This is a genomic window from Duganella sp. Dugasp78 (assembly GCF_059491455.1).
In genome coordinates this window covers 4,430,541-4,488,211 of sequence record NZ_CP168506.1, presented here as the reverse complement: position 1 = coordinate 4,488,211, position 57,671 = coordinate 4,430,541, and the positions used below count along the sequence as shown (strand labels likewise).

At 65.4% G+C, this 57,671-nt stretch carries 35 protein-coding genes and 2 pseudogenes (1 of these 37 only partly in view); 13 read left to right on the top strand and 24 right to left on the bottom strand.

What is annotated here, in order from left to right; all coding sequences use genetic code 11:
* Positions 1 to 1,664, top strand: partial view of a sodium:solute symporter family transporter gene (locus ACEN9O_RS19970; RefSeq protein WP_495613558.1) — the 3' portion only. The gene continues 10 nt to the left of window position 1, outside the view; only the last 1,664 of its 1,674 coding nucleotides appear in the window; its start codon lies off the left edge, out of view; the stop codon is at positions 1,662 to 1,664.
* 103 nt (positions 1,665 to 1,767) lie between these two features.
* On the opposite strand, the gene ACEN9O_RS19965 is transcribed toward ACEN9O_RS19970, so the two are convergent.
* From ACEN9O_RS19965 to ACEN9O_RS19955, 3 genes are all read right to left on the bottom strand, one after another.
* A complete protein-coding gene (locus ACEN9O_RS19965) occupies positions 1,768 to 2,334 on the bottom strand; it encodes a PEP-CTERM sorting domain-containing protein (protein ID WP_495613557.1) in 567 nt (188 codons plus the stop codon).
* 12 nt (positions 2,335 to 2,346) lie between these two features.
* Positions 2,347 to 4,818 (bottom strand): cellulose binding domain-containing protein, encoded by a 2,472-nt coding sequence (locus tag ACEN9O_RS19960; RefSeq protein WP_495613556.1) that lies wholly within the window; start codon positions 4,816 to 4,818, stop codon positions 2,347 to 2,349.
* A 193-nt stretch (positions 4,819 to 5,011) separates the two neighbouring features.
* Positions 5,012 to 7,279, bottom strand: a complete 2,268-nt coding sequence (locus tag ACEN9O_RS19955) for a glycoside hydrolase family 3 C-terminal domain-containing protein (RefSeq protein WP_495613555.1) — start codon at positions 7,277 to 7,279, stop codon at positions 5,012 to 5,014.
* A gap of 168 nt (positions 7,280 to 7,447) precedes the next feature.
* On the opposite strand from ACEN9O_RS19955, the gene ACEN9O_RS19950 reads away from it, so the two are divergent.
* From ACEN9O_RS19950 to ACEN9O_RS19940, 3 genes are all read left to right on the top strand, one after another.
* Positions 7,448 to 8,395: an AraC family transcriptional regulator gene (locus ACEN9O_RS19950; RefSeq protein ID WP_495613554.1), complete on the top strand. Its 948-nt coding sequence runs from the start codon at positions 7,448 to 7,450 to the stop codon at positions 8,393 to 8,395.
* A 120-nt stretch (positions 8,396 to 8,515) separates the two neighbouring features.
* Positions 8,516 to 11,194, top strand: a complete 2,679-nt coding sequence (locus tag ACEN9O_RS19945; protein WP_495613553.1) for a TonB-dependent receptor — start codon at positions 8,516 to 8,518, stop codon at positions 11,192 to 11,194.
* A gap of 2 nt (positions 11,195 to 11,196) precedes the next feature.
* Positions 11,197 to 12,096, top strand: a complete 900-nt coding sequence (locus ACEN9O_RS19940; protein ID WP_495613552.1) for a hypothetical protein — start codon at positions 11,197 to 11,199, stop codon at positions 12,094 to 12,096.
* Positions 12,097 to 12,107: 11 nt separating this feature from the next.
* Here ACEN9O_RS19940 and ACEN9O_RS19935 read toward each other — a convergent pair whose 3' ends face one another.
* From ACEN9O_RS19935 to ACEN9O_RS19910, 6 genes and pseudogenes are all read right to left on the bottom strand, one after another.
* Entirely contained in the window at positions 12,108 to 12,752 is a 645-nt protein-coding gene (locus ACEN9O_RS19935; protein WP_495613551.1) for a GntR family transcriptional regulator, read from the bottom strand.
* A 107-nt stretch (positions 12,753 to 12,859) separates the two neighbouring features.
* Positions 12,860 to 15,577, bottom strand: a complete 2,718-nt coding sequence (locus ACEN9O_RS19930) for a TonB-dependent receptor (RefSeq protein ID WP_495613550.1) — start codon at positions 15,575 to 15,577, stop codon at positions 12,860 to 12,862.
* Positions 15,578 to 15,819: 242 nt separating this feature from the next.
* The gene (locus tag ACEN9O_RS19925; RefSeq protein WP_495613549.1) at positions 15,820 to 17,460 is read right to left on the bottom strand and encodes an alpha-L-fucosidase; all 1,641 of its coding nucleotides are present in this window, start codon (positions 17,458 to 17,460) and stop codon (positions 15,820 to 15,822) included.
* A 189-nt stretch (positions 17,461 to 17,649) separates the two neighbouring features.
* Positions 17,650 to 18,780, bottom strand: coding sequence for an acyltransferase family protein (locus tag ACEN9O_RS19920; RefSeq protein ID WP_495613548.1), 1,131 nt, complete (start codon positions 18,778 to 18,780; stop codon positions 17,650 to 17,652).
* Positions 18,777 to 19,466: pseudogene (locus ACEN9O_RS19915) on the bottom strand (alpha/beta hydrolase); the annotation flags it as partial. The pseudogene ACEN9O_RS19915 and the gene ACEN9O_RS19920, both read right to left, overlap by 4 nt.
* A gap of 204 nt (positions 19,467 to 19,670) precedes the next feature.
* Positions 19,671 to 20,162, bottom strand: a pseudogene (locus ACEN9O_RS19910) (GDSL-type esterase/lipase family protein); the annotation flags it as partial.
* Positions 20,163 to 20,601: 439 nt separating this feature from the next.
* Between ACEN9O_RS19910 and ACEN9O_RS19905 the strand changes: the two are divergent.
* Positions 20,602 to 22,278 (top strand): sodium:solute symporter family transporter, encoded by a 1,677-nt coding sequence (locus ACEN9O_RS19905; protein ID WP_495613547.1) that lies wholly within the window; start codon positions 20,602 to 20,604, stop codon positions 22,276 to 22,278.
* A gap of 88 nt (positions 22,279 to 22,366) precedes the next feature.
* Positions 22,367 to 23,629 (top strand): glycoside hydrolase family 5 protein, encoded by a 1,263-nt coding sequence (locus ACEN9O_RS19900; protein WP_495613546.1) that lies wholly within the window; start codon positions 22,367 to 22,369, stop codon positions 23,627 to 23,629.
* A 478-nt stretch (positions 23,630 to 24,107) separates the two neighbouring features.
* Here ACEN9O_RS19900 and ACEN9O_RS19895 read toward each other — a convergent pair whose 3' ends face one another.
* On the bottom strand, positions 24,108 to 25,310 hold the full coding sequence (locus ACEN9O_RS19895) for a XylR family transcriptional regulator (protein ID WP_495618506.1): 1,203 nt from the start codon (positions 25,308 to 25,310) through the stop codon (positions 24,108 to 24,110).
* Positions 25,311 to 25,508: 198 nt separating this feature from the next.
* A complete protein-coding gene (locus ACEN9O_RS19890; RefSeq protein ID WP_495613545.1) occupies positions 25,509 to 26,606 on the bottom strand; it encodes a helix-turn-helix domain-containing protein in 1,098 nt (365 codons plus the stop codon).
* A gap of 463 nt (positions 26,607 to 27,069) precedes the next feature.
* Here ACEN9O_RS19890 and ACEN9O_RS19885 point away from each other — a divergent pair, with 463 nt between their 5' ends.
* Positions 27,070 to 29,208, top strand: coding sequence for a beta-galactosidase (locus tag ACEN9O_RS19885; RefSeq protein ID WP_495613544.1), 2,139 nt, complete (start codon positions 27,070 to 27,072; stop codon positions 29,206 to 29,208).
* A 191-nt stretch (positions 29,209 to 29,399) separates the two neighbouring features.
* On the opposite strand, the gene ACEN9O_RS19880 is transcribed toward ACEN9O_RS19885, so the two are convergent.
* The 3 genes from ACEN9O_RS19880 to ACEN9O_RS19870 all read right to left on the bottom strand — a co-directional run bounded on the left by ACEN9O_RS19880 (position 29,400) and on the right by ACEN9O_RS19870 (position 34,030).
* Positions 29,400 to 29,999 (bottom strand): PEP-CTERM sorting domain-containing protein, encoded by a 600-nt coding sequence (locus ACEN9O_RS19880; protein WP_495613543.1) that lies wholly within the window; start codon positions 29,997 to 29,999, stop codon positions 29,400 to 29,402.
* A gap of 68 nt (positions 30,000 to 30,067) precedes the next feature.
* Entirely contained in the window at positions 30,068 to 32,422 is a 2,355-nt protein-coding gene (locus ACEN9O_RS19875) for a WD40/YVTN/BNR-like repeat-containing protein (protein ID WP_495613542.1), read from the bottom strand.
* 108 nt (positions 32,423 to 32,530) lie between these two features.
* Entirely contained in the window at positions 32,531 to 34,030 is a 1,500-nt protein-coding gene (locus ACEN9O_RS19870) for a tryptophan halogenase family protein (protein WP_495613541.1), read from the bottom strand.
* A 219-nt stretch (positions 34,031 to 34,249) separates the two neighbouring features.
* Between ACEN9O_RS19870 and ACEN9O_RS19865 the strand changes: the two genes are divergently transcribed.
* On the top strand, positions 34,250 to 36,886 hold the full coding sequence (locus ACEN9O_RS19865; protein ID WP_495613540.1) for a glycoside hydrolase family 3 C-terminal domain-containing protein: 2,637 nt from the start codon (positions 34,250 to 34,252) through the stop codon (positions 36,884 to 36,886).
* Positions 36,887 to 36,897: 11 nt separating this feature from the next.
* Here the strand turns inward: ACEN9O_RS19865 and ACEN9O_RS19860 are convergent, their stop codons facing one another.
* The 4 genes from ACEN9O_RS19860 to ACEN9O_RS19845 form a co-directional block, all read right to left on the bottom strand.
* Complete coding sequence (locus ACEN9O_RS19860) at positions 36,898 to 38,769, bottom strand: methyl-accepting chemotaxis protein (protein WP_495613539.1); 1,872 nt, start codon at positions 38,767 to 38,769, stop codon at positions 36,898 to 36,900.
* A 195-nt stretch (positions 38,770 to 38,964) separates the two neighbouring features.
* On the bottom strand, positions 38,965 to 40,611 hold the full coding sequence (locus tag ACEN9O_RS19855; protein ID WP_495613538.1) for a GH35 family beta-galactosidase: 1,647 nt from the start codon (positions 40,609 to 40,611) through the stop codon (positions 38,965 to 38,967).
* On the bottom strand, positions 40,608 to 41,768 hold the full coding sequence (locus tag ACEN9O_RS19850) for a glycoside hydrolase family 5 protein (RefSeq protein ID WP_495613537.1): 1,161 nt from the start codon (positions 41,766 to 41,768) through the stop codon (positions 40,608 to 40,610). Before ACEN9O_RS19850 ends, ACEN9O_RS19855 begins: the two co-directional genes overlap by 4 nt.
* Positions 41,769 to 41,882: 114 nt before the next feature.
* Positions 41,883 to 44,207 (bottom strand): alpha-L-fucosidase, encoded by a 2,325-nt coding sequence (locus tag ACEN9O_RS19845; protein WP_495613536.1) that lies wholly within the window; start codon positions 44,205 to 44,207, stop codon positions 41,883 to 41,885.
* A gap of 324 nt (positions 44,208 to 44,531) precedes the next feature.
* Here ACEN9O_RS19845 and ACEN9O_RS19840 point away from each other — a divergent pair, with 324 nt between their 5' ends.
* The 3 genes from ACEN9O_RS19840 (at position 44,532) to ACEN9O_RS19830 (ending at position 47,312) form a co-directional block, all read left to right on the top strand.
* The gene (locus tag ACEN9O_RS19840) at positions 44,532 to 46,796 is read left to right on the top strand and encodes a hypothetical protein (RefSeq protein WP_495613535.1); all 2,265 of its coding nucleotides are present in this window, start codon (positions 44,532 to 44,534) and stop codon (positions 46,794 to 46,796) included.
* Positions 46,797 to 46,905: 109 nt separating this feature from the next.
* Positions 46,906 to 47,106, top strand: coding sequence for a hypothetical protein (locus ACEN9O_RS19835; RefSeq protein WP_495613534.1), 201 nt, complete (start codon positions 46,906 to 46,908; stop codon positions 47,104 to 47,106).
* Positions 47,097 to 47,312 (top strand): PIN domain-containing protein, encoded by a 216-nt coding sequence (locus ACEN9O_RS19830; protein WP_495613533.1) that lies wholly within the window; start codon positions 47,097 to 47,099, stop codon positions 47,310 to 47,312. Before ACEN9O_RS19835 ends, ACEN9O_RS19830 begins: the two co-directional genes overlap by 10 nt.
* Positions 47,313 to 47,349: 37 nt before the next feature.
* Here the strand turns inward: ACEN9O_RS19830 and ACEN9O_RS19825 are convergent, their stop codons facing one another.
* On the bottom strand, positions 47,350 to 49,419 hold the full coding sequence (locus ACEN9O_RS19825) for a beta-galactosidase (RefSeq protein WP_495613532.1): 2,070 nt from the start codon (positions 49,417 to 49,419) through the stop codon (positions 47,350 to 47,352).
* Positions 49,420 to 49,421: 2 nt separating this feature from the next.
* The gene (locus ACEN9O_RS19820; protein WP_495613531.1) at positions 49,422 to 51,002 is read right to left on the bottom strand and encodes a GH39 family glycosyl hydrolase; all 1,581 of its coding nucleotides are present in this window, start codon (positions 51,000 to 51,002) and stop codon (positions 49,422 to 49,424) included.
* A 229-nt stretch (positions 51,003 to 51,231) separates the two neighbouring features.
* Between ACEN9O_RS19820 and ACEN9O_RS19815 the strand changes: the two genes are divergently transcribed.
* Positions 51,232 to 52,593: an alpha-L-fucosidase gene (locus tag ACEN9O_RS19815; RefSeq protein WP_495613530.1), complete on the top strand. Its 1,362-nt coding sequence runs from the start codon at positions 51,232 to 51,234 to the stop codon at positions 52,591 to 52,593.
* Between the two features lie 27 nt (positions 52,594 to 52,620).
* On the opposite strand, the gene ACEN9O_RS19810 is transcribed toward ACEN9O_RS19815, so the two are convergent.
* Positions 52,621 to 53,964 (bottom strand): sensor domain-containing protein, encoded by a 1,344-nt coding sequence (locus tag ACEN9O_RS19810; RefSeq protein ID WP_495613529.1) that lies wholly within the window; start codon positions 53,962 to 53,964, stop codon positions 52,621 to 52,623.
* 188 nt (positions 53,965 to 54,152) lie between these two features.
* The gene (locus tag ACEN9O_RS19805) at positions 54,153 to 54,482 is read right to left on the bottom strand and encodes an L-rhamnose mutarotase (RefSeq protein WP_495613528.1); all 330 of its coding nucleotides are present in this window, start codon (positions 54,480 to 54,482) and stop codon (positions 54,153 to 54,155) included.
* A gap of 165 nt (positions 54,483 to 54,647) precedes the next feature.
* Here ACEN9O_RS19805 and ACEN9O_RS19800 point away from each other — a divergent pair, with 165 nt between their 5' ends.
* Positions 54,648 to 55,562 (top strand): GntR family transcriptional regulator, encoded by a 915-nt coding sequence (locus ACEN9O_RS19800; RefSeq protein ID WP_495613527.1) that lies wholly within the window; start codon positions 54,648 to 54,650, stop codon positions 55,560 to 55,562.
* Between the two features lie 12 nt (positions 55,563 to 55,574).
* Here ACEN9O_RS19800 and ACEN9O_RS19795 read toward each other — a convergent pair whose 3' ends face one another.
* Together ACEN9O_RS19795 and fucP are read right to left on the bottom strand one after the other, a co-directional pair.
* Positions 55,575 to 56,339 carry an SDR family NAD(P)-dependent oxidoreductase gene (locus ACEN9O_RS19795; protein WP_495613526.1) on the bottom strand — a complete coding sequence of 255 codons (765 nt, stop codon included), beginning with the start codon at positions 56,337 to 56,339 and terminating at the stop codon, positions 55,575 to 55,577.
* Positions 56,327 to 57,634 carry an L-fucose:H+ symporter permease gene (gene fucP, locus ACEN9O_RS19790; protein WP_495613525.1) on the bottom strand — a complete coding sequence of 436 codons (1,308 nt, stop codon included), beginning with the start codon at positions 57,632 to 57,634 and terminating at the stop codon, positions 56,327 to 56,329. Before fucP ends, ACEN9O_RS19795 begins: the two co-directional genes overlap by 13 nt.
* Positions 57,635 to 57,671 lie beyond the last annotated feature (37 nt).

Here is a 57,671-nt window from a genome sequence, read left to right as displayed (position 1 = left end):
TTTCAACCCTGGACATTACTGTCTTTCTTGTTTATTTCGTCATGGTGGCGGGCTACGGCCTATGGGTGTACCGGCGCAAGCAAGCCGGTTCCGGCCTCGCCTCGCATGACTACTTCCTGGCCGAAGGCTCGCTGACCTGGTGGGCCATCGGCGCCTCGCTGATCGCCTCCAACATCTCGGCCGAGCAATTCATCGGCATGAGCGGCTCCGGCTTCCGCATCGGCATGGCCGTGGCCGTCTATGAACTGATGGCAGCCGCCACGCTGGTGATCGTGGCCGTGTTCTTCATGCCGGTCTACCTCAAGAACCGCATCTACACGATGCCGCAGTTCCTCGAACAGCGCTACGGCAAGGCGGTCGCCACCACCATGGCACTGTTCTGGCTGGGCCTGTACGTGGTGGTCAACCTGACCTCGATCCTGTACCTGGGCGCGCTGGCCATCAGCAGCCTGTCGGGCATCGCCCTGCTGCCATGCATGCTGTTCCTGGCCGTGTTCGCCGCCATCATCACCCTGGGCGGCATGAAGGTGATCGGCTACACCGACGTGGTGCAGGTCACCTGCCTGGTGGTCGGCGGCCTGGTCACGACCTGGCTGGCGCTCGACATGGTGGCTGCGCTGAGCAGCAAGCACGGCGCGCTGCAAGGCTTCTCCGAGCTGTACAACAGCGCCCGCGGCCACTTCGACATGGTCCTCAAGCGCGACAACCCGAACTATATGGACCTGCCGGGCCTGTCGGTACTGCTGGGCGGCATGTGGATCGTCAACCTGAACTACTGGGGCTGCAACCAGTACATCACCCAGCGCGCACTGGGCGCCGACCTGCCGACCGCCCGCAAGGGCCTGCTGTTCGCGGCCTTCCTCAAGCTGCTGATGCCGGTCATCGTGGTGCTGCCTGGTATCGCCGCTTACGCGCTGGACAAGTCCGGCGCGCTGGGCGACGCCATGAAGGTCGGCGGCGAAGTCAATCCCGACCGCGCCTACCCTATCCTGCTGGGCCTGCTGCCATCGGGCTTGAAAGGCATCGCCTTCGCCGCGCTGACCGCCGCCGTGGTCGCTTCGCTGGCCGGCAAGGCCAACAGCATCGCCACCATCTTCACGCTCGACATCTACAAGAAGGCCTTCAACAAGGAAGCCAGCGAACAACGCATGGTATGGATCGGCCGCGTCAGCGTGGTCGTGGCCATGGCGCTGGCCGTGCTGATCGCGCCGATGCTGGGCATCGACAAGAAAGGCGGCTTCCAGTACATCCAGGAATACACCGGCTTTGTCTCGCCAGGCATCCTGGCCATGTTCCTGCTGGGCTTCTTCTGGAAAAAGACCACCTCCGGCGCGGCCATGTTCGCCACCCTGGGCGGCCTGGCCGGTTCGATCCTGCTGAAGTTCCTGCCGACCATGATGGACCTGTCCTTCCTGGCACCGATCGGCTTCTCCAAGGACAACGGCAGCGGCGTGTTCGAGATTCCTTTCCTCGACCGCATGTTCATCGTGTTCTGGGTGGTCGTGGCCGGCATGGTCGTGATGAGCAAGATGGCCGACGTCAAGCGCGACAGCTCGAAGCAAATGCACATCGACACCTCGCTGTTCCGCGTCGACGGCGCCTTCGCGCTGGGTTCGGCCGTGATCGGCATCGCACTGACGACAATCTACAGCCTCTGGTGGTAACAAGGGCAGTGAAATAAAAAGCCCCGTGTGGCCTTGCGACGATCTTGAGCGTCGCATGCGCACACGGGGCTTTTTTTTTGGTTCTTCGCGGACTTCCGCGAAACTAGCTAGCGCGACGGCGGCGCGCGACGCCGATCACCGCCAGGCCGAGTGCCAGCATCGACAGGCTGGTAGGTTCCGGTACCGCGGCGGCCAGCGTGAAATCATCCATCACGAACCCGCCCTTGTCGCGCGTGATGCTCAGGCGCGAGACGCCGGTGAAGTTCGCCGCCACCCAGCTGTACGTGCCGCTGATGGCGACGTGATCGGTGGTGCCGATGACCTTGTTGGCGGCGTCATACGCGGTGATATCGATCCACGTCGCCTTGCCGCCGTTGGTGGCCGGCGTGGCGAACCACGCGCCCGAGAAATCGAACGCGGTGGTGCTGCTGACGCCCAGGTTGTTGGCCTGACCGTTGACCAGGAACTGGTTGCCGGAGTGCGCCGCGTTGGCATAGCCGGTCTGGCTGGTGTCAAACACAAACCAGTTCTTATCCCAGGTGAACCCGGCGTACGGATTGGGCACGCTGGCCCGCGTTTTCGCGAGGTTGTCGAAGGTGACCACGCCCGCGTGGCTTTGGGTCGCCAGCAGCAGTCCGCCGGCAAGTAATGCGATCAGTGTCTTTTTCATGTTTCTTCCTTATTATTTGCAAACGTCGCCGGTGACGGTCGGGATGGCGGCGCCGGCCACGACGAAGCCGAAACTGGCCGAGGCGCCGGGGGCGATGTACGCGTTCCAGCCCACGTCCGAGGCCGAGTAGCTCGGGCTGTTGCCGGTCAGGTTGGCGTTCCACAGGCTCTGCACCACCGAGTTATCGCTATAGGTCCAGTTCACCGTCCAGCCGTTGACGGGCTGGGTGCCGTTGTTCTTGATCGAGATGTTGGCGATGTAGCCGCCCGGCCACGACGCCGTGACGTCGTAGCGGCAATCATTGGCCGGGCCGGCGTGCACCGGCGGCGCCGCCGTCACCGGCGTGGCCACCACCTCGCCCAGCGCCGTCGACTGGCCATAGGCGACGCCGCGGCCGTTGGTGCTGAAGTAGACCTGGCCGTAGATGTTCATGTCGCCGGTCACGATGCGGGAGCCACCGTATTGGTGCGCGTCGTCGTTCAGGCGCACCCAGGTCGCGCCGGCGTCGGTCGAGCGCATCATGCCGTTCACGCTGCCCACTGTGCCGAACATGTAGACGGTCGGGTAGTTGCTGTCCGGGGCCGCCTTGCCGAAGCCGACCGCGCTGCACTCGTTGACGGTGCCGATCTTGGTGAAGGTCGCGCCGCCATCGGTCGAGCGGGTCAGGCCGCGGCTGTTCAGGCAAACCCAGATGTCGCCCTCATGCCCTGGGGCGACGCGGATCATGTCCGAGCCGCTGGCCGGCAGCGTGCCCTTGAGCGCGAAGGAGACGCCGCCGTCCGTGCTGGCCATCAGCTTGCCGCTGGTGTCATAGGCGTAGAACTTGTTGACGTTGACCGGGTCCGCCACCACGCGGGCGTTGTTGATGGCCAAGTCAGTGACCGGCGTCCAGCTGGCGCCATTGTTGGTCGAGCGGTAGGTGGTGGTGGAGTTCTCCGGGCTGTGCAGGAGCACCAGGCCGTTGGCCGACAGCGCGACGGTGCCGCGCGAATTGTTGAGCGAGGGCGCCTTGCTCCAGGTGGCGCCGCCGTCGCCGCTGGTATACAGTGCGCTGCCGATGCGCGCCATGTAGCGGCCGTCCTGCGCGGCGATGGCCAGGCCGGTGGTCGAGCCCATGGACGGAGAGTGCCGCACGCCGTATTGCGACGGGTCGGCTTGGATGAAGCCGTCATAGTCGCCGATCACCGTCACCAGCGGGCCGTTGGGCACGCTCTGGATGTCGTAGGCGCCGGTCTCCTCCACCCCCTTGACCGCGAAGCCCCAGGTGCCGGTTTGGGCGTCGATGTTGGTGGTGCGGAAGATGCCATTGCCCGAGCTCACCCACACGGTCTTGGTGTCGAACGGATCGAACTCCAGTGAGCCGGCCCAGTGGATCGAGGTGTCCGCGGCGTAGGGCACGCCCATGGGGTCGATCTGGAAGCCGCGCTGCACCACGTTGGTCCAGTGGCGGCCGGCGTCGGTGGTGGTGAAGATCTGGTCGCCGTAGCTCTTGCCCTGGCTCCAATAGGTGTTGGTGGTCGACAGCGCCAGGTGCTTGGGATTGGCAGGATCGATCGTGATGCCGGCGTACGGGTGGTCATATTCGGACGGGGTGATGTTGGTCCAGTTGCCGCCCGCCGCGTCGTATTCCCAGACTTGGCCGGTACTCATCGGTTCACCGTCGGCCCCATGCGGACCGGCGCCGTTGGCGTAGGTGATGTACAGCATGCCGTCCGGCGACAGCACGGCGCGCTGCGGCATCAGGCCGGTGGGACCACCCTCGACCGGCTCGAAGGTCTGGCCGGCGTCATAGCTGAAATACAGGTTGGGGCCGACCGAGTCGAAGCGCGACACACCGACGAACATACGCTGCGCCATGCCCTGGTCCACGCTGGTGGGGTCGAGCAGCACGAAGCTGATGCCATTCTGGTTGGGAGTGGTGGTGACGTCCAGGCCGTCGAGCCGGCTCCAGCTGGCGCCGGCGTCGGTGCTGCGGAACAGGCCGTTGTCGCGGCTGCCGGCGTACAGCACATCGCCATTGCCCGGATCAACCTGCAGCTTCTCGCCGTTGCCGCGGCCCATGCCGTTGCCATGGATGTGGAACTGGCTGGTGACCTCGGTCTGGGCGAAGGTCTTGCCGTAGTCGCTGGAGCGCAATATCACGGATTTGCCGCCGCTCAGGTAGCTGGTGCCCGCCATGATGTAGACCTTGGCGGCGTTGTGCGGGTCGACCGCCAGCGATTCGGCGCCCATCAGGCCGGTGTCGGCGGTGCCGACCCAGTCGTTCAGCGCGATCCAGCGCGTATGGGCCGCGTCCCAGCGGTAGGCGCCGCCGACGTCGGTGCGCGCGTAGATGATGCCACGCTCGGTCTTGCTGGGCACCAGACCGGAGACATAGCCGCCGCCCCCCATGGCCACCACGTCCCAGTGATAGTTTTCCGCGATGGCGGCCGATTGCATCCCGAACGCCGACACCAGCAGCGCCAACAATGGTTTTATTCTCATAATTGTCTGTCCCTTATTTTTATGCTCGCGCAAGCTGCGCGTAGGGACATTGTGCAAATTACACGGCGTTACTTCAATTATGATATCTACCGGAGCGGCACATGAAATTGTCGTAAACATGGCCGGCCAGTCTCGCGCGGCACGGTGGCGCCGGCGAGATGGCCATCAATGGCGTGCTTTTATCGCACGGCGCTTAGCGGGAAGCCTTGCGCAGCGGCTTGCCGTTCACGTCGTAGACGGCGGCCTCCAGGTGAACCACGGTGCTGACGGCCTTGCCGTCCGCAGCGCTGCTCGCCAGGATCAGCTTGTAATCGCCCTTGGCGACTTTCCAGGTCTTCGATGCCGAGTCATACATCGCCAGCAAGCGCGGATCGACGGTCACGGAAGCCTGCACGCCGGCACCCGGCTGTACCTCGACCTTCTGGAAGCCGGCCAGACGCTTCGGCGCTTCCCAGCGGGCGGTCAGCGGCGACACGTAGACCTGGGCCACCTGCTTGCCCGTCACCTTGCCGGTGTTCTTCACCGTGAACGAAGCGCTCACGACGCCATCCTTGACGCTGGCGGCCAGGTCCGAGAAGGCGAACTCGGTGTAGGACAGGCCATGGCCGAACGGGAACAGCGGCGTCAGGCCCTTCAGGTCGAACCACTTGTAGCCGACCGCGGCGCCTTCGCTGTAGTTGACATCGAAGCGGCGTTCCGCCTCGGGGTAACCGTCCACCGCCGGACGCGGCAATTGCGATTCCGACGCCGGGAAGGTCGCCGGCAAACGGCCCGACGGATTGACCTCGCCGACCAGCACGCCGGCAATCGCCTCGCCGCCGCTGGTGCCCGGATACCAGGCCTCCAGCACGGCCGACACTTTCGGCAGCCACGGCATGGTCACCGGACCGCCGGTTTCCAGCACCACGACGGTATTGGCGTTGGCCTCGGCCACGGTGGCGATCAGCTCGTCCTGTTTATCGGTCAGCGACAGATTCGGCATATCGAAGCCCTCGCCCGCCCACTGGGTCGCGAACACCAGCACCACATCGCTCTCGCGCGCCAGCTTGGCGGCGGCGGCGCGGTCGCTGCCGTCCGCGTAAGCCACCGTCGCCGACGGCAGCCGGGCCTGGATAGCTTTCAACGGCGACGACGGATACACCATGACCGGGCCCGGCCAGGTCTTCGGCATCAACTCCGGCGCCGCGTTGCCGCCGACCGGATACACCAGCGACGAACCGCCGCCGGCCAGCACGCCACGGTCGGCATAACCGCCGATCACCGCGATTTTCTTGGCCGAACGGCTCAGCGGCAAGGTGCCGGCGCTGTTTTTCAGCAGCACCATGCCCTCCTGCGCATCCTTGCGCGACACGGCCGCGTGCGCGGTGAAGTCGATCGTTTCAGGCTTCGGCGCCACCGGATGGTCCACCACGCCATGCTCGAACATCGCGTGCAGGATGCGGCGCACCATATCGTCCAGGCGCGCCTGCGGCACCCAGCCATTCAACACGGCTTCCTTCAACGGCGGGCCGAAGTAATCGGCGAGGTCGAACGGCATGCCGGATTGCTGGTCCAGCCCGGCGTTGGCGGCCGGGATCGTGCTGTGCGTCGCGCCCCAGTCCGACATCACCCAGCCCTTGAAGCCCCAGTCCTTCTTCAGCACCTCGCTCAACAGATAGCTGTTTTCGCACGCATAGATGCCATTGACGCGGTTGTACGAGCACATCACCGAGCCGGGATTGCCCTCCTCGTTCGCGATCTGCAAGGCCAGCAGGTCCGACATGCGGGCCGAACGGTCGTCGATCTTGACGTTGAGCGTGGTGCGGCTGGTTTCCTGGTCGTTCAGGGCGAAGTGCTTGAGCGTGGACACAATGCGGTTCGACTGGATGCCCTTGATCTGCGCGCCGACGATCTTGCCGGCCAGCAGAGGATCTTCGCCCGCGTATTCGAAGTTGCGGCCGTTGCGCGGCTCGCGCATCAGGTTGACACCGCCGGCCAGCAGCACGTTGAAGCCATAAGCGCGCGCTTCCGCGCCAATCATGGCGCCGCCCGCATAGGCGGTGTTCAGGTCCCAGGTGGCGGCCGTGTTCAGGCCCGACGGCAGCGCCGTGCCCGGCCGCGCATCCGGGCCGGCCTGGCTGGCCACGCCCACGCCGGCGTCGGTTTCCCACAGATTGGGGATGCCAAGGCGCGGCACGCCATAGATGAAGCCGGCCGACTGCTTGTGCGACGGCGCCGGCCGCGTGGTCTTCTTCGATTCCATGTCGGCGCCCAGGTAGCCGTAGACCAGCTTGAGCTTCTCGTCCAGGGTCATCGCCGCAACCGCCAGGCGGGCGCGTTCCTCCGCGCCCAGTTGGGCGTTCATCCAGGGCTGGGATGCGGGGGCGGCGGTCTCGCCGACGGCGCCGGTTTGCGCGCCGACGCTACCGCAGCAAAGCACCACGGCAGCCGACAGCAGGCTGATTTTTGTCTTCAATTTCATTTATCTCCATCACTTTCTGAACTGTTTGCGGGCGATTGTGCCCGCAGCGCGCAGACCGGGCAATTACGAAAATGACCAAGCGCCGGAACAATATTCCGCAACGCCTTCTTGTTGTCAGAATAATCCCAAGGTAATATACGGTATACGATTTCTGGATGACGGCAAATCATGAATCAGCTCGCGAATGCCTTCGGATGGGACCATCCCGACACGCTCAAGGAGTGCTTCCGGCGCAGCGGGGCCACCGAGCCACTGCGGGCCTGGATCGGGCCGTTGCCGCTGTCGGGCGCGGTGATCGTGCGCTGGACCGCCGACGGCGCCGACACCGCGGTCCGCTCCATCGTGCCCCACCCGGACAGCTATCGCATCGCCATCCAGCTCGAACCACAGCAGTCCGAAGTGTGGACCGACGACGCCCGCGTCTGGAGCGGCGTGATCGGCGCCAACCGCTTCCGCGTCTGCATGCCGGGCGCCACGGGGCGCTGGCGCCGTTTAAGCGGCTGCGACATCGTCAATATCTTCATCCCGACGGCGACCGTGCGCGCCATGGCCGCGACTGGCGGCCATAGCCTTTCCACCCTGTCCAGCAACTGGATCGCGCCGGACCGCGTGGTCATGGACCTGACCCTGAAGCTGCTCGACGCCGACACGCTGGCTGGCGCCTGGGCACCGCAATTCCGCGACCACCTGACATCGGCCCTGGTGGCCTATCTGCTGCAGCAGCACGCGCAGTTGCCCGCCGCGTCCGCCACGGGCAGCCTGGCGGGTTCGCGGCTGCAGAAGATACTGACGTATATGGCCGAACGGCTGGCCGACGAAATCCCCGTGGGCGACCTGGCCGGCGCCTGCGCGATGAGCGAGTCCCACTTCTCGCGCGAATTCCACAAATCGGTCGGCATCCCGCCGCACCAGTACCTGATGAAGCTGCGCATCGAGCGCGCGCGGGAAATCCTGACCGCCAGCGACGCCCGCATCATCGACGTCGCGCTCGACCTCGGCTTCTCCAGCGCCAGTCATTTCTCGCGCGCCTTCGCGCGCCGCTACGGCATGGCGCCGGCGGCCTTCCGCCAGCTGGCGCGCGAAGTGCCGGCCGAGGTGTGTGCGGCTGCAGTTTGAAAGCGTTTTTTTGCTACTTCCGCAGGATTTGACGCGCAAGCTCCGCCTGGACATCTCAAGATCCAGGCTGCCAGCTTCTATAAGGCGCCAATAAAAAGGGAGACCAGAGACATGCTTCAAATGAAACGCATCCGACTCGCCATGCTGCTCGCATTTGGCGGCGCGGCCATGACATCCGCCCTGCCCGCGCTCGCCGGCGGACAAAACCAGCCGCAGGAAGGCCAGGACAAGGAGGCGACGGAGGTCCAGCGCGTCACCGTGACCGGCTCGTCCATCAAGCGCATCGCCGGCGAATCCGCACTGCCGGTCACGGTGATGAAGGCCGATGAATTCGTCAGCAAGGGCATGACCACCATCGAGGAAGTGCTGTCCTCGGTGTCGGCCAACCAGCAAACCACCGTCGGCAGCACCAGCATCGGCTTCGACGGCGGCGGCAAATCGTCGGCCAATCTGCGCGGCCTGGGCGACGACCGCACGCTGGTGCTGCTCAACGGCCGCCGCCTGGCCAACCATCCCTTCGACGGCAGCAGCGTCGACCTGTACGCCATCCCGTTCGCGGCGCTGGACCGGGTCGAAATCCTGCGCGACGGCGCCTCCCACATCTACGGCACCGACGCCGTGGCCGGTGTGATCAACTTCATCACCAAGCGCTCGTTTACCGGCGTCTCGGCCACCGTCGAAGCCGTCGTTCCGCAGCAGACCGGCGGCCGCGAAAAGCGCGGCAACGTCACCGGCGGCTTCGGCGACCTGGAACAGGACGGCTACAACGTCTTCGGCGTGCTCGACCAGCACGAACAGCGCCGCGTGCGGTCGATCGACCGGCCCTACTCGTCGACCGGCATCCAGCCGGCCTTCGGCATCAACAAGACCAGCGGCACCACCTTCCCGGCCAACTTCTTTTCCGCCAGGGGCATCACCGGCAACCCGCGCTACGCGAGCGGCTGCCTGGCGCCGGACACGGTGCCGCAAGCGGGCAACGGCACCACCGACATGGGCACCTGCCGCCAGGATTACGCGCGTCTGGTGGACGACGTGCCAGAAACCCGCCAGACCACCGCCTACGCCAAGGGCGCGCTGCGCTTCGGCGCCTACGGCCTGGCCACGCTCGACTACCTGCATTCCGAGAGCGAGAACATCAGCCGCATCGCGCCGCCACCACTGACCGGCCTGACGATGCGCGCGGATAACCGCTGGTATCCGGGAGGCGTCGGCGGCACGCCCGCCGTCGGCGGCCTCACCGGCGAAGACCTGACCATCAACTGGCGTCCGCTGGAGGCGGGGCCGCGGACGTCGAAAAACCTCGGCCTGTCCGACCGTGTGGTGCTCAACCTGGAAGGCTCGGCCTTCGGCTGGGACCTGACGGGCGGCGCCAGCTACGCGCAAACGCGGGTCACGCAGGATTTCACCGGCGGCTATGTGAAGGACGCGCTGATCCAGCCCGGCATCGCAGCCGGCACGCTCAATCCCTTCGCCGCGCAGGACGCCCAGGGCGTGGCCTACCTGCACGACGCGCTATTGATCGGCAACGCCCTGACCGCCAAGGCGAAGAACGCCGGCATCGACGTGCGCGCGACGCGCGACCTGATGGCACTGCCCGGCGGCGCCCTGGCGCTGGCGGTCGGCGCCGAGCATCGCAGCGAAAATTCAAGCTATACCGTCAACCACGCGGTGGTCGACCAGGCGGCCATCTATCGCGCCACCGCGCTGTTCGGCGTGAAGGACCAGGATGCCTCGCGCAAGCTCTCGGCCGTGTACGCCGAACTGGTCGCCCCGCTCCACAAGACGCTGGAACTGCAGTTCGCCGCCCGTTCGGACCGGTACAGCGATGCCGGCAGCACCGTCAATCCGAAGATCGGCCTCCGCTACCAGCCGGTGAAGCAGGCCATGTTCCGCGCCTCGGCCAACACCGGCTTCCGCGCGCCGACCTTGTATGAAATGCACTCGCCGGTATACGACACCTACACCGTGGGCGCCTACGACGACCCGGTGCTGTGTCCCGGCGGCGTGGCCAAGACCGGCGTCAATCCGCTCACCGCATGCCACTCCATCCAGCCGGGCAAGAGCGGCGGCAACCCCGAACTGCACCCCGAGAAGTCGCGCTCGTATTCGTTCGGGGTGGTGCTCGAGCCGCTGAAGGACCTGACCGCCTCGCTCGACTACTGGCACATCAAGGTGACCGACGGCATCGGCGCCGCGCTGACCGAGGCCGAGCTGTTCGCCGATCCCGACAAATACCGCGACCGCTTCCACTACAACGCCAGCGGCACCGCGCTCGACTACGTCAACCTGTCCTCGCTGGCCAATCTGGGCATCCGCAAGGGAAGCGGGGTCGACGTGACGCTGCAATACCGCTTCCCGCAGACATCGGTAGGCAGCTTCGACACCTGGTTTAACGGCACCTACGTCACCAGCAATATGTGGCAGCTGACACCGGACGTCGCGCCGTTCGAAAGCATCGGCGTGTACAACGGCGCCACGCGCTGGAAACACAATCTCGCCCTGCGCTGGATGAACGGCCCGTGGAGCGCGACGCTGTCGCAACGCTATACGTCGGGCTACACCGACCAGAACGCGGTGGCCGCGCAGTATCAGCGCGACGTCTCCGCCTATTCGCTGTGGACGCTGTCCGGCGCCTACACAGGCTTCAAGAACACGACTGTCACCGCCGGCGTCAAGAATCTGCTGAACAGCGACCCGTCGTTCTCCAACCAGAACGCCAATCCGCAAACCGGCTACGATCCTCGTTTCGCCGATCCGATCGGCCGCGCCTTCTATATTCGATTGACCCACAAATTCTGATTATGAAAAACTACCTGTTCAAAGCATCCGGGGCGCTCGCCGCCCTGGCCTGCGCGGCCTGCGCGCATGTGGACCTGATCAAGGCGCCGCCATCGCGTTTCGGACTCGATCCCTTCTACGCACAATATGCCGACGCCCAGGGCATCCCCATCATCGGCTCGCGCCAGGTTCCCGAGGCGGCGATGCTGGCCGCGCGCGACATCGTGATCGCGATGCTGTCGTACCGCCACGACGTGCGCGACGAGCTGGTGCGCCAGGGCGCCCGCGTCGGCGTCATGGCGATCACGGAAAACACCACTGACATACCGGAACAGCGAGACTGGAAAAAGCCCGCCATCGACGACCCCAGGCTGACCAAGTGCGAAGTGCGGGACTATGCGAAGACGATCGGCCTGCAGACGGACCGCCAGTATTGGGACGCGCGGTCGCGCGGCATGGGCGGGCTGTACACCACGGGCGCCGCCGAGAACATCATGGGTGTGCCGAAGACGCGCTACTACGGCGAGAACATCCTGGTGCACGAGTTCTCGCACAACATCATGGGCGCCCTGCGCACCACCGATCCGCAGCTCATCGCCCGCCTTGAAACCGCTTATGCAAAGGCCAAGGAAAAGCGTCTGTGGCAAGGCGCCTACATGGCCAACACCCTGGAGGAATACTGGGCCGAGGGCACGCAGTTCTGGTTCAACTCCAACAAGGCCTACATCACGGACACGCTGACGATCGTCAACGACCAGCACTTGCAGGCCCACGACCAGGAGCTATACGCCATCCTGTCCGAAGTCTACGGCACCAATCACCATATAGCGGCCGACGTGTTCTATATGCACCCGGCCCGCATGGACAGCGCGCACGTGTCGCTGGACACCTCGGGGAAAGCCAGGGACGACTGCTACTCCTGAGACCCGCCGGGTCAGTGCTTGAACTCCCGCCGCAGGTCCTCCAGCGTCGACGCGATATGGTCATGCATCATGGCCGCGACCACGTTGGCCTTCCCCTGCGACCACAGTTTAAGCATGGCCAGATGCTCCTTGTGCGCCCGGTCCTCGCGCCCTGCGGGCTCCAGGTGCTTGCGGGCATAGCGTTCGGAGATGATGTTCAGGCGCTCGATCATCTGGATGGTCAGCGGACGGCCCAGCGGCCGCACCAGCGACATATGAAAGTCGCGGTTGCGGCCGCCCACCTGATCCTTGTTCGAGATCATCGCCTCATCGAGCGCATCCAGCGCGCGCCTGGCCGCAGCCTTGTCCTCCGGCGTGGCGAGCTTGGACGCCTCCGCGACCGCATCGGGCTCCAGCTTCAGGCGCAGCGCGTAGACCTCTTCCGCCTCGTCCGCGCTCAAGGGCCGCACGAAATAGCCGCGATTGGCATGGGACACCAGCAGGCTTTCCTGTTCGAGCCGCGCCAATGCCTCCCGCAGCGGGATTTTACTCACGCCCAGTTCGGCCGCCAGCGCATCCTGCCGGATGGCGACGTCCGGCGGAATCCGGCCGGCGATGATGCGTTCACGAACCAGCGTGAAGATTTGTTCGGAGAGTGTTCGGATTACAAGGCTCATGCTCCAGCAACCATTCGAATAAAGTATACGAATTATACGCACACTGATTCGGATGGCGAAAAAAATCCGGCCGTCTCCATAGAAGACGGCCGGATCGTCAGCAACGCTTATTTGAAGCTGTAGTCCAGGCTGACATACACATAACGGCCGCGCGGATCGCCCCAGCTGTCGTTGTAGCCCAGCGAGGAACCGGGATCGAAGGCCGGATCGCGGTTGAACACATTGTTGGCGCCGACGCGGATCACCGCGTTCTTGATGCCGGAATAGCCCAACGACATATCCATCGTGGCGATGGCCGGAATCCGCCGCCCCTTGGCATAGAAGTCATACCATTGGTTCTGCACCGCGGACGGCGAACGATCCACCTTGGTGCCGGCCACGTACTTGACGATGCCGGTGGCGCTCCACGATCCCAGGTCCCAGTTCACACCGACGTTCGCCAGCACGCGCGGATTGCCGTACTCGCCGGCGTCGCACGAGGTGTTGTTCGGACAGTTGATGTAGACGTTATCGGCCAGCAGCACCGTGTCGTAGCGTATCGTATAGTTGGCGTCGCCGAACACCTTGAAGCGGCCCAGCCGGTCCGTGCGGAAGGTGTAGGACGCATCCAGATCGATGCCCGAGGTGTGCGACTGGAAGCGGTTGACCCAGCCGGTCTTGAGGTTGGACAGCTCGCCGCGCAACGGCCCCAGCCGCGCCCGGTCCGCCGCCGACAAGGCTGCATAGGCCGCGATATCGTCGGCCGTGACGGCGTCGCGCGTCACGTGCGACTTGTAGGCGCCATCTTCGTTATCCAGCACGGTGGTGCTGTCGAGGACGTCGATCTTGTTTTTCCACTTGATATCGTAATAGGTCAGGCCGATGTTCAGGTCCTTGAGCGGTTCGATGACGAAGCCGATGTTGTACTGGTTCGACTTCTCCGGCTGCAGATCCTTGGTGCCGACGTTGGACGTCTTCACGTAACGGGTGCAGTAGGTATCGAAATACACATCGCCTTCGACGCAGCGGTGCGGGTCCTTGGTCGGCGAGAAGGAATCCCTGCCCTCGCTGAAGCGCTGCGGCAGCGACGGCGCCACCATGCCGGTGCTGTAGTTGGCACGCAGCATGAACGCCTTGGTAGGCGCCCACTTCAGGCCAAGCTTGGGATTGGTGGTGGCGCCGGCCAGCTCATATTTGTCGTAGCGCACGGCGGCCTGGGCCTCCAGCGTCTTCAGCAACGGCAGGCTCAGCTCCGCATACACGGCCGACAGCTTTTCCGAGCCCGAGATCGGCGGCAGCACCGCGTACTGGCCCAGCAGGCCCTGCTGCCAATCCTGCGACGGCGTGTACGACAGCGAATTCTTGCGCAGCTCGGAGCCCAGCGAGACACCGATCTTCCCGCCCGGCAGCTCGCCGAACTCGGTCGCGGCCTGCACCTTGATGGAATCGGTTTTGCTGCGGGTCTTCACATACATCTCGCCCGACAGCTCGCGGATCAGGGCGTCCGAATTCTTGTTCACGCCGAAGGGATTGAAGCGCCCGTCGTCGACCGCCTGGTTCAACTCCTCCAGCTTGTAGGCGCCCAGCGTATCGGTGCGGCCCCGCTCCTCGCCGTGCGACAGCGTGGCCGACCAGTCCCAGCCCGCCAGCTCGCCTTTGAGGCCGGTGAGCAGCCAGAGGTTGTCGACGTTGGTCTTGATGCCGCCCTCGTAGACCGGGAAATCGCGCCGCACCGTCACCGGCTTGCCATAGGTGTTGAAGGGATTCGAGGCCGGGATGACCAGGTTGTTGCGCGCGCGGTTCTGCAACCAGGACGACTGGCCGACGATGCGCTTGTCGAAGTTGGTGAAGAAGGCGTTGGCGAACAGCGTCAGGTCCGGCGCGATGTCCCAGTTCAGCGCGGCGGTGGCACCGGCGCGGCGCGACGGCTTGACCAGGTCGGTGAATTCCGCGGTCGCCGACAGGCAGCCGTTGCGGGTCGGCGATGGGAACCATTCGGCGCCGCTCGGATACGGCAGCTTGGAGCCGGGCAGGCATTCCGGGTCGGCAAAGCGGTTGCCGCCGATCGACAGCGTGCCGGCATCGGTGCCGTGGGCACCGTATACATTGGCGTACTGCAGGCCGCCGCTGGCGCCGAAATCGATATGGTTGGCCCAGTCGCGGTCGGTGCCCTTGATGCGCTTGGTGTCCTCGTACATGGCCGCGTAGGTCAGGTTGAATTTCTGCGTGGCGCGGTCGCCGTAACCGCCCGCCACCGACAGCTTGCGCACATCGCCGCCGCCCAGCGTGGTGGTGCCGTAGCTGGTGCTCAGGTCCACGCCCTGGTAGTTCTGGCGCATGATGAAGTTGATCACGCCACCCACTGCGTCGGTGCCGTAGATGGCCGAGGCGCCGTCCTTGAGCACCTCGATGCGCTCGATCGCCGCCAGTGGCAGCATGTTCAGGTCCACCGAGGTGAAGCCGTTGGAATCGTCCGAGCCGGACACCGGCAGGCGGTTGCCGTTCAACAGGATCAGGGTCGGCATGCCGCGCAGGCTGGCCGTGGTGGCGCCGTTGCGGAAGTCGTTGCCGCCGCCGAAATCGCGGCCGTTGCCGCCCACCGACGGCAGGTTGCGCAGCACGTCCAGCACCGAGGTCGCGCCCGAGCGCTTGATATCCTCCTTGGTGATCAGGGTCATCGGCGAGACGCCCTCCTGCGCAATGCGTTTGATATTACTGCCGGTGATTTCCACCCGCTCCATCTTGGCATCCGGTTGCTCCTGCGCCAGCGCCACTGTCATGGCCTGGGCCGACAACAAAGCCAGCGCCACCTTCACCCAGCGCACACCTATTTTTTCCTGAAACATAATGCTCGTCTCCTAGTGATGACGTCCCCCATCGACAGTGCGGGATCGTAATAAAACTGCCGGTTTGCTTCGATCGCGTGCTCAACGAGGCTATCGAATCGCAACAGAGCTTACGTGTCCCCGATGAGGACGTCTTGGCAGTCTTGGCACTGGAAACAATCGAAATCGGCACAACCGCGGCCGAAACGAAGATGGCTCCCGAAGGAGCCATCCATGAACACCACTTGCAAAAGCGGCCGGAACTAGACGATCCGCAGCGCGAAGGCGTAAGGCAGCGCCGGCGCGGCGGCCGGCAGCGTCACCTGCAGGCCGCTCACCGATTGCTCGAATGCCAGCGACTTGCTGCCGCCCACCAGCTCGACCCGCGCGATGCCCTGTTTCAGGTGCGGGCTGCCGGCGCGCATGGCCTTGATCGTCACCTTGCCGTCGGCCGGCCAGCCCAACACGAAGGCATACACCGCATCGCCCTTGACGGTGAAGCGCACGTCGGCCGCCGAGAACGGCTTGTTCTTGCCCTCGTTGAAGCCCGCGCCCGACATCGGCGCCGAAGCCTCCTCCATCACCGGGCCCTCGCCGAATACCGCCCACGGCCGGCTGTCGTAGATGCCTTCGCTGTTGACCGCCATCCAGCGGCCGATTTCCTCGACGATGGCCTGCTCCAGCGGATCGATGGTGCCGTTGCCGCGCACCGGCACGCTGAGCAGCAGGTTGCCGTTCTTGCTGACCACGTCGATCAGCGTGTGCACCACCGTCTGCGCGCTCTTGTACGACTTGTTGTCGTAGATGCGGCGGTCGTAGTGCCAGCTGCCGATGCAGGTGCAGGTCTGCCACGGCAGCGGCTCGATGGTGTTGCTCTGGCCGCGTTCGATATCCCACACCATGGTCTTGCGCTGCTGCTCGCTGAGGATCTTGCCGTTGACCACGGCCTCCAGCTTGCCCTTCCTGGCGATGCTGCGGTTGTACATGTGCGCGGTCAGGCGCAGGCCGACGTCGCTGACCGGCGACAGCGGCAGCTCGGTGTCGTCGAAATACACCAGGTCGGGATCGTAGTTGTTGATCAGCTCCATGGTGCGGTCGTAGAACTTCTCGCAGTACGCCTGGTCCGGGATGGACGCGCCGTTACCCCAATGCCATTGATCGCCGCCGCTCTTGCTCAGCGGATGGTTCTGCACATACAGCGCCTGCGGATCGAGTCCATCCCACCACTTGCCCTTGCCGTCGGCCTTGGTCATGCGGCCATCGTAGGGCACACCGGCGTACGGGCCGTTCTTGTCGGCGCCCTGCGCCGTCTCGTACCAGGTCCATGCGTGGGCCGCGTGCACGCTGACGCCGAAGCGCAGTCCCTGCTTGCGGGCAGCCTTGGCCCAGCCGCCGATCAGGTCCTTCTTCGGACCGACCGTGGTCGAGTTCCATTGCGGCTGGTACTTGCTGGCGTACAGGTCCAGATTGTCGTGGTGGTTGGCCAGGGCCACGAAGTATTTCGCGCCGGCTTTCTTGTACAGCGCCACCAGGGCGTCGGGATCCCAGCGCTCCGCCTTCCACTGGTGGATCACGTCCTTGAAGCCGACCTTGGACGGGTGGCCGTATTTCTCCAGATGGTAGCGGTAGTGATCGCTGCCCTCCTCGTACAGGCCGCGTCCGTACCAGTCGCCATGCTCTGCCTCGCATTGCGGGCCCCAGTGCGCCCAGATACCGAACTTGGCGTTGCGGAACCAATCCGGGGTCTGGTATGCCGCCAGCGAATTCCAGTCCGCCTTGAAGGGGCCGGGCGCCATGGGCTCATGGCCGCCGAACGGCGCCGCGTTGGTGGCGTAGGTAAACGGGGATAGCGCCAGGGCCGGAATGGCCGCGCCCAGGTGCCGCAATAATTCTCGTCTCTTCATTATTGGTTCCATCATCAAGTTGGGAAAGCCTGCGCGCATTGTGCTGGCCGCCCCATGTCGGTGCAATTGCGAAAACCAACATTGCGCGTCATAAAATCAGGCAACCCGGCCAGTTGTCCACGCAGGGGAGAATGATGAGAGAAAGGATTTACTAAGGTGCGAGTATGGCCTACAGTACATCCGCGTTTTTTATTTAGATGGAGCTGACGCCAATCGCGCCAGGCGCCCCTCGTCCTCGATACATACGCGCGACAGCCAGGCTCGCAGTGGACGGTCATACCATCTGGACAGCGCCCACGCCAGCAGGGTCACGCCGCAATACAGTACAACGACCATGGCCGTCAGCAGCGGCTTGCCTGGATGGGTCGACCAGTTCCAGTGCGCGAAAAGATAGATGAAGGGATAGTGGACGATGTACACCGGATAGGACAACTCCCCCGCTATCCGGCAAACGCGTCCCACCCAACCCGCCATGGGTGCGGTGCTGGCGCCGGCCATCAGCACGAACGGAAACACCAGGATCACGCAGCCGGCTTCGAACAGCCAGTTGACGCTGCCCACCAGCATCGGCGTGACGAACACCCCGACCAGCAGCAGCGACAGCAGCAAATACGGTGCCGGCAGCGAGACCCGCAGCCGCATCCTGTACACAAGCAGCCCCAACAGGAACGGGCAAGCCAGCCGGATCGGCGCGACCCAGAAATGGCCCCATCCCCAGCCGTAGCCGAGATTGCCGAAATGCCTGGCCGTCAGCAGCAGCGCCAGCGCACTGACCAGGCACAACGTCACGTGGGTCTTGCGTCCCAGGCGCGGACCGTACAGGACATACAGCACGTTGCCGAGGTATTCCTGGCACAGCGTCCACGCAGGGCCGTTGACGGAATGCGTTTCGCCGAAATAATTGGGCAGGGTCGGCGCCGGCAGCAACAGCACGTTGAGCGCGAAGGTGAGCACCAGCATGCCCAGCGACAGCTTCGCGCCGACCCTCTGCGCCTCGCCGACAAAGGGATCGAGCAGGTAGACCACCACGCCGATCGCCATCGCGGCCAGCACCATCGGGTGCAGCCGGATCAGGCGCCGCTGGAAGAAGCCTGCCACCGACAAGCCCTGCCCGCCGCCGCCGTGCTGCGCCAGGCGGTCATCGTAGGCATGGCCCTGCACGAAGCCGGACAGGGCAAAGAAGAAATCAACCGCCAGGAAAGTGTGAGCAAAAGGATTCTGCTCCGGGCCGGGCACCAGCATTTCCCAGATGTGAAACAGCACCACGCTGAAGGCCGCCGTACCGCGCAGCCCGTCCAACACCTGGTAGTGCGGCTTCATAGCGGCGCTGCGGGGACGGCACCGGAACCGCCCTGGCGGAAGATGTGCTGGGCGTAGTGGTACAGATTGTCCGCCCAGCTCTCGCGGTCATGACCGTGCTCGTCCACATTCCAGACGTGCGCGATGCCGTGCTGCTTCAGATAACGATGCAAGGTCTGCGAACCGTCGATCAGCCCGTCCTGGTTGCCGCACGACAGATACAGCAGCCGCGGCTGGGCGTGTCCGCTCCCAGGCAGCAGCGCGGCCGCCGCCTTCAGGTTGGGCGCCGCCGAGAAGGCGCCGACCCAGCCAAAGGTGTCCGGATGGCCCAGCCCGATGTTCAGCGCCTGGCCGCCACCCATCGACAGTCCGGCGATCGCTCGTTGCGCCTCGCCGGCCAGGGTCGGATACTTGCTGTCGATGGCCGGCACCAGCACCTCCGGCAACTCGCGCTCGAACGCCGTGAAGCCGGCGATGTGCGCAGGCGTGAAGGTGCGGTCGCCGGGCGGCGGGCGGTCGTCGGCCAGGGCGCGGCCATTAGGCATGACGACGATCATCGGCACCGCCTTGCCGTCGGCAATCAGGTTGTCGAGGATGGCCTGCGCATGCACGTAGCCGCGCCACTCGTCGTGGTTGCCGGCGATGCCGTGCAGCAGGTACAGCACCGGGTAGCGCCGCTGCGGCGTGTAGCCGGCCGGCAAGTAGACATTGGCCTTGCGCCGCGTGCCGGTGATGCCGGACTCGTAGCTGAATTCCTCGATCCGGCCCTGCGCCACGCCGGGCCGCACCTGGTCGAACCCGGCCGGCGCGGCGGCAAAGGCCCGCACGTCGTCGGCCGCCAGCACCACAGGCTGGGCCGGGCGCGGTTGATTGAGCAGGCGCTCGATGTCGGGGCGCATCGCGGCGGCCCAGATCCGGTAACCCTTTTCCGACAGATGCAGGAAGTCCGGCTGGTTCTCGGCCGACAGCGTGCCGTCGGCGCCGATGAAGCGGGCGCCGTAATTGTGGAAGAAGACGTGCTGGCCGTCGTCCAGCGTCGCCACCATCTTGTCGAGCGCGACGATGCGCTGGCGCACCGGCTCATCGGGCTTGGCGCCCGACGGCAGCACGGCGTTGAGCAGGATGCGCGCCGCCGGATACTGCGCGCGCAGCCGGCCAACCACGGCCTGGATGCCGCCGAAGACCTGCTCCGGCGTTTCGCCGCACAAGTTGAAATTGTTCACGCCGATCAACAGCACCACCACCTTCGGCTGCAGGCGCGCGATGGCCGGATCCTGCAGGCGCCACAGCACGTTGCCGGTATTGTCGCCGCCGATGCCGAAGTTGGCCGCCTTCATCTGGCCGAAGTTGGCGTCCCACACCGGCTTCGACCACATCTCGGTGATCGAATCGCCGAGGAACATCACGTCGATGTCGCCCTTCGCGGCCCGCGCCACCTGATCCGCATGCATGCCGCGCCAGCGCTCGATCGACATCCACGGGTACTCGACCGCGCGCGCCGCCGGTGTCAGGGCGCACGGCGGCAGCGGCTGGGCTGCGGGCGTATCGGCGGCAAGGGCGCCATGGACGGTCAGGGCGGTCATCAACAACAGGGCCAGGCGGCTGGACATGGGGGGCATCCTTTTTTATTTCGGTCAATTGCAGCGATTTTGCAACCCGCACCGCGCCATATCAATTATGAAAATCACCAACCTGCACAGTGTTTCTTGTCAACCCCGCCACAACGGCTGAGTTACCCGTCACAATAAGCGCCAGTAACTTCCGGCTACCGCTGGACACGACGGACAGCGACTCCAGCGCGACTGTCCGCATTTGAGACTTAATCTTCATACCGACTTCCTAATGAACACATTCTCGGCACTTGATACCATTGTTTTTCTTGTCTACTTCGTCATGGTGGCGGGCTACGGCCTATGGGTTTACCGGCGCAAGCAAGCCGGTTCCGGCCTCGCCTCGCATGACTACTTCCTGGCCGAAGGCTCGCTGACCTGGTGGGCCATCGGCGCCTCGCTGATCGCCTCCAACATCTCGGCCGAGCAATTCATCGGCATGAGCGGCTCCGGCTTCCGCATCGGCATGGCCGTGGCCGTCTATGAACTGATGGCCGCCGCCACGCTGGTGATCGTGGCCGTGTTCTTCATGCCGGTCTACCTCAAGAACCGCATCTACACGATGCCGCAGTTCCTCGAACAGCGCTACGGCAAGGCGGTCGCCACCACCATGGCACTGTTCTGGCTGGGCCTGTACGTGGTGGTCAACCTGACCTCGATCCTGTACCTGGGCGCGCTGGCCATCAGCAGCCTGTCGGGCATCGCCCTGCTGCCTTGCATGCTGTTCCTGGCCGTGTTCGCCGCCATCATCACCCTGGGCGGCATGAAGGTCATCGGCTACACCGACGTGGTGCAGGTCACCTGCCTGGTGGTCGGCGGCCTGGTCACGACCTGGCTGGCGCTCGACATGGTGGCTGCACTGAGCAGCAAGCATGGCGCGCTGCAAGGCTTCTCCGAGCTGTACAACAGCGCCCGCGGCCACTTCGACATGGTCCTCAAGCGCGACAATGCGAACTATATGGACCTGCCGGGCCTGTCGGTACTGCTGGGCGGCATGTGGATCGTCAACCTGAACTACTGGGGCTGCAACCAGTACATCACCCAACGCGCACTGGGCGCCGACCTGCCGACCGCCCGCAAGGGTCTGCTGTTCGCGGCCTTCCTGAAGCTGCTGATGCCGGTCATCGTGGTGCTGCCTGGTATCGCCGCTTACGCGCTGGACAAGTCCGGCGCGCTGGGCGACGCCATGAAGGTCGGCGGCGAAGTCAATCCCGACCGTGCCTACCCTATCCTGCTGGGCCTGCTGCCATCGGGCTTGAAAGGCATCGCCTTCGCCGCGCTGACCGCCGCCGTGGTCGCTTCGCTGGCCGGCAAGGCCAACAGTATCGCCACCATCTTCACGCTCGACATCTACAGCAAGCTGTTCAACAAGACCGCCAGCGAACAACGCATGGTATGGATCGGCCGCGTCAGCGTGGTCGTGGCCATGGCACTGGCCGTGCTGATCGCGCCGATGCTGGGCATCGACAAGAAAGGCGGCTTCCAGTACATCCAGGAATACACCGGCTTTGTCTCGCCTGGCATCCTGGCCATGTTCCTGCTGGGCTTCTTCTGGAAAAAGACCACGTCCGGCGCAGCCATGTTCGCCACCCTGGGCGGCCTGGCCGGTTCGATCCTGCTGAAGTTCCTGCCGACCATGACCGACCTGTCCTTCCTGGCATCGATCGGCTTCTCCAAGGACAACGGCAGCGGCGTGTTCGAGATTCCTTTCCTCGACCGCATGTTCATCGTGTTCTGGTTCGTGGTAGCCGGCATGGTCGTGATCAGCAAGATGGCCGAAGCACGCCGCGCGGCCAACACCCGCCACCTGCACATCGACCACAGCCTGTTCCGCGTCGATGGCGCTTTCGCCTTCGGCTCCGCCGTGATCTGCGTACTGCTGGCCACGATCTATACGGCCTGGTGGTAAAACCTATGTGAAAGGAGGTGCTCGCCCAGTCTGTGCAATGCCTGTTCTTGAAACACAAACATAACACTTAAATTTAAGGAGATATGTCTTGAGAACAAACACCATCCTGAGTACCTTCTTTCTGGCACTGACCGCCGCCGGTTGCGGCGGCGGCACTGCCGACACCGCAGGCACCGGCAACAAGCAAGCCGCCCGCCTGCAGCTGGGCGGCAAGCCAGCCCCCACCTACCCCAGCTACAACACCAGTCCTCAGCCTGCCGATCTCAACGGCATGGCCAGCGACGCCGTCACACTGGCCACGCGCATCAAGGCCGGCTACAACATCGGCAATACGCTGGAAGCGATCGGCGGCGAAACCAACTGGGGCAATCCCGCGATTTCGCTGCAGCAGATCCAGCTGATCAAGCAAAGCGGCTTCACCGCCGTGCGCCTGCCCACCTCCTGGGACCAGTACGCCAACCAGACCACGGCCAAGATCAGCGATGCCTGGCTGGCCCGCGTCAAGCAGGTGGTCCAGTATTGCGTCGACAACGGCCTGTACGTCATCGTCAACATCCACTGGGACGGCGGCTGGCTCGACAACAACATCAACGCCACCGCGCAAGCCTCGGTGAACGCCAAGCAGAAAGCGTATTGGGAACAGATTGCCACCGCCCTGCGCGGTTTCGACGAGCACCTGATCTTCGCCAGCGCCAACGAACCGCCGGCCGGCGATGCGACGCAGATGGCCATCCTGCTGTCCTACCACCAGACCTTCATCAACGCGGTGCGCTCGACCGGCGGCAAGAACGCCTACCGGACGCTGGTGGTGCAAGGTCCGAAGACCGACATCGACACCACCTACAACCTGATGAACACCATGCCCAGCGACAGCGTGCAGCGCCGCATGATGGCCGAGGTCCACTACTACACGCCGTACCAGTTCACGCTGATGGATGCGGACCAGAGCTGGGGCAACCAGTTCTTCTACTGGGGCGGCGCCTACCACTCGACCACCGATACGGCCCACAACGCGACCTGGGGCGAGGAAGCCGACCTGAACGCCTACTACGCCAAGATGAAGACCAAGTTCGTCAATCAGGGCATACCGGTGGTGATCGGGGAATTCGGGGCGATGCGGCGCAGCGGCCTGTCCGGCAGCGCCGACCTGCAGCTGCACCTGAACTCGCGCGCGTATTTCCTCAACTACGCCAGCCGGCAAGCGGTGGCCAACGGCATGATGCCGTTCTATTGGGACAATGGGGCGACGGGCAACAACGGCTGGGCGATCTTCAATCGCTGGACCAACACCGTGGTTGACCAGCAGTCGCTCAGTGCATTGATCCGTGGCGGAAACGGGCTGGGCCTCTGACCCAGCCTTGATGCCTGACAACGCGGCCCCTGCACCAGGGGCCGCTTTTCTTTCTAGTACGTGTAGCGCATCGACACCGTATAGCGCGGCCCGGTGGCGAACCTTCCTTGGTCTCGGTGGTCTGGGTCGACTTGTGCTTCGACTGCTGTACTTGGACCAGTCCGCCATCGACGGCCCGCCCTTGCCGTCCTGCGGCGCCAGCTCGGCGGAAATGAAGGGGTAGCGCGCCGCGTTGCTCAGCTTGAAATCGAAGTGCAGGCGCTCCTGCTGCGCGTCGATGTGCACGGTCGACGCACCGCCCTGGACGATGTCCGAATATTCGGCGGCGTGCCAGCGCACGCCGTCTTTTTGCGCCGGCAACAGCACCAGCGACAGATAGCTCCGATCGACGCAGACAGCGGCCGCCAGCGCATCGACGACGATCAGCAAAATCAGCGCCAATCGCGCGGGCCGGCGGCGCCGCGCCATGCCGCTTGCGCTAGCCGTTGGCGGTACGCAGTTCAGCCGCCTCGAACATGCGGTCCCGGTAGGCGCGCGGCGTACAGCCCAGCTCGCGCTTGAACACCAGGTGCATATACTGGGTCGAGCCAAAGCCGCAGCTCAGCGCCACGTCGGCGATGCTGAGTTCGCCGCTGTCCAGGCCGGCCTTGGCGGCCTCCAGCTTGCAGCGCAGCACCATGTCATGCACGCTGCACCCCAGTTCCTGCCGGAAGTAAGCTTCCAGCGACGAGCGCGACACCCCCAGGTGCATGGCCACCTGATGGCTCTTGAGGCTCTCGCTGGAGTGCTGGCGGATATAGTGGCAAGCCCGCATCACCAGCGGATGCCCGCTGGGCTGGTGCAGGCTGGACGCGCGCACGTTGACGCCGGCCGGCGGCACCAGCACCGGCCCGTTGGCCACGCGCGCCCGGTGCAGCTTCTGGCTCAGCAGATGCGCCGCGGTGCGGCCCATCTCGTGCGCGCCCTGTGCGACCGAGCTCAGCGGTATCGGGGTGAGCATGCCCACCAGCGGGTCGTTGTCGATGCCGATCAGGGCCACCTCCCCCGGCACCGCGATGCCGGCCATGTTGCATGCTTGCAACAGCTGGCGCGCGCGGGCGTCGGTCACGGCGATGATGCCTATCGGCTTGGGCAGGCTGCGCAGCCAGGCAACCTGGCCGTCCAGCGCGCCGCCCCACGAGCCGGGGGTGGTGGCGCAGCCCTGGTAGATTTCCGCTTCGCTGCGGTCGTTCCACATCAGGCGGCGGAACGCGTGCTCGCGCTCCTGGGCCCAGCGGTTCTCCGGGGCCTCGGGCAGGCTGAACATGGCGAAACGCTGCAGGCCGACGTCGATCAGGTGCTCGCGGGCCTGCTTGACCAGCTGGAAGTTGTCCGTCGCCACATAGGGCACGCCGGGCGGATACTGGTCTTCGGCGGCATAGGAACCGCCCACCGCCACCACCGGCAAGGGGCAATCGGCCAGGGCCGCCGCCACGCCGGGATCATCGAAATCGGCGATGATGCCGTCCCCCTGCCAGCTGGCGATGCCGGCCAGGCGCAGGCAGAAATCCTCTTCCAGGAATACTTCCCAGGCCACGCGCTTGCTGCCCAGGTAATCGGCGATGCCTGCCAGTACTTCGCGATCGAATGTTTTGTTGGCGTTGAACAGCAGCGCAATCCGGTATGCTTTGGTGGTGCTCATCATGCGGACACCAGCTTGCGGCGCGACAATACGCGCGTTGGTACCTTGCTCATAGTCTCCTCCAGATCGTTATTTTTATACCCTCTCGGCAGTGCCGGAGCGTTCCTTAGAGAATAAGAAAATCTGCACGGAGACGGTAACGTTCAGGCTGGAATTGCTAGCAAAACGAATGTATTTGAAGGAATTATGATGATAGTGTTAGACCGGTGTGGCAGAACAGGCGCTGCGGAAAGCCTTGGGCGTGCAGCCATACTCCTCTTTGAATAGCTTATTAAAATAGGAAACATTGGCATAGCCCACGGAATAGGCGATTTCCGCCACCGTGGCCGTGCCTTTCTCGGCCAGCAGCCGGGCCGCCTCGGTCAGCCGCAGCTTGTTTAAATAGCCACTGAAAGTGAAGCCGAGCTCGTTTTTCAGGATGTCGTAGACCTTGTTGCGGTTGATCCCGGTTTCCTCGACCACCCGCTCCAGGTCCAGCTCGGCATCGGCGTAGCGGCTGGAAATGAATTGCATGAGGGCCGTGGTTTCCTTGTCCCGATGGGGCTCCAGCGACAGTTGTTGATATGCCACGAACGGCAAATCCTTCTGCAGCTTGCCTTTGACGTCGTCGATCAGGGCCTGCGCATGTTGCCTGAAAAACCAGACACCGAAGCCGCTCCAAACGACGATCAACAGCGCCCCGAGCAGCACCAGATAGCGGCGGTCGCGGCCCTTCAGACTCAGCTCGCGGATCTCCACCTCCAGGCCGACCTCGCGCGGACTTTGCGGCGTGCTGCCGATGGCGATCTTGGGCACCTTGTCGAGCTTATAAGCGTGTTGCGACAAGGCCTGCTGCGCCAGCAAAAACCACCACTGCGGCGTTTCCAGCCGCGTCAGGTCCAGTTCGATGCGCGATTCGTTCTCGTCGCAGGAAAAGTAGGACAAGGGGGCGCGGTAACCCAGAAACTCCTGCTGGTCAGAGCGCCTGCCGACAAAGGTTGGAATGCTGAGCGCCAGCGTGTTGGCCGGCGAACACTTCACCAGCAGGGAAATCGACGAATACCGCGACAGGTCGACGTGGACCGGCTGCCCTTTGCGGTCGCTGAAGTTCAGTTCGGCGCCGGCGTAGCCCTCGCCGGTCTTGGGGATGCGGAAATCGAAGCGCAGCCGCTGCTGGGCTTCATACAGGTGCAGAATGGCCTTGCCGCCGGGCCGGGTATCCCAGCTCGACTCGCCTTTCCAGGGCAGCGGACTGTCGGCCGCTGGCAGCAGCGGCGCCTGCAAATAGCTTAGTCTGACACAGATATAGCCGAGCACTACGCACGCCGCGATAAGACAAAAGCACCCGACTAGTGCTTTTTTATAAAATTCTTGCATTGAAAGCCTGGATCAGAGTAAGTGACTGTCGCGTCCGGGACGCTGGCTGCCGGTATCCGATGTTACGCGTTCGCAGATCATCTGGCAATGCGGACACGGCCAGACGGCCGTCGCAAAAAAAAGGGGCGGCCGAAGCCGCCCGAATACCACCGGAGAGGTAGTGGAGAGTACGAACAGGGACCGCCTGGTGCGCCCGGTACGGCAGCGCCGCCCCGCAATCCCTGAGACGTATTCTCCGATCCGGGCCGACCTGCCGCAATTGTCAAAAACGTTAATATGGACATGAAATTACGTAGACCCCGCAAGGCACCGCGAAATCATTGGCAGGCTTGGCAATTTTCATAATTGCGCGGCCATACCGCAGGTCTCCACAATGGCTTGCTGATTATTATGGAGACTTAGTATGTTAAAACGAACCCTGCTCTCGCTGGCGTTGTCGTACGCGACCGCCGCCGCCTGCGCGCCGGCCGCCGCGCCGCCGCCCTTCCCCACCGTCCTGTACGGCGCGGCCTACTATCACGAATACATGCCCTACGAGCGGCTCGATAAAGACGTGCAGATGATGAAGGAGGCCGGCTTCAACGTGGTGCGCCTGGGCGAATCCACGTGGAGCCTGTGGGAGCCGGAAGACGGCCGCTTCGAATACGCCTGGATGGACCGCGTCATCGACGCCATGGGCAAGGCCGGCATCAAGGTCATCATGGGCACGCCGACCTACTCGATCCCGGCCTGGATGGCGCGGCAGAACCCGGAGATCCTGGCCCGCAAGTTCAACGGCGCGCAGAACACCTACGGCATGCGCCAGAACATGAACACCGACTCGGCCGCCTACCGCTTCTACGCCGAACGCCTGATCCGCAAGATCGCTGCGCGCTACAAGGACAACCCCAACGTCATCGGCTGGCAGGTCGACAACGAGACCGGCAGCTACGGCGCCGCCAACGACGATGTGTTCGTGCGCTTCCAGCATTATCTGGAAAAGAAATTCGGCACGCCGGAAAACCTCAGCAAGGCCTGGTTCCTGAACTACTGGGGCCAGGACCTGCACAGCTGGACCGACCTGCCGCGCCCGGACGGCGCGCAGAGCACCGGCTACAAGCTGGAGTGGACGCGCTGGAGCCAGATGCGCGTCACCGACTTCCTCAGCTGGCAGGCCGGGCTGATCCGCGAATGCGCCTCGCCGCGCCAGTTCGTCACGCATGACTTCGCAGGCACCATGCACGCCGATGTCAACGAGCAAGACGTGGCGCGCGCGCTCGACACGCCGGCCGTCAACATCTACCACTGGGGCCAGCGCGAGTGGTACAACGGCGCCGACCAGACGCTGCAGGCGGACTTCATCCGCTCGCTCAAGCGCAACAACTTCCTGGTCACCGAGACCAATGCCCAGACCACCGACTGGTCCTCGTCGTTCCAGTATCCGCCGTACGACGGCCAGTTCCGCGAGGATGTCTACACGCATTTGTCCAACGGCGCCAACATGGTCGAGTACTGGCACTGGGCGTCGATCCACGCCAACCAGGAGACCTACTGGAAAGGCGTGCTGTCGCACGACCTGGAGCCCAACCGCGCCTACGCCGAGATGAGCCGCACCGGCCGCGAGCTGCAGAAGATCGGCCCGCGCCTGGTCAACCTGAAGCTGCACAACGACGTCGCCATTTTGTGGAGCCGCGATTCGCTCAACGCGCTCAACGACATGCCCTTCGCCAAGGACAACCAGTGGGGCGGCGGCGGCACCAAGGCCGACTACGGCGGGCTGGTGCGCCAGATGCACCGCGCGCTGTACGACCTGAACGTCGGCACCGACTTCGTGTTCTCGGACACGCAGGACTTCTCGGCCTACAAGCTGCTGATCGTGCCGTCGCTGTACGTGGCCGACGACGCGCTGCTCAAGCGCATCTCCGACTACATCCGCAAGGGCGGCCGCGTGGTGATGACCTTCAAGAGCGGCTTCACCAACGAGAACGCCGCCGTGCGCTGGACCATGGCGCCGGGACCGCTGCGCGAGGCGCTGGGCTTCCACTACCAGGAATTCTCCAACCTGGCCCAGCCGCTGACCTTGAAGGGCGATCCCTTCCAGGCCGGCGCAGACAACAAGGTGCAGCACTGGGCCGAGTTCCTGCAGCTCGACACGGCCAAGGCGCTGGCGTGGTACGACCATCCGTTCTTCGGCCGCTGGCCCGCCATCACGGCCAACCAGTACGGTTCGGGCAAGGTGGTCTACGAGGGCACCTACCTGTCGGACAAGCTGCAGAAGGCGGTGCTGCAATCGTCGCTGCAGGAGCTGGGGATGGTGGCGCCGGAGCGGCAGTTGCCGGCCAGCGTGCATGAGCGCTCGGGCGTCAACGGCTTCGGCCACGCGGTGCGCTACTACTTCAACTATTCCGGCGCGGCGGTCAACTTCAACTACCGCCACCAGGCCGGCGTTGACCTGCTGAGCTCACGCCACGTGAAGCCGGACGAGGCGATGACGCTGAGTCCGTGGGAACTGGCCATCGTCGAGGAAGACGGCAAGGCCGGCCCTTCCGACACGGCGAAGTAAACGGAAATAGCCCCGCGCCGGCGTTGCACCGGCGCGGGGTAATGCCGTTCATTAAGCGTGGTCGTTCCCGCGAAAGCGGGAACCCATGCGAAGCTTGTCTCGCAGGCGCCGTATAGATTCCCGCTTGCGCGGGAATGACGGCAGGCGATTCAAGCTTAACTAAACGGCATTACGGCGCGGGGCTGTTTTGATCAGGCTTTTTTGCGGCGGCTCATGAAGGCCAGCAGGCCCAGGCCGGCGCCCAGCATCGCGTAGGTGCTTGGCTCCGGCACGGCGCTGACGTCGATGTTGTCGAGCTGGTCGGCAGCGCTCGAACTCAGGCGCAGCTCACGGATGCCGTTCTGCGCCATACTCCACGTCCCCATGCCATTCAGCATGCCGATCTGCTTGCCGTCGGCCGACACCGTGCTGCCCTGCGAGGCATAGTCGAAGCCGGCCAGGTTGAAGCTGCCGCCGCCCTTGCGGGTCAGGGTCACGTAGGTGCCCTCGCCATTCTCAATGCCGTCGTGCCAGTTGTAGGTCTGCGGTTCAAAGGTGCCGGTGCCGATATTGGCCATGCCGGGCTCCGCGTTCGGTGCGTTCAAGGTCAGCAGGAAGCCCGCCTCCTCGTAGACCAGGTTGTTGCCGCTGTAGCTCATATTGGGCAGCATCTCGCCGGTGTTGCCGTACATGACCAGCTCGGCAATGCCGTCAAAGGTCAGCACGGCGGCGCCGGCGCTGCCGGCCAGCGCGCTCAGGCCCATGCCCAGCACCAGGGCGCCGACCAGCTTGTTCAATTTCATGCGATTCATTTCATTCTCCAGATTGGGTGTGATGCTTTGCCGGACCAGGCGCTTGTCTCAGCGCCCGGTCCCAGGGTTTAGTAGCTGAACAGGACGCCGCGGCCGCTGCCGCTGATGTACAGGCGTCCAGGTACGTTCTGGTCGGCTGCCAGCGTGCTGATGCCGCCGTACTGGTGCTTGTCGTCGTTGAAGCGGGTCCAGGTGGCGCCGGCGTCGTCCGAGCGGTACACGCCCCACACGCCGTTGATCACGCCGGCCACGTACACCGAGGCCGAGTACTTGGCGCCGGCCGGCGCCTTGCCCAGCGCGATGGAGGTGGCGCCGTACACGTCAGGCTGATACGGCGACTGGCCCCAGATCGGCGCGGCCGCGCTCAGCTTAGTCCAGGTCGCGCCCGCATCGAGCGAGTGCAGGATGCTCTTGCCGTCCGTGACCCATACGTCGCCTTCCACGTTCGGATTGACCGCGATCGACGTCGCGCCGAAGTCGGCCGTCCACGAATTGGCCGCGAACGTGCTGCTCTCGGTGAAGGTGTGGCCGCCGTCGGTCGAGGTGTAGAAATGCGGCGTTTCCGACCATTGCGTCCACCATGCGCCGCCCGAGTTGTAGGCATAGACCTTGTTCGGATTCTTGCGGTCGGCCGCCAGATGGTAGGCCCGATCGATGCCCATCGGAGCCAGGGCCGGCAGGTTGGTGTAGGTCCAGGTGGCCCCGCTGTCGGTCGTGTAGGCCGGCGTCGACATGGACGGCGCCCAGACGATGTTGTTCAGCTTGGTGACGATAAGGTTGCTCGCACCGCCGTTGTTCGCCACCGCGTCGGGATGGTTGGTCGCGAAGGCTTTCCAGGTCACGCCGGAATCGGCGGAATAAGCGCCGACCACGGTGCTGCCCCACCCATGGGAGCCGGTGGTGGCCATGTAGGCCGGATTGGACCACGCCAGGTCCGCGCTGAAGGTGGTGCCGAACAAGCTGTTCGAAGTGCGCACCGGCGTCTTGAGCAGTTCCGTCTGGACCCAGGTGCTGATGTCGCCCGCGCTGCGCAGCAGCGTGTAGTTGGCGCCCGGCGGCGGCGCCGTCAGGGAGGTGGTGGCGGTTTCCTCGATGCCGATCGCGGCATCGGTCCAGGTCGGCTTAGTCGCCGAGGCGTTGTGGGTTTCCCACACGCCGCCGCCGTGCACATGCAGGATGTGCTCGGGGTTGTTCGGGTCGATCTCGACGTCGTCGGTCCAGCCCGAGAAGCCATCGCTGGCCGGCAAGTGCGGCGCGGTCGAGGCGATCTCGCGCCAGGTCGCGCCGGCGTCGTCCGACAGCTGGATCACAGGCTGGCCGTCCCAGTTGCCCCAGGAGTTGGTCACGCCCAGCGCGATGCGGGTGCTGGCGCCGCTGCCGGATACCGACAGGCCGCCCATGCCGAAGTTGACCCACTGCTGGGCATCGTACTTCTTCAGCAGGGTCCAGTTGGTGCCGTCGAATTTGTACAGGCGCGACGGGCCGTTGGCGCCAGGGCCGTTGCTCTGGGTGAAGGCCACGTACATCATGCCATCCTTGGCGCGCACCATGTGCGGCACGATGAAGCCGGCCACGTCGGCCGGCGTGGCGATGCCGGTCCAGGTCGCACCGCCGTCGGTGGTCTTGTACATGGCGTAGCTCAACCCCGCCGTGTCGGCGTAGTCCTTCGCGACGGCCGTGTAGATGGTCTGGGTGGCGCTGCCGGTGCCCTTGGTGTTGGTGTCGAAGATCACCTGCTCGAAGCCGGTCACGCCGTTCGACTGGACAGCGTTAATTTCGCTCTTGCTCATGACGTGCGTGGACAGCGACGTCACCTGGCTCCAGGTCTGGCCGTAGTCGCTGCTCTTCCACATGCCGCTGGCGCGGGTGGCATAGAACAGGATGGACGGCTTGTTCGGGTCCACCATCAGGCGCTCGCCGATGGCGCGGCCCGGACTGTTGCTGCCTGCCGAGAACGGCAGCTTGACGTATTGCCAGGTGTCGCCACGGTCGGTGGAGATGTACAGGCGGGCATCGGCGTTTTCCGACAGGTACATGCCGGTGCCCATGTAGACGCGCATGTCGTCGTTCGGGTCCAGCGCCATGGTTTCGCTGCCGTGGTGGTAGCCGTCGATCGCGCCGAAGCCGTCGGTGATCGGCACCCAGGCCTTGGTGGCGGCGTTCCAGCGGTAGGCGCCGCCCATGTCGGTGCGCGCGTACAGCACGTCCGGGCTGGTCGGATGATAGATCAGGCCGGGGACGTAGCCGCCACCGCCGAACTTCACGGCGCCCCAGCGGGTCGCCATCTGCGCCGAGGTGGCGCCGCCCATCTTGAGGCTGGCTGCCGTCTGCGACGCCTTGGGGCTGTCGCTGCCACTGCCGCCGCAGGCTGCCAGCAAGGCCGCCAGCAGGCCGGTGACGGCCGCGATGTGTCTCTTCTTCATATTTTTATACTCCAGGATAAAGGGTGTTACAACGAACAAAAGGACGCGCCACGTCTGGCGCGGTACCGGTACTGTTTTTACATAGGCCAGCGGCCCGGATGCGGGCGGCTAACGGGCCAGGCGACGGACGTACTGCGTATGGTCCGGCATGGCAGAAACGGTCTGCGCGATGATCTGGCGCAGCTGGTAGTAATGCGCGTGCAATCTGTCCATATCCATGAAGTCGATGAGCGGATCGTCGGCCTTGGGCACGATGCCCAGCCCCGCCAGGATCGAGACATGCGACGACACCGAGAAGCCCTGCCGGTCGTAGATGGCGACGCGTCCGGTTTCGCGGAACAATTCGATCTGGTGCCTGAGCGTGTCCGGTATGGCCATGCCGGCGCAATAGCGCCAGAACTCGGAATCGCTGCGCTTGGTCACCTTGTAGTGCAGCACGATGAAGTCGCGCACGCTCTCGTAGTTGCAGGCGACCAGGCGGTTGAACTCGTCGGCCAGCTCGGGACGGAAGCCGCGGTCGGGGAAAAATTCCAGCAGCCAGCCGACCGCGTTTTCAATCATGTTGATGCTGGTCGATTCCAGCGGTTCCAGGAAACCGCCCGATAGGCCGATGGCGACGCAGTTCTTGATCCAGGTCTTGCGGCGGCGGCCGGTGGTAAAGCGCAGCTGGCGCGGCTCGTCGAGCGCGCGGCCGTCCAGGCCGTCGAGCAGCACGCGCGCCGCCTCGGCATCGGTGGTGAAGCCGTCGCAGTACACGTGGCCGTTGCCGGTGCGGTGTTGCAGCGGGATGCGCCAGGTCCAGCCCGCGCTCCTGGCGGTGGACACGGTGTAAGGGGTGAGCCGCTCGACGCTGGCGCATGGCACGGCCTGCGCGCTGTTACACGGCAGCATGGCGCTCCAGTCGTCATAGCCGGCCTGGTAGATGCCTTCGATCAGCAGGCCGCGGAAGCCCGAGCAATCGATGAACAGCTCGCCCTCGACCCGGCGGCCGTCGCGCAGTTTGACGGCGGCGATGTTGCCGCTCTCCGGATGCTGCTCGACGTCGCTGATGTGGCCCTCGATCCGGGCCACGCCGCGCGCCATGGCGTAGTCGCGCAGGTAGGCGGCATACAGGCCGGCGTCGAAATGGAAGGCGTAGTTGTAGTCGTTGCCGCCGCCAGGCTGGTCGCCGCTGGGCGGCGTGAACCGATGATGGCGGGCCATCACCGACGCCATCGACCAATCCTCGTACGGCGGCATATCCTTGATGTTGCGCGCCAGCCGCTGCCAGTACTGGTAGGAGCTGCGGTACTCGATGTCCGGGCCGAAATCGCCGAAGCCGTGGAAGAAGCGGTTGCCGAGGTGGCCCCAGTCCTTGAACTCGATGCCGAGCTTGAAGGTGGCCTTGGTCTTGGCCACGAAGTCGGCCGGGTCCAGACCGAGCGCCTGATTGTACTGGCGGATGGTGGGCAGCGTCGCCTCGCCCACGCCGACCGTGCCGATTTCAGGCGACTCCACCACCACGATTTCGCAAGCCCTGCCCAGCTTGAGCGCGAGCGGCGCGGCGGTCATCCAGCCGGCGGTGCCGCCGCCCACGATGACGATCTTTCGAATAGCCTTGTCAGCCATGTCTCCCTCTTATTGTTATGCTATTTCCCGGACATCTATGGTCCATGAAGACATCTTATGCATAAAAGCGGGCCGCACAAATTACAAAAACCGTCAAGCGCGGACATCATTTATCGCAACCGCCCGGCCCGCCGTTTCCGGCCCCAGGCGGCGGTGATACCATCCGCCGCAGGCAGCCGGCACGCAGCGTCCGGCACGTAAAACCAATAGGAAACAACCATGAAACATCCGTATCTGTCCCGGACCGCCATCGCGGCGGCCGTGGCCATGAGCCTGTGCCTGCCTGCCCTCGCGGCGCCGGCCGGCACCAACGCCGACGCCGGACAGCGGGCCAGGGACCTGCTGGCGCGCATGACGCTGGAAGAAAAAGCCAGCCAACTGCAACACGATTCGCCGGCCATCGCGCGCCTGGCCATCCCCCGCTACAACTGGTGGAACGAAGGCCTGCACGGCGTCGCCCGCGCCGGCAACGCCACCGTCTTCCCGCAGGCCATCGGCCTGGCGGCGACCTGGAACAACGCGCTCATCACACGGGTCGGCGACACGGTCGCCAGCGAGTTCCGCGCCAAGTACCTGGAGACGGTCGCCGCCGACGGCAGCACCGGCATGTACCGCGGCCTGACGGTGTGGTCGCCCAACGTCAACATCTTCCGCGATCCGCGCTGGGGCCGCGGCCAGGAGACCTATGGCGAGGATCCCTACCTGACCTCGCGCATCGGCGTCGCCTACGTGCGCGGCCTGCAGGGCGACGATCCTGGCGGGCCCAAGGTCTCCGCCACGGTCAAGCACTTCGCGGTGCACAGCGGCCCCGAGTCGGACCGCCACCGCGACGACATCCATCCCTCGCCGCGCGACCTGACCGAGACCTATCTGCCGGCCTTCCACGCCACCATCACCGAAGGCCAGGCGCTGTCCATCATGTGCGCCTACAACGCGGTGGACGGCGTGCCGGCCTGCGCCAACGAGCACCTGCTCAAGGACTATCTGCGCGGTGCGTGGAAATTCCGCGGCCACGTGGTGTCCGATTGCGGCGCCGTGGCCGACATCCACACCGAGGGCGCGCACCGCTACACCGAGACGCCCGAGCAGGCCGTGGCGGCGGCCATCAAGGCCGGCACCGACGTGTTCTGCGAATTCGGCGACTCGCCGACGGCCGCCCCCGCCACCATGGTGCGCGCCGTGCGCCAGGGCCTGCTGGCCGAGGCCGACGTCGACCGCGCCTTGTTGCGCCTGCTCGAAGCGCGCATCCGCCTGGGGCTGCTGGAGGCGCCCGGCAAGCGTCCGTTCCAACAGATCACCGCCAGGGATTACGACACCCCGGCCAACCGCGCCCTGAACCTGGAGGCGGCGCGCCAGTCGCTGGTGCTGCTGAAGAACGACGGCCTGCTGCCCCTGCGGCGCGCGCCGCAGCGCATCGCCGTGATCGGCCCCAACGCCGACAGCGTCGACGCGCTGGTCGGCAACTACAACGGCACGCCGACGCATCCGGTCACCGTGCTGCAGGGCCTGCGCGCCAGGTTCCCGAACACGCAGGTGGACTACATCGAAGGCACCGGCTGGGTCGCGCCGCCGCTGCAGGACGTGCCGGCGTCCAGCCTGTGCCTGGACGAAGCGTGCACCCAGGCCGGCATCAAGCTGGAGCGCTACGACAACCTGGCGCTGGCAGGCAAGCCCGCGACGGTCGAGACCATCGCCAAGGCCGAGTTCAAATGGGGCTGGCCGAACGCCTACGACCGCAAGACCTCGGCGCGCTGGAGCGGCTACCTGCGCGCCACCGAAAGCGGCGTGCACAACTTCCGTCTGAAGAGCAACCAGGGCTACCGCATCCGCGTCGACGGCCAGCTGGTCACCGACCTGTGGGACCTGGCCTGGCCGACCTCGAAGACCGAACTCAAGCTCACCGCCGGCAAGGTCTACCGGATCGAGATCGAAGCCCAGCAGAGCGGCTGGGACGGCGACCAGCAGCTGCAATGGACCCAGCCCAGCTTCGACGACACGGCCGCGCTGGAAGCGGCCCGCCAGGCCGACCTGGTGGTCTACGTCAGCGGTCTGAACTGGCAGCTGGAGGGCGAGGAAATGACGGTGCACGCGCCCGGCTTCGCCGGCGGCGACCGCACCAGCATCGACCTGCCCGCGCCGCAGGAGGCGCTGCTGGAGCGGCTGGGCGCGCTCGGCCGGCCGCTGGTGCTGGTCAATCTGAGCGGCAGCGCCATGGCGCTGAACTGGGCCGACCGCAAGGTGCCCGCCATCGTCCAGGCCTGGTATCCGGGCGGCGAAGGCGGACAGGCCGTCGCCGAACTGATCGCGGGCGACTACAGCCCCGCAGGCCGCCTGCCCGTCACGTTCTATAAGTCCGCCGCCGACCTGCCGCCGTTCAAGGATTACGGCATGCAGGGGCGCACCTACAAATACTTCAAGGGCGAGCCGCTCTACCCCTTCGGCCACGGTCTGAGCTACACGCACTTCAGCTACACGGCCAGCGCGGCCACGCCGAAGTCGGTCTGCGCCGGCTGCGGCGTCACGCTCACGGTCGACGTGAAGAACGACGGCGAGCGCGCCGGCGACGAGGTGGTGCAGGTCTACGTCACCCGCCCCGGCGACGCCGCGCCCAACAGCACGCTGGCGGGCTTTACCCGCGTCGCGCTGAAACCGGGCGAGCACCGGAAGGTGAGCTTCAAGCTGGAAGGCAAGGCATTGAGCACGGTGGACGCGGCCGGCAACCGCAGCGTCGAAGCCGGGCCTGCCACCGTGTGGGTGGGCGGCGGACAGCCGGCCGGCGCCACGGTCACGCGGCCGTCATCCGGCGTCAAGCTGCAGCTGACCGTCAAGGGCCGCCGCAGCCTGCCGCCGTTCTGAGAGGCGCAGCCCTAGAACCGCGTGAAGCGCTGTTCGTTCGGGCCGCCAAGCGCCTTGGCCGCACCGTTGGCGACCACCTTGCGCGCCTCGTGCTTGGCAACGCCATCCCAGGCCGGCGACGGCGCCAGCGCCGGTGCGCCGGCGCGTTTCGCCGTTGCCAGCTTGAAGAACGACATGGTCTGCTTCAGCTGCTCGGCCTGGCCGCTCATCTCCTGGGCGGTAGCGGCCAGCTCCTCCGAACTGGCCGCGTTCTGCTGGGTCGATTGGCTCAACTGGCCCACCGCCGAATTGATCTGGTCCACGCCGGCGGCCTGCTCCTCCGACGCCGCCGTGATTTCCTGCACCAGATCCGAGGTCCTCTTGATGTTCGGCACCATCTCGTCGAGCAGCGAGCCGGCCTTTTCCGCCAGCTTCACGCTGTTGATCGCCACCTCGCCGATCTCCTGCGCCGCCACCTGGCTGCGCTCGGCCAGCTTGCGCACCTCTGCCGCCACCACCGCGAAGCCCTTGCCGTGCTCGCCGGCGCGCGCCGCTTCGATCGCCGCGTTCAGGGCCAGCAGATTGGTCTGGTAGGCAATATCGTCGATGATGCTGATCTTCTTGGCGATCTGGTTCATCGCCGACACCGTTTCCTTGACCGCCGTGCCGCCCTGCGCCGCCTCCACCGCTGCCTTGGTGGCGATGCCGTCGGTGACCTTGGCGTTGTCGGTGTTCTGCGAGATCGAGGCGGTGATCTGCTCGATCGACGCGCTGGTCTCCTCGACGCCGGCGGCCTGCTCGCTGGCCGCCTGCGCCAGCGACTGCGCGGTGGAGCTGACCTCCTCGGACGCGTTGGCCAGCGCGGCGGCGCCGCTGGACACCTCGTGCACCACCTCGGCCAGCTTGGCGGCCATGCTGTTGACGGCGGTCTTCAGCTCGGCGAACGCGCCATGGTAGTCGCCGCGGATGGTCTTGGTCAAATCGCCCGCTTCCATGCCTCCCAGCACCTGCTGGACCTCGCGCAGCGGGGTGACGATGGCGTCGAGCGCACCGTTCACACCCTGCACGATGCGCCGGAAGTCGCCGGCATGCCGGGCGGCGTCCGCGCGCGTGTCGAGCTCGCCGGCCTGCGCCGCCTTGGCCAGGGTACCGGTGTCCTCGATCAGGGCCAGCAGGTTGGCGCGCACCTGCTCGATGGTCTGATTGATGAACGCCTTCTTGCCCGGGAAGGTTTCCAGCGGGGCGCTGAAATCGCCCTCGCCAAAAGCCTTCACGCAGGCCATGGCCTTCTTCTTGACCGCGATGTGGCCCGCCACCATGTTGTTGATGCCCTGCGCCATGTTGCGGAAATCGCCCTCGAATTTCTGGGCGTCGATCATCACGTCGATGTCGCCCTTGTCGTGCTCCGACGACATCCGGTTCATCTCGGCGATCAGGCCCTTGAGATTGCCGCGCACCTGCTCGATGGTGTCGTTGATGAAGGCCTTCTTGCCGGGCAGCTTGTCCATCGTGGCGTCGAAGTTGCCGCGGCCAAATTCCCTGAACACACCCATGGCGGTTTTTTTGGTGGCGATGTGCGACTCGACCATCGCGTTGATGCCCTGCGCCATAGTGCGGAAATCGCCCTCGAACCGGTGCGCGTCGATCGCCACGTCGATGTCGCCCTTTTCATGCTCCGCGCTCATCCGGGTCATCTCGGTGCGAACCGCCTGCAGGTTGTCCAGCAGGCGATTGACGGCGCCGCCCGCCTTGGCCAGGGCGGGCGGCAAGGCCTCGCTGTCCACCCGTTGGGAGAAGTCGCCGCCCGCCGCCGCGATCAGCACCCGCGTGAGGTTCTTATCGGTGGCGGCCTCGAATGCATCCCGCTCCAGCTGCAACTGCCGTGAGGTTTTTATCTGAATCATAAGCACTCCTTGACCAGTATGAGAGACGGCGTCTCCACGCCGGGCGGCTCGACTTTGGATCAGATACTACTTGATTTTGTAAGATAAATTTCAACCGTGCAGGGAATTTCGTTGGCCTGTTGTAATCCTGATGCTGGCACGTTAATGTTCGGCCAAACTTGCGAAAACCATCAGGCCACTGCACCGGCGCGGTCGTCAATAACTCCCCATCCTGACCTTCAGCGTCACCGGCTGGCCGGTGAAGTTGAGGCCGTGGTCGGTCTGGTCGCCGTTCCAGTTGCGCTCCATGACCCACTTGCCCTGCGCGTCGAAATGCCCTTCCTCGACGCGGGCGTACATATACGGCTTGCCGGCGTTGGCGCCAGTGCCTTCGAGATGGATGCGCACATGCTGGCCGAACAGGATGAACTCGTTGTCGCCGATCTGCGCCACCGCCACGCCGCCCGACGGCGACTCCGTGCCCGGCGGCGCATCCGTGATATGGGCCGGATCGGGCTGGCCGCCCAATTGCCATTCGCGGAACGAGGCCTTGATGTTCCAGCCCTTGAACGTCAGGCTCTGCGGCGTGCGCGCCTCGGTTTCGGCCAGGCCGTCGGTGCGGCCCTCCAGCGCCCAGCGTGCCCACTGCCGCGCCATCGGACTGAACGCGGCGTAGATCTTGCCGAAGGGCTCGGCCATAGCTTTATCCTTGAGCTTGGAACCGAGCGGATAGTTGCTGTAGTCGGCGTAGTCGACGCCGAACGGCGACACCCCGATCGCGCCGCGGCCCAGGATCTGGTAGACGTAGCGCGCGTAGGTTTGCGCATTGCCCATCTCCGGCACGAACAGCGCGTTGTCGCGGCGCTTGAACTGCTCCAGCGTGGCCGCCACCTTGTTGGACTCGGGCAGGTAGATGTCCGGCGCGACCACGTCGATGTGCGGCGCGGCGGCCTTGTAGATGTCGATCACGTCATAGCCCGGACCGCCGCTGGCGAAGTTTCCCTTCCACGGCGCCATAGTCTCGAGCGGATCGCGCAGCGCGTTGTTGACGTACATCGGCAGGTCGTACACCGCGCGCCCCGCCTTGGCCACTTGCTCGATATGGCTGGCGATCGCATAGGCGTGGAAATACTCGTCCGCATACGGACCATAGACTTGCGACCAGCTGCCGCTGGCCGCGCCGGGCACCGGCGGCTTCTTGCGCGCCAACACCGCCGCCGGCACCGGCTGGCGGAATGCGGCCTCGGCTTTCGGACTGAAGTCGCGCACGGTGCCGTAGGTGCCGACTTCGTTTTCAACCTGCACCATGATCACGGTATGGTCCGCCGCGTCGATCTGCTTCAGGTGGCCCATCAGGGCGACAAAGGCCTTGGTGTCGGCCTTGACCGTCTGCTCACCCAGCGGCGACAGGCAATAGCTGTTCTTGCCATCCTTGTCTATCATGCGCGGGAAGCGCTGGTTGTCGAACTTGACCCACTCGGGCGTATAGGCCGGCCCGGTGTTCTTCCAGGTGCCGAACCACAGCAGCACCAGCCGCACCTTGTTCTGGCGCGCCTCGGCCACCAGCGTGTCGACGTAGCCGAAATCGAACTTGCCCTCGACCGGCTCGATCTGCTCCCAGGCCACCGGGATCTCCAGCGTGTTGGCGTGGGCATCCTTGACGGCGGCCCATACCTTGCCGAGCGCGGCCGGATAGTTGCTGGAGTTATGCGCCTGCACACCCAGCATGGTAAACGGCTGTCCATCGACGATCAGCGCATGGTGGCCATCGTTCTGCACCAGGCGCGGCAGTTCGCCGGCTTGCGCGCAGGCGATGGAAACAGCGAGCGCACACAGCGCGATAATTGGTTTGGTCGTCTTCATTTGCTTGCCTTTATGATTGCTGCGATCACGTCGGGGTCCAGCTGGGCGCCCGTCTTTCGGTCTATCATGCCGCCGGTGTCCCAGTAGACCGGCACCAGTCCATGCCGGAAAGCCGACTGCGTGATGTACTGGTCCCAGGCCTTGCGGTACACGTCCATGCCGGGATACGCGGCCTTGATGCCGGCGCCGTACTCGCCCAGCAGCACCGGCACGCCCTTGTCGGCAAAGGCGGTCTTCATCTTCTGGAACTCGGCGTCGGCCCACGCTTCGTTGGCCCATGACTCCACCGCCGCCGGGTCGGTCGCCTGCGCGCCCCACTGCCAGATCTTGCTGTCGTTGTCGAGCGTGAAATGGAAGGGGTCGTAGTAGTGCACTTCCATGAACAGCCGGTTGGCGACCGTGTCCTTCGGCACCGTGTTGGTGGCGGCCGTGCTGTCGATGTTGGTAAAGTAGCCCTGCACCACCAGGTGGCGCAGCGCGTTGTTGCCGCCGGTGGCGCGCACCGCGTTCACGAAGGTCTGGTTGAAACCGTTCTGCACAGCCGCGTATTCGGCCGTCGGCGCGCCGTAGGTATTGTCCTGGCCGACCTCGTTGGTGCCGGCGAACAGCAAGGTGTCGTCGTCGTTCCTGAAATAGTTGGCGATCTGCGTCCAGAAGCGCGTCAGCTTGTCGTTGATCGCGGCCTGCCGGTCGTAGGTGGTGTGGTTCATCCAGCCGCCGTCCCAGTGGATGTTGATGACCGTGTACAGGCCGGCGGTGTGCGCGTAGTCCACCACCTGGCGCACGTGGGCCAGCCACACCGCGCTGATGTTGTTGTCGGCATCGGCGTACTGGCTCCACGAGATCGGAATGCGCACGGTCTTGAAGCCGGCAGCCTTGTACGCGTTCATCAGGGTCTGGGTCGGCACTGGATTGCCCCAGGCGGTTTCATTGGGCAGCGCTTCGAGCGTGTTGCCGAGGTTGATGCCGGGCGACATCAGCTTCGCCAGCTCGGTGCTGGTCATGGCGCGCATGCCGCTCGGGGTTGCGACCACCGTGGTGGTCGCGGTCGCGGCGGCGACCTCTGCCGATGGCGCACCGCCACCGCTGCAGGCGGTAACGCCGGCGGCAAGCAGGATCGCCGTGGCCACGGCGATGGCGCAGGAATATCGTTTCACTGGAGTCTCCTTCTTCTTGAAGACTGCATTCTGTCGACCTTGCCGTGACACGGCAATTACAAAAAAGATCAACGCCGGCAGCGAAAATGGACAACCGGCGCATCCATGCAAAACTCAGGGCCCCACACCGTTCGCGGCGGCCGGTATCACGGACAATTCCGCCGCGTTGGTCGCGCCGCCGCGCCACACCTCGTCCAGCGCGGTGAAGCGGAAGTAGCGCGCGTTGACCGGCGCGAAGCGCGCCTGCTGGCTGTCGGGGTTGTTGCGGATGTTGGCGAAGGTGCCGCGCTCGATGGCGGCGGTCCAGTGCGCGCCGTCCTCGCTGGTGTCGAAGCGGTAGTTCTCGACCGTGCCGCCGAGCTGGCCGTCCTGCCGCGGCAGGTAGACCAGGCCGGCGATGCGGTGCGCCTGGCCCATGTCGACCGTGATGGCGTGCGGCAGCTTGACGTCGGCGCCCCAGCGGGTATTCCAGAACGTGGACGGATCGCCGTCGATGGCGTACATGGCCGGCTGGCTGGCGTCTTCGTTGTCGACCGCCACCACCTTCCAGCCGCGCGGCGACAGGCCGATGAACTCGCGCCGGCCGGCCACGCCGAGGCGGCCGTCGGGCAGCAGCCGCGCGGCGCGCACCGTGCCGCTGGCCGCCAGCGCCAGCGGCGCGCTGTACACCGGCGAGCCGGCCACGGGCGCGGAGCCGTCGGTGGTGTAGACGATGGTGCCGCCGCCCGGATGGCTGATGGCCACCCTGCCGTCGGCGTCGCGGTCGGCGATGGCCGGCGGCAGCAGCTCGGTCGATTGCAGGTAGAGGCCCACCTCGGCCAGGGTCGGCGCCAGCCGCGCGCCGGTGATGCGCACCCGCACGCGGTCGGTGGTCACCGGCGATTTCAGCCGCACCAGGCGGCGGTGGCCGACCGTGGTCAGCTCGTCCGTCGCGATGGGCTGGGCCGCGACCCAGGCCGCGCCGTCCCAGGTGTCGATGGCGAACGATGCGATGCGCTGGCCGCGCTGGTCCACCGCCTCCTGCAGCGACACTACGTCGAAGCGGGCCGGCTTGCGCAGGGCCAGCGTCAGCGTGCCATCCGTGCGGCCGGGGGCGGCCTCCCACCAGGTGTCGAGTTTGCCGTCCAGCGCGGCGCCGGCGGCGTGGCGCGGCGCGGCATGGTCGGCCGATGCGTGGGCGCCGGCCGCCAGGTCGGTGGCGAAGGTGGCGCGCATGATCTCGCCCACCTGGCCCAGCGCGGCGACCTGGTCGTCCGGCAGCAGGCCGCGCCGGTCGGGCGACAGGTTCAGGATCAGGTTGGCATTGCGGCCGATCGACGAGTAAAAGATGTCCACCAGCTGCGTGACCGGACGCGGCCGTTTGTCGCGGGCCCAGAACCACTGGCCGTTGGCCAGCATGGTGACGTTGGTCTCGGCCGGATACCACCACAGGTGCGCGCCCGGCTTGAGCTGGGCAGTGCCGCCAAGGTCGCCGCCCTGCATGTCGGGCCAGCGGAACTGGGCGGGCGCGGTGGGCAGCGGGATCACGCTCCATTCGGTGGTGCGGCCGTAGCCGCTTTCGGTGCCGACCCAGCGCACGTCCGGGCCCTTGCCCATGATGACGGCCTGCGGCTGCAGTTTGCGGATCAGGTCGTACCACGCCTCATAGTCGTAGGTCTCCGCCACGCTGGGGTCGGGATTGGCGCCGTCAAACCACACCTCGTGCACCGGGCCGTATTGGGTCAGCAGCTCGTACAGCTGGTTGAGGAAGTAGCGGTTGTAGTCGTTGACCCGGTAGCGGTAGGACCGGAAGCCCGGCGCCGGCGCACGGCCCCGGGACGGGTCGCTCTGGAAGCTGGCCGGGTCGGTGGGGATGGCCGACATCACGGCCGGGCTGCCGTTGCCATAGTAGCCGGCCGGATTGGACGGGTTGCTCTTGAGCTGGTACAGGTCGGCCGGCGACAGGTAGATGCCCAGCTTGACGTCGGCCGCGCGCGCGGCGTCGGCCACCTCGCGCACCAGGTCGCCCTTGCCGCCGCGCCACGGGCTGGCGGCCGACGAGTGCGCGGTGTAGCGGCTGGGCCACATGGCAAAGCCGTCGTGGTGCTTGGCCACCAGCACGATCATCTTGCCGTCGAGCTGCTTGACGGCGCCCAGCCACTGGCGCGCGTCCAGCGCGCTGGGGTTGAACAGCGACGGCGCCTCGCGCCCGCTGCCCCACTCCACTTCATTGAAGGTGTTGACGCCGAAGTGCAGGAAAAAGGTGCGTTCCAGCCGCATCCAGGCACTCTGGTTGGGACGCGGCAGCACCTTGGCCGCCTTCTCGGCGATCGTGGCGGCGCTGTCGCCGGCAGCGATCACGTGCTCCGTCGCATAGGGAATCGCATCGGCCGCGGATGCCGCCAGCGGCAGGCAGATGGACGCGAGCGCGCTCAGGCACAGGTGCTGGAAATACCGCATGGGTATGGTCTCCTCATTCTATTTGTCGATGCAGGCGGCGATGCTAGCACCGGCCACAGGCATGCGGCACAGGCGCCGTGCTGGCTGTTAAATATCGTTCGGCCGCTTGATGATTTCCATAACTTCCGCAAGCCTGCCCGCGTCCTTCAATTTCAATTTGGCTTTGGCATTTTTCATGATTGCGGTGCCCGCCTGGTTTGATCACACTGAATTCCAGCTGCCCCGCTTGGGGCGCTTCACGCTTGGCCAACTGGAGATAGAGGAGACACCCTAAGCACCAGATGCCAGGCTTTCATTGTTGGACTCATTGAAAGCGATAACTAAATGAAAAAACCATTGCTTTACAGCGCGTTGCTGCTATCCCTGTTTGCCGCCAACATCATCGCCATGCCGGCGCAGGCGGCCGGACCGGCCTATAGCTGGAACAACGTCAAGATCGGCGGCAGCGGCTATGTGCCCGGCGTCATCGCCCACCCCGGCCAGCAGGGCCTGTTCTACGCCCGCACCGACGTCGGCGGCGCCTACCGCTACAACGCCAGCAGCAAAACCTGGACCCCGCTCAACGACTGGATCTCGTCGGCGCAATTCAATATGAGCGGCATCGACTCCATCGCCGTTGATCCGCGCGATCCGAGCAAGCTGTACCTGGTCGGCGGCATTTATTACAGCGGCGGCAACGCCACGCTGATGATCTCCAACAACCAGGGCAGCACGTTCACGCAGGTGCCGCTGGGCTTTACGGCCGGCGGCAACGAGCCCGGCCGGCAAGTGGGCGAGCGCCTGATGGTCGATCCCAACCAGGGCTCGGTGCTGTTCTACGGCACCGGCAACTACGCGGGCAGCGCCAGCAGCAACGGGCTGTGGAAAAGCAGTAACGGCGGCAGCAACTGGTCCAGGGTAAGCGGCTTCCCTGCCCTGTCGAACGACGGCACCGGCGCCGGCATCTCCTTCGTCGCCTTCCACAAGGGCTCCGGCACCAACGGGCAGGCCACCCCCGTCCTCTTCGCCGGCATCAACACCAAAACCGTCGAGCAGACCGGCTCCAAACTGTACAAGAGCACCGACGGCGGCAACAGCTGGTCGCCGGTCTGGGGCGGACCGGGCGGCCTGCTGCCGCAGCGCGGCCAGATCGGGCCGGACGGCAATCTCTACATCACGTTCGCGGCCTGGACCAGCAACACGGACGGCAACGGCAAGGTGTGGGAACACTACGGCCCCGACGGCCTGACCAAGGGCCAGGTGTGGAAGTACGATATCGCCAACAACCAGTGGGCCTATATCACGCCGTGGAGCAGCAACAACACCAACGGCGAATACAGCTGGGGCTTTTCCGGCCTGTCGGTCGATCCCAGCCATCCGGGCCGGCTGATGGTCAACACCATCGACCGCTACGACTCCCAGGGCGAAACCGCCTATGTGTCCACCGACGGCGGCGCCCACTGGACCGACCTGGTGGCCAACGCCACCTTCGACAGCAGCGCGGCGCCGTGGAACACGGTGTACGGCCCCATCCACAATCTGGGCAACTGGAGCGCCTCGGTGCTGGACCCGTTCAACACCAACCACGCCTTCGTCACCTCCGGCGGCGGCATCATGGAGAGCAACAACCTGACCGCCGCCAATCCGGCCTGGGCCTACGGCGAGAACGGCATCGAGGAAACCGTGCTCAACGCGCTGATCTCGCCGCCGGCCAACCAGTACGGCTCGACGCCGCTGATCAGCGGCGGCGGCGACGTCTGCGGTTTCGTCCACAACAGCGTGACCACGGCGCCGGCCCAGTCGTTCTCGAATCCGACCTGCAACAACGTCACCGGCATGGACTACAAGAAGACCGACTCCACCTACGTGGTACGGGTCGGGAACGATGCCTACAGCGCCGTCAAGCACTTCGGCGCCATCTCGTGGAACGGCGGCTACAGCTGGAGCGCGTTCAACAGCAACGGCACCGCCGTCGACGGGGGCGGCAGTGTCGCGGTGAACGCCGACGGCTCGTCCATCCTATGGGCGCCCAAGGACGCGCCGCCGGCCTATTCCAACAACAACGCCTATTCGTGGAATTCGCTCAACGGCGCGCTGCCGAACAACGTGAAGATCGTCGCCGACGGCTACAACGCCAACCTGTTCTACGCCTACAAGCGCGAGACCGGCGCGTTCTACGCCAGCAGCGACAAGGGCGCGACCTGGGCCACCACCAACGCCGGCCTGATCGCTTGGGGCGACCAGCTGGTCGCGCCGGCCGGCCAGGGCGGCGACGTGTGGCTGGTCACCTACACCGGCCTGTACCACACCACCACCTCGGGCTGGGGCGCCTGGGTCAAGGCGCCCGGCGTGACGCAGGCGGGGGCGCTGGGCTTCGGCAAGGCAGCTGCCGGCTCCAGCTATCCGGCCATGTATGTGGAAGGCACGGCCAACGGCGTATGGGGCATCCACCGCTCCACCGACGGCGGCAATACCTGGGTGCGCATCAATGACGACCAGCACCAGTGGTACGGCACCAACCACGTGATCACCGGCGATCCGAAAACCTTCGGCACGGTGTACATCGGCACCAACGGCCGCGGCATCCTGTACGGCACCTCGGCTAACTGAGCATCCCACCGCAAGCGCCCCGCCACAATGGCGGGGCGTATAATTGGCAAATACCTGAGCAAGGGGAATGCGTTACACTAGTTGACATCAACAGGCACGGAGGTGCGCCATGACAGCCTTCATTCATCACGAAGACGACCAATCGCTCGACTCGACGGCAAAAGACACGCCAAAAGACAACTCGCTTGCTCAAGCACGCAAGCGTCGCGTGGAGGCTTTGCGCCGCGTCGCCGGCATCTGGGCCAACCGCACCGACATTCCCGCTGACGGCCTGACCTATCAATTGGAGTTGAGGTCCGAATGGCGCTAGTCCTTTTCGACACCAACATACTTATAGACGCCCTTAAGGGATACCCACCGGCAATCGAGGAGCTGGAATATTGGGACAAGCCAGCAATCAGCGCGGTCACCTGGATGGAGGTCATGGCCGGCACCAGAGACGACTACCCGTTTTGGGCGACGACTGGTTTGAACTTTTCACAAAAACCATTCCGGGTCCGCCGCAAGGCTGATTGAAAAACTCGTCGTCCCATACCACCGGACGACGAGCTTCTTATCTGGCCAGCAGTTCGACGCCCAACGGCTCCAGCCGCAGCGTGCCGGACCACTGCTTGCCGCCCAGTACACCCGTCATGGCGCCATCGATCGCGATGTCTTTGGCCTCGCCGGTGGTGTTGACGTACAGCGTGCGGCCCTCGACCGTGCGGGCGTAGACCCCGTCCGGCGTCTTCGGCCCCGGCACGATGCCCAGGCTGGCGTACAGCTGGCGGTACAGCGGCCCCATGATCTGCGGCTGGGCCGGCGTGGCGACATAGATCGCCCGGCCCTTGCCGTAGTTGTTGACCGTGATCGACGGCGGCGTGCCGTCGACGTTGATGAAGCGCGCCAGCACCTGCGCGGTGGACGGCTCCAGCACCTCGTAGTTGCCGATGCTGCCCTTGACTTCCTCGTCGCCGATCTTGGTCATCAGCGTGCCGCCGTTGTAGAACTCGTTGGTGCGCAGGCCGAACACGTCGGTCAGGCGGCCCGGCAGCGGCGTGTTGAACCACTGGTTGTGCTCGTTGACCTTGTCCGACAGCGCGGTCATGATCACCGTGCCGCCGTCGCCGACGAACTTGCGGATGGCGTCGGCGCTGGCCTGGTCCATCAGGTACAGACCCGGCACCACCAGCAGGCTGTAGCGGCTCAGGTCCTCGTGCGCGATGTTGATGACGGCCGCGTCGATGTTGTCCTTGAACAGCGGCTCGAAGGCGTTGTGCGCCTGCGTCAGGTATGGCGTGCTGATGTAGGGCCGCACGGTGTTGTTGTCCGCCGGCGGCGGGTTGGTCGCCTGCATATTGTCGAACGAGTAGGCGAAGGCCACCTTCGGCTGCGTCATGCGCGGGAAGCCCAGCTTTTGCAGCTTGGCGAAGTCGGCCGCGATGGTGGCGAACTCGCCCAGCTTCCACGATGGCCGGTCGTCGTGGTCCAGCAGGCCGAACAGGGCCTGCTCCTCGCCGCCCAGGTGGCTGTTGTAGGTCCACGCCAGCACCGTCTGCGCGCCCAGCAGCAGGCCGAAGTGCGCCCACATGCGCGAGCGGCCCTTGGTGCCGTAGTAGCCCGGGCCGCCGGCGGTGAACTCGTTGAACCAGATCGGCGTCGACATGGCGCCCTTCATCATCAGCGCCTCGAAGCCGGAGCCGATCGGCGAGCCTGGGTAGAAGCCCATGGCGCCGTAGTGGGCGTACTGGCGGTAGGTCGACAGGTAGTCGAAGCCCTTGCGGCCGGCGCTGTCCCACAGGTTGGAGATGGCCGGCTTGTCCGGCGTGTTCTTCTGGCGGATCGTTTCCAGGTCCGTCAGTGCGCCGACGGTGACGTCGGACCAGTAGCGGCGCAGGTCGATCAGGCGCTCGTAGGCGCCGGGGCCGTCCGCGTACGGCAGGCGCACCTCGTCCCAGTCGCCGATGTGGCGCGACCAGCGCTGCGTGGCCCAGGCCTGGTTGAGCGTGTCCAGATTGCCGTACTTCTTCTTCAGCCAGACTATGAAGCGCTTGCGGTCCGCCTCGGAGTACGACATGTAGCCGTTGCCGATCTCATTGTCGAAGCCGATGGCCAGCAGCGCCGGATGTTTGGCGTAGCGTTTGGTGAGCTTGTCGGCGAAGCGGGCCACCAGGCGTTTGTAGTCCGGGTCGCTGATATTGTTCATGTAGCGCTCGGCCGCGTCGAGGCGGTTGCCCTGCTGCGTGACCAGGTTGACGCCGGGGTATTTGTGGTGCAGCCACAGCGGCGCCGGCAGCCCCGCGATGTCGACGATGACGCGGATGCCGGCGGCCTGCATCTGGTCCATGATCCAGTCGAAGGTGGCGAACTCGAACTTGCCTTCGGACGGCTCGAAATAGTCCCACGACAAGTCGCCCATGCGCACCACCTTGAAGCCGGACTGCTGCATCAAGGCGATGTCGCGCTTGATCTGCTCGCGGCTACGGTCGACCGGCTGGTAGCAGGTGCCGACGAACAGCTGGCCGGCGCCCGGCCAGTCGGGATGGCCGGGCACAGCCCCGCCCTGCGCCCAGGCGGGCGCGGGACCGAGCGTGGCCAGCGCCAGCGTGCAGGCGGCGGCGATTTTCAGCAGACGACGCGTCATGCTCAATCCTCCCGCGTCAGCGTCACCAGGGCGACGTCGTTGCTGCGCATCGGCACCTTGACATCGACGGCGCCGCCCTTGCCGACCTTGACCACGCGGTCGGTCTCGGGCAGGTCGCGGGTCTGCGCCTGCAGCTGGTCGACCTGGGCCGGGGTCAGCGTCTTCGGCGCGCCCATCTCGATGTAGGCCGAGTAGGCGTCGTTGGAGCGGAAGCCGGTGCGGCGCACCTGCAGGCGGTACTTGCCGGGCTGGACATGGTCGAAATGCACGGCCAGCGGCGCCGACGGCGACGACGGCACCAGGCGGCCGTAGAACGGCCGGTTGCTGACCTTCTGCTCCGGCTGCTGGAAGTCCCACACCAGCGCGGTCACCTTGCGGCCGTCCGAGGACGCCATCACCTGCGCGTCGGCGACCGGGATCTCGTTGCCGCTCAGCGCGTGCAGATATTTGTAGGCGAAGTACGCGGGCTTGCGGATGCCCTGCGGATTGAGCAGGCCGAAGCCGCCTTCGAACGGCTTGCTCGGCGGACCCGGCTCTTCGAACAGGTCGGTGTAGGTCCAGTAGCTCATGCCCTGCACCAGCCCCTTGGTGGCCTTGAGCTTGCTGAGGATGTACGGCGAGCTGATGTAGGAATCGTGCACCAGGTCGCGCGGCGTGTAGCTGGTGCTCCACTCGGTGAAGTACATCGGCAGCTTGGGGAATTTGGACGCGGAGATCTGCTCGCGCACGCGCCGCACGTCGCCGATGATGGCGTCCGGCGACGGCGACAGCTTGGTGTCGCCCTCGCCTTTTTCGTCGAGGAAGCCGCCGTCCACGCCGTAGGTGTGGGTGGTGACGAAATCGACGGCGGCGCCGCTCTTGGCCACATGGTCGAGGAATTCCGGCACCCAGGCGGCGCCGGCGGTGGACGGCCCGCCCACGCGCAGCGCCGGATCGAAGGCCTTGATGGTGTTGGCAGTCAGGTCATACAGCTCGAAATACGCCTTCTGGTCGGCGTGCTCCCAGAAGCCGTCCAGGTTGGGCTCGTTCCACACTTCGAAGAACCAGCTGCGCACCTCCTCCTGGCCGTAGCGCTGCTCGATGTGGCGCACGAAGGCCGCGATCAGGTCCTTCCATTTGGCCGGATCGGGATGCGAGGTGTTGCCCTGCCAGTAGAAGATCTTGCTCTGCGAAGTCGCCATGGCCTCGGGCGTGAAGCCCAGCTCGACGAAAGGCTTGATGTGGCGCGCCAGCATCTTGTCGTACAGCTGGTCCAGCTTGGTCCAGTCGTAGACGGTCTGGCCGTTCTCGACGCGCACGGTGCCCAGCACGTCGTGGAAGATGGCGTGGAAGCGCAGGTAACGGAAACCCAGTTCATCGACCGTGGTCTTCAGGTGCGCCATGCTGTCGTCGCGCTGCAGCGTGCCGGGATAGTCGGAGCCGACCGACAGGTCGTAGAAGCGGTCGAGCGGCTGCAGCGCCTGGGCGACGTCGACAGCGATGCGGCGCGGCGCCGGGTGGCCGGCGTGGGCCGCCGACGCGGCCGCCAGCGGCAGGCAGATCGAGGCGATTGCCGCCAGACAGATAGGACGGAAATGGTGCATTGCTAGGTCTCCTTCGGGAATTATTGGCGGGATGCTAGCATCTGCGCTGCCTATCCGAAACATGGATTGGAACCGTTAGTACATTTCGTTAAGTGGATTGGTGATTTACGTAATTCCAGCGGCTGTGCGGCAATTTTGTTGGCGACGTTGATGCTTTTTGCAATTGCCGCACCCGCACTGCGCGGACAGAATCGGATACCCATCGGATCCCTATTTTTGAATGGAATTTATGACGCGTAAATACCTGCGGTTGCTGACCGCCCTCGCCTGCTGCGTGGCGGCCCACGCGCCGCAGCCGGCGTTTGCCCAGGCCGGGCTCACCGACGAGCAGCGCTCGGCCGCCAAGTCCCTGGCCGATTCCGGCACGCTGGCGCCGGAGCTGCGCCTGTCCGCCCAGGACATGGCCTGGTGGCGCGACGCCAAGCTCGGCATCTTCATCCACTGGGGCCTGTACGCGCTGCCCGGCAAGGGCGAATGGCATATGTACAACGACAAGGTGCCGGCGGCCGAGTACGCGAAGCTGGCCAAGGACTTCCACCCGGCGCACTTCCGGCCGGAGGGCTGGGCCACGCTGGCCAAGGACGCGGGCGCGCGCTACATGGTGATGACGGCGCGCCACCACGACGGCTTCGCGATGTTCGACAGCCCGTCCAGCTACGGCCAGTACGACGCCATGCACGCGGCCGCCCATACCGACTTCATCGCCGGCTACACGCGGGCGGCGCGGGCGCAGGGCCTCAAGGTGGGCATCTATTATTCGCCGATGGACTGGCGCTTCCCCGGCTATTTCGCGCCGCGCGAACTGAGCGCCAACGCCGCGCTGATGAAGCAGCAGGGCTACGGCCAGGTGCGCGAGCTGATGAGCAATTACGGCCCGGTCGACATCCTGTGGTACGACGGCGGCTGGCTGGCGCACCAGGGCTCGGACGCGGACGCGGCCTGGTTCTGGCAGCCGGAGATCCTCAACAAGATGGTGCGCGAGCACCAGCCGAAGGTGGTGATCAATCCGCGCTCGGGCTGGCAGGGCGATTTCGATACCGAGGAAGGCGATGCGCCGATCACCGGTCCGGTGCGGGCCAAGCCGTGGGAAAAGACGTTCTCGCTGTCGTTCCGGGCCTGGGGCTACACGCCGGGCGGCGGCGCCATGGCGCCGGACCGCGCGATCCGGCTGATCGTGGACGCGGTCACCCGCAACGGCAATGTGCTCGCCAACATGAGCCCGGACCCGGACGGCGATATTCCCGTCGACCAGGTGGCGACGCTGCGCGCGCTGGGCGCGTGGATGACGCGCAACGGCGCCAGCCTGCAGGACACCCGTCCCGGCCCCTATCAGCCGGTGGATGGCGTGTACGGCTCAACCGTCAAGGGCCGCGACGTCTACCTGCACGTGCTGGCGTGGCCGCAGCAGCGCCTGAACCTGCCGCCGCTGGCGCAGCGCGTCGTCTCGGCCAGCCGCATGGACGGGCGCAAGGTGCAGTTCGAGCAAACCGCCGGCGGCGTATCGGTCGAGGTGCCGGCGGCCGAGCGCGACCCGGTCGACACCGTGATCCGGCTGGAGATGGCGGCCGCCGTGCCGTCGCTGGCGCCGTAAGCGGCCCGTGGACGGCATCGCGCCGGCCTAGCCGGAGTGTTCCTCCGTCTGCTTGGCGGCGTACATGGCCTGGTCGGCGTAGCGCATCAGCTGCTCGGGGTCGGCGCCATGCTCGGGACAGAGCGCGACGCCGACGCTGGCGGTGACCGTCAGTCCCAGCCCGGTGGCCAGCAGCATCGGCGCCGACAGCACCTGGTGGATCTTGTTCACGATCTGCAGGGTGTCGTCGGCCACCAGCACTTCTTCCACGATGATGACGAACTCGTCCCCGCCCAGCCGCGCCACGGTGTCCGATTCGCGCACGCAGTGCTTGAGCCGGTGCCCCACTTCGCGCAACAGCAGGTCGCCGCAGGCGTGGCCGTGTTCGTCGTTGATCTGCTTGAACTTGTTCAGGTCGACAAACAGCAGCGCCAGCCTGCCCTGGTGACGCTGGGCGCGCGCCACCGCCATCTGCAGGCGGTCGAGGAACAGCCGGCGATTGGGCAGCTGGGTCAGCTCGTCGTGCTGGGCCATGAAGCGCAGCCTGGAATTGAGCTGCTTGCGCTGGATCGCCGTGGCCACCTGCGTGGACACGAACAGCAGCAATTCCCGGTCCTGGTCGCTGTAGCTGGACTGGTCCGGGCCGTCGCCGCTTTGCAGCATCAGCACGCCGATGTGGCCCTGGGTGGTCGTCAGCGGCACGCCCAGCCAGCAATCGGGCAGCATGCCGGCCGCCTGCAATGGCGGCGGCAGCGCGGCAGCGGTGGCGGGCGTGAGCAGCATCGCCTGTCCGCCGCGCAGCACCTGCTCCGCCAGCCAGCACGCCAGCGCGGGCGGCGAGCCGCAGCCATGGGCGTTGACGTGATAGGAGAACTCCATGCCTTCGGCGCCGTCGCGCCGCAGGGCCACCGCGCATCCCTGCGCCGGCAGCATGTCGCCGATAATCTGGTGGATGTGCCGGAACAGGGCCGGCAGGTCGTCGCTGGCGTGCGCCGCCTCCGAGATCGCATACAGCGCGGATTGCATCGCCTCGGCCCGCCTGGCGGCCGTGACGTCGCGCGCCACGGCCACGCGCAGCTGGTCTGCCTCGGACCAGCGCGCCGACCACATGATGTGGACGAGCTTGCCGTCCTTGCGGACGTAGCGGTTTTCAAAGTGGGCGTTAGGCTGGCCGTCCATGATGGCGCGCGCCGCCGCGAGGGTGCGCTCGCGGTCGGCCGGGGCGACCAGATTGATCATCTGCATGCCGACCATTTCCTGGGGGGCGTAGCCGAAGATGCGCTCGCAGGCGGCGCTGACAAACACAAAACGGCCGTCCGCATCGACCATGCACACGGCATCCATGAGCAGGTCGGTAAAGCGGGCGATCGTGGCGGCGGTGGTTTTATGCATATCGGCCAATTCTAGTACCGAATGCCGGCGCCAAGGCGCCCGGCCGCCCTGTAATGCCCGGAAAACTCCGCCACTCAACTGCCCCGGGCCGGGAACATGCCAAATTATTCCATAAATATCAAGCACTTGGAAAAATTCCGGCGGATTCCAGGGGGCGCCGCGCCGTTGTTTTTCAAGCAAAAAATGGTTCAGTCCATATGGAACACCGGGCGCATCATCGCCCAGTGCTCGCCTTCCGCGCGGCTCGCCAGCGGCAGCTGGCACGGTTCACAGAAGGTCCACCAGCGCTGGGTCTCCGGGTCCGCCGCCACGGCGCGCATGTCGGCGTCGAAGTCGCTGCCGTGGTACTCCCAGTAGCCGAACAGCAGATTCTCCGGCTCGCGCAGGAAGATGGTGTAGTTGCGCACGTTCGCCGCGGCCAGCGTGGCCAGCACCTGCGGCCACACCGCAACGTGCAAGGCCTTGTATTCGTCGATCTTCTCGGGAGCGATCCCGATCACCATGCCCATACGTTCCATTGCTTATCCTTGTTTCATTCAATAAAAAGGCCGCCGCAGTGTGGTGGCCGACGCAGCCGATTGTACGCAATATATTTTATACATTCAACGACTTTTCTCCCGTTTTAGCCATGGCCCGCAGGGCGATTGGGGGTAAAATGGCATCCTTTACTTTGCCCGCACACCATGGCCAAGCTTCCTATCACCACCCGGCGCAGCATCAACCTGCTGCTCGATCACGCCGCCAGCCACCTGAAGGTCGGCGACGCCATGCCCACCGAAATGCGGATGACCGAGATCGCCGAAAGCAGCCGCACCGCGGTGCGTGGCGCGCTGGCCCATCTGGTCGAGCATGGCCTGATCGCGGGCATGAAGGAGCGCTTCCTGCTGCGCAAGCCCAAGCCGTCCGATTACTTCGACGTGGCCGAACTGCACAGCGCCACCGAACAACTGCAGCAAGTGCTGATGGAGCGCATCTACGAACGCGACCTGCCGCCCGGCGCGGAGTTCACCGAGGTCGAGCTGTCGCGCGCGGCCGGCGTGAGCACCATTGCCGTGCGCGAGTTCCTGATCGGCTTTTCGCGCAACGGCTTGATCGAGAAAACGCCGCGCGGCAGCTGGCGCCTGTGCGCGTTCGACACCAAGTTCGCGCAGGAGCTGGGCGAGGTGCGCGAGATGTTCGAGCTGAAGGCGATCGAACGCATCGCCGGCCTGGCGCCGGACGATCCAGCCTTCGCCCGCTTAAAGGAGCTGCTGGCGCGCCACGAGGCGCTGGGCAAGGAATCAGCCGAGAGCCACGTCGAATTTCCCGCGCTCGACCGCGAGTTCCACACCTTCCTGATTGGCCTGCTGAACAACCGCTTCGCGGAAAACCTGAACGAGGCGGTGTCGATGGTGTACCACTACCACTACCAGTGGGACAAGCGCGACGAGCTGCCGCGCAACCAGCATGCGGTGCAGGAGCACCTGTCCATCCTGCGCCCGCTGGTCCGGGGCGACGTGCCGGCCGCGCTGACGGCGATGCGCGACCACCTGCACTCGTCGCGCTCCACCATGCTCAGCGCGCTGCATCAACGCGAAAACAGCACGCACCCGCACTGAGGCCGTAGCGGATCAGGCGTTGAGCGTGATGAAGCCGCCGTCGATAGGATAGTCGGCGCCGGTGATGAACGAGGCCTCGTCGCTGCACAGGTACAGCGCCAGCGCCGCCACCTCGTCCGGTCGCGCCATGCGGCCGATCGGCTGCGTCTTCGACAGGCGCTCGAACATCTCCGCCTCCTGGCCCGGGTAGTTCTTGGCCAGGAAGCCGTCGACGAACGGCGTGTGCACGCGGCCCGGCGAGATCGAATTGCAGCGTATCTTGTCCTGCAGGTAGTCCTTGGCCACCGACAGCGTCATCGCCATCACCGCGCCCTTGGCGGTGGAGTAGGCGAAGCGCTCCGGCACCGCCACCCACGCCGCCACCGACGCCATGTTGACGATCACGCCGCCGCCGTTCTGCCGCAGCAGCGGGATGGCCGCGTGCAGGCAGTTGTAGGCGCCCTTGACGTTGACGTTGATGACGCGGTCGAAATCCTCTTCGCTGGTGGTGTCGGCCTTGCCCACGTGGGCGATGCCGGCGTTGTTGATCAGGATGTCGATCGCGCCGATCTGCGCGAACAGCGCCGCCACCTGCGCCTGGCGCGTCACGTCGCAGGCGTGCGCCGTGGCCTGGCCGCCCGCCTCGCGGATGGCGCTCGCCACGCCGGCGCCGGCGGCCTCGCTGACGTCGAGAATGTGCACCGTGGCGCCGCTGCGCGCGAACATCGTGGCGATGGCCGCGCCGATGCCGCTGCCGCCGCCGGTGATGACCGCCCGTTTGCCGGTTAATTCAAACATGCTTCGATACTCCCTGTCGATGAAATGCTGGCCGGCTGCCGGGCCTCCCGCTGCGCCGCGCGCGCGAACCACGCGATCACGAGGAAGCACAGCAGAGGCACGGCGTAGCCGTATTGAAGGTTATGCGTGGCGTCGCTGATCGCGCCGAACACCAGCGGCAGCACCGCGCCGCCGACGATGGACATGACGATCAGGCTGCTGCCCATCTCGGTGTCGGCGCCGGCGCTACCGATGCCGAGCGAGAAAATGGTGGGGAACATGATGGACATGAAGAAGGCGATGCCGATCACCGCGGCCAGACTGACGGCGCCACTGGAGAACATCGCCAGCGCCGACAGCGCCACGCTGCCCAGCGCGTACACCAGCAGCAGGCGCGCCGGCGCGATGAACTTCATCAGCCAGGTGCCGGCGAAGCGGCCGACCACGAAGGCGGCGCCGCAGCCCCAGCCCAGGTAGTCCGCCGCCTTGATCTGCGAGAGGCCGGCCGCGCGGGATGCATACAGGATAAAGAAGCTGAACACGCACACCTGCGCGCCGACGTAGAAGAACTGGGCGATGACGGCGCGGCGGATCGGCGCGCGGCGCAGCGCGCGCAGGATGGCGCCACGCGCGGGCGCGGCCTGCTCGGCGGCGCCGGTGGTCGGCAGCTTGAGGAAATAGAACACCAGCGCGATGGCCATGATCACCAGCGCGATCACCAGGTACGGGCCCTTGACGCTGGCCGCCTCCGCCGCCAGCAGCGCTTGGCGCGCACCCTCGGGCATGGCTTGCAGCTGGGCGTCGCTGGCGCCGTCGACCAGGATGGCGCGGGCGCCGGCGATCGGCGCCAGCGTGGCGGCCAGGCCGTTGAACGATTGCGCCAGGTTGAGGCGCTGGGTGGCCTGCTCCGGGCTGCCCAGCAGCGTGATGTAGGGATTGGCCGCGGTCTCCAGCACCGTCAGCCCGCAGGCGATGATGAACAGCGCGCCCAGGAAGAACACGTAGCGCTGGGTGTCTGCGGCCGGAATGAACAGCAGCGCGCCGGTGGCGAACAGCGCCAGGCCGGTCATCATGGCGCTCTTGTAGCCGGCCTTGCGGATCAGCAGGCCGGCGGGCAGCGCCATCACGAAATAGGCGATGAACACCGCCGAATCCACCAGCGCCGATTGCAGCACGGTCAGGCTGAAGGACTTGCGCAGGTGGGGGATCAGAATCGGGTCGAGATTATGGACGAAGCCCCACATGAAGAACAAGGTGGTGATCATCGCAAAGGCAAACTTGTAGGAATGCCCGCTTGCTGGTGCGGTCGGTGTCATGGAGTCTCCGTATGTGGCGCTTGGGCGCCTTGATGTT

Bases quoted from the DNA above. Each gene is read 5' to 3' on its own strand.
- ACEN9O_RS19965 (WP_495613557.1), bottom strand. From the start codon at position 2,334: ATGAAAAAGACACTGATCGCATTACTTGCCGGCGGACTGCTGCTGGCG.
- ACEN9O_RS19960 (WP_495613556.1), bottom strand. From the start codon at position 4,818: ATGAGAATAAAACCATTGTTGGCGCTGCTGGTGTCGGCGTTCGGGATG.
- ACEN9O_RS19955 (WP_495613555.1), bottom strand. From the start codon at position 7,279: ATGAAATTGAAGACAAAAATCAGCCTGCTGTCGGCTGCCGTGGTGCTT.
- ACEN9O_RS19950 (WP_495613554.1), top strand. From the start codon at position 7,448: ATGAATCAGCTCGCGAATGCCTTCGGATGGGACCATCCCGACACGCTC.
- ACEN9O_RS19945 (WP_495613553.1), top strand. From the start codon at position 8,516: ATGAAACGCATCCGACTCGCCATGCTGCTCGCATTTGGCGGCGCGGCC.
- ACEN9O_RS19940 (WP_495613552.1), top strand. From the start codon at position 11,197: ATGAAAAACTACCTGTTCAAAGCATCCGGGGCGCTCGCCGCCCTGGCC.
- ACEN9O_RS19935 (WP_495613551.1), bottom strand. From the start codon at position 12,752: ATGAGCCTTGTAATCCGAACACTCTCCGAACAAATCTTCACGCTGGTT.
- ACEN9O_RS19930 (WP_495613550.1), bottom strand. From the start codon at position 15,577: ATGTTTCAGGAAAAAATAGGTGTGCGCTGGGTGAAGGTGGCGCTGGCT.
- ACEN9O_RS19925 (WP_495613549.1), bottom strand. From the start codon at position 17,460: ATGAAGAGACGAGAATTATTGCGGCACCTGGGCGCGGCCATTCCGGCC.
- ACEN9O_RS19920 (WP_495613548.1), bottom strand. From the start codon at position 18,780: ATGAAGCCGCACTACCAGGTGTTGGACGGGCTGCGCGGTACGGCGGCC.
- ACEN9O_RS19905 (WP_495613547.1), top strand. From the start codon at position 20,602: ATGAACACATTCTCGGCACTTGATACCATTGTTTTTCTTGTCTACTTC.
- ACEN9O_RS19895 (WP_495618506.1), bottom strand. From the start codon at position 25,310: ATGAGCACCACCAAAGCATACCGGATTGCGCTGCTGTTCAACGCCAAC.
- ACEN9O_RS19885 (WP_495613544.1), top strand. From the start codon at position 27,070: ATGTTAAAACGAACCCTGCTCTCGCTGGCGTTGTCGTACGCGACCGCC.
- ACEN9O_RS19880 (WP_495613543.1), bottom strand. From the start codon at position 29,999: ATGAATCGCATGAAATTGAACAAGCTGGTCGGCGCCCTGGTGCTGGGC.
- ACEN9O_RS19875 (WP_495613542.1), bottom strand. From the start codon at position 32,422: ATGAAGAAGAGACACATCGCGGCCGTCACCGGCCTGCTGGCGGCCTTG.
- ACEN9O_RS19870 (WP_495613541.1), bottom strand. From the start codon at position 34,030: ATGGCTGACAAGGCTATTCGAAAGATCGTCATCGTGGGCGGCGGCACC.
- ACEN9O_RS19865 (WP_495613540.1), top strand. From the start codon at position 34,250: ATGAAACATCCGTATCTGTCCCGGACCGCCATCGCGGCGGCCGTGGCC.
- ACEN9O_RS19860 (WP_495613539.1), bottom strand. From the start codon at position 38,769: ATGATTCAGATAAAAACCTCACGGCAGTTGCAGCTGGAGCGGGATGCA.
- ACEN9O_RS19855 (WP_495613538.1), bottom strand. From the start codon at position 40,611: ATGAAGACGACCAAACCAATTATCGCGCTGTGTGCGCTCGCTGTTTCC.
- ACEN9O_RS19845 (WP_495613536.1), bottom strand. From the start codon at position 44,207: ATGCGGTATTTCCAGCACCTGTGCCTGAGCGCGCTCGCGTCCATCTGC.
- ACEN9O_RS19840 (WP_495613535.1), top strand. From the start codon at position 44,532: ATGAAAAAACCATTGCTTTACAGCGCGTTGCTGCTATCCCTGTTTGCC.
- ACEN9O_RS19835 (WP_495613534.1), top strand. From the start codon at position 46,906: ATGACAGCCTTCATTCATCACGAAGACGACCAATCGCTCGACTCGACG.
- ACEN9O_RS19830 (WP_495613533.1), top strand. From the start codon at position 47,097: ATGGCGCTAGTCCTTTTCGACACCAACATACTTATAGACGCCCTTAAG.
- ACEN9O_RS19825 (WP_495613532.1), bottom strand. From the start codon at position 49,419: ATGACGCGTCGTCTGCTGAAAATCGCCGCCGCCTGCACGCTGGCGCTG.
- ACEN9O_RS19820 (WP_495613531.1), bottom strand. From the start codon at position 51,002: ATGCACCATTTCCGTCCTATCTGTCTGGCGGCAATCGCCTCGATCTGC.
- ACEN9O_RS19815 (WP_495613530.1), top strand. From the start codon at position 51,232: ATGACGCGTAAATACCTGCGGTTGCTGACCGCCCTCGCCTGCTGCGTG.
- ACEN9O_RS19810 (WP_495613529.1), bottom strand. From the start codon at position 53,964: ATGCATAAAACCACCGCCGCCACGATCGCCCGCTTTACCGACCTGCTC.
- ACEN9O_RS19805 (WP_495613528.1), bottom strand. From the start codon at position 54,482: ATGGAACGTATGGGCATGGTGATCGGGATCGCTCCCGAGAAGATCGAC.
- ACEN9O_RS19800 (WP_495613527.1), top strand. From the start codon at position 54,648: ATGGCCAAGCTTCCTATCACCACCCGGCGCAGCATCAACCTGCTGCTC.
- ACEN9O_RS19795 (WP_495613526.1), bottom strand. From the start codon at position 56,339: ATGTTTGAATTAACCGGCAAACGGGCGGTCATCACCGGCGGCGGCAGC.
- fucP (WP_495613525.1), bottom strand. From the start codon at position 57,634: ATGACACCGACCGCACCAGCAAGCGGGCATTCCTACAAGTTTGCCTTT.